The sequence below is a fragment of the Sulfuricurvum sp. genome (genome assembly GCF_041651515.1).
Lineage (GTDB): Bacteria > Campylobacterota > Campylobacteria > Campylobacterales > Sulfurimonadaceae > Sulfuricurvum.
On the sequence record NZ_JBAZJF010000005.1, the window covers coordinates 1 to 57,671 of the forward strand.

58 protein-coding genes, 1 tRNA gene and 1 rRNA gene (1 of these 60 running past the window's edge) are annotated in these 57,671 nt (G+C 42.9%); 40 read left to right on the forward strand and 20 right to left on the reverse strand.

Annotated elements, in window-relative coordinates:
* Nucleotides 1-95 precede the first annotated feature (95 nt).
* Nucleotides 96-211, forward strand: a 5S ribosomal RNA gene (gene rrf, locus WC407_RS10195).
* Nucleotides 212-313: 102 nt separating this feature from the next.
* Here the strand turns inward: rrf and WC407_RS10200 are convergent.
* Genes WC407_RS10200 through bioD form a run of 3 tightly spaced genes read right to left on the reverse strand, consistent with a single transcriptional unit; the run spans nt 314 to nt 2,787 of the window.
* Complete coding sequence (locus tag WC407_RS10200) at nt 314-1,249, reverse strand: aminodeoxychorismate synthase component I (protein WP_373022539.1); 936 nt, start codon at nt 1,247-1,249, stop codon at nt 314-316.
* Nucleotides 1,249-2,118 (reverse strand): aspartate carbamoyltransferase catalytic subunit, encoded by an 870-nt coding sequence (locus WC407_RS10205; protein WP_373022540.1) that lies wholly within the window; start codon nt 2,116-2,118, stop codon nt 1,249-1,251. Before WC407_RS10205 ends, WC407_RS10200 begins: the two co-directional genes overlap by 1 nt.
* A gap of 15 nt (nt 2,119-2,133) precedes the next feature.
* On the reverse strand, nt 2,134-2,787 hold the full coding sequence (gene bioD, locus WC407_RS10210; protein WP_373022541.1) for a dethiobiotin synthase: 654 nt from the start codon (nt 2,785-2,787) through the stop codon (nt 2,134-2,136).
* A 50-nt stretch (nt 2,788-2,837) separates the two neighbouring features.
* On the opposite strand from bioD, the gene WC407_RS10215 reads away from it, so the two are divergent.
* The 17 genes from WC407_RS10215 to dxs all read left to right on the forward strand — a co-directional run bounded on the left by WC407_RS10215 (nt 2,838) and on the right by dxs (nt 21,369).
* Nucleotides 2,838-4,076, forward strand: a complete 1,239-nt coding sequence (locus tag WC407_RS10215; protein WP_373022543.1) for an aminotransferase class I/II-fold pyridoxal phosphate-dependent enzyme — start codon at nt 2,838-2,840, stop codon at nt 4,074-4,076.
* Nucleotides 4,077-4,096: 20 nt separating this feature from the next.
* Complete coding sequence (locus WC407_RS10220) at nt 4,097-4,396, forward strand: ATP-dependent Clp protease adaptor ClpS (protein WP_373022544.1); 300 nt, start codon at nt 4,097-4,099, stop codon at nt 4,394-4,396.
* Nucleotides 4,396-6,576: an ATP-dependent Clp protease ATP-binding subunit ClpA gene (gene clpA, locus WC407_RS10225; protein ID WP_373022545.1), complete on the forward strand. Its 2,181-nt coding sequence runs from the start codon at nt 4,396-4,398 to the stop codon at nt 6,574-6,576. Before WC407_RS10220 ends, clpA begins: the two co-directional genes overlap by 1 nt.
* A complete protein-coding gene (gene aat, locus WC407_RS10230; protein ID WP_373022546.1) occupies nt 6,573-7,256 on the forward strand; it encodes a leucyl/phenylalanyl-tRNA--protein transferase in 684 nt (227 codons plus the stop codon). Before clpA ends, aat begins: the two co-directional genes overlap by 4 nt.
* A 32-nt stretch (nt 7,257-7,288) precedes the next feature.
* Nucleotides 7,289-8,272 (forward strand): transaldolase, encoded by a 984-nt coding sequence (locus WC407_RS10235; protein WP_373022547.1) that lies wholly within the window; start codon nt 7,289-7,291, stop codon nt 8,270-8,272.
* A gap of 8 nt (nt 8,273-8,280) precedes the next feature.
* A complete protein-coding gene (locus WC407_RS10240; RefSeq protein WP_373022708.1) occupies nt 8,281-9,477 on the forward strand; it encodes a type IV pilus twitching motility protein PilT in 1,197 nt (398 codons plus the stop codon).
* 68 nt (nt 9,478-9,545) lie between these two features.
* Complete coding sequence (locus tag WC407_RS10245; RefSeq protein WP_373022548.1) at nt 9,546-10,082, forward strand: 50S ribosomal protein L25/general stress protein Ctc; 537 nt, start codon at nt 9,546-9,548, stop codon at nt 10,080-10,082.
* Nucleotides 10,082-10,642 carry an aminoacyl-tRNA hydrolase gene (gene pth, locus WC407_RS10250; RefSeq protein WP_373022709.1) on the forward strand — a complete coding sequence of 187 codons (561 nt, stop codon included), beginning with the start codon at nt 10,082-10,084 and terminating at the stop codon, nt 10,640-10,642. Before WC407_RS10245 ends, pth begins: the two co-directional genes overlap by 1 nt.
* A gap of 26 nt (nt 10,643-10,668) precedes the next feature.
* The gene (locus WC407_RS10255) at nt 10,669-11,745 is read left to right on the forward strand and encodes an LptF/LptG family permease (protein ID WP_373022549.1); all 1,077 of its coding nucleotides are present in this window, start codon (nt 10,669-10,671) and stop codon (nt 11,743-11,745) included.
* Nucleotides 11,746-11,762: 17 nt separating this feature from the next.
* Nucleotides 11,763-12,965: a diaminopimelate decarboxylase gene (lysA, locus tag WC407_RS10260; RefSeq protein ID WP_373022550.1), complete on the forward strand. Its 1,203-nt coding sequence runs from the start codon at nt 11,763-11,765 to the stop codon at nt 12,963-12,965.
* The gene (locus WC407_RS10265) at nt 12,965-13,744 is read left to right on the forward strand and encodes an HAD-IIA family hydrolase (RefSeq protein ID WP_373022551.1); all 780 of its coding nucleotides are present in this window, start codon (nt 12,965-12,967) and stop codon (nt 13,742-13,744) included. The genes lysA and WC407_RS10265 overlap by 1 nt, the downstream gene beginning before the upstream one ends.
* Nucleotides 13,741-14,823: a prephenate dehydratase gene (pheA, locus tag WC407_RS10270; protein ID WP_373022552.1), complete on the forward strand. Its 1,083-nt coding sequence runs from the start codon at nt 13,741-13,743 to the stop codon at nt 14,821-14,823. The genes WC407_RS10265 and pheA overlap by 4 nt, the downstream gene beginning before the upstream one ends.
* Nucleotides 14,820-15,914 carry a histidinol-phosphate transaminase gene (gene hisC / locus WC407_RS10275; protein ID WP_373022553.1) on the forward strand — a complete coding sequence of 365 codons (1,095 nt, stop codon included), beginning with the start codon at nt 14,820-14,822 and terminating at the stop codon, nt 15,912-15,914. Before pheA ends, hisC begins: the two co-directional genes overlap by 4 nt.
* Before the next feature lie 17 nt (nt 15,915-15,931).
* Nucleotides 15,932-17,650, forward strand: a complete 1,719-nt coding sequence (gene fliF / locus WC407_RS10280; RefSeq protein ID WP_373022554.1) for a flagellar basal-body MS-ring/collar protein FliF — start codon at nt 15,932-15,934, stop codon at nt 17,648-17,650.
* Nucleotides 17,651-17,659: 9 nt separating this feature from the next.
* On the forward strand, nt 17,660-18,685 hold the full coding sequence (gene fliG, locus WC407_RS10285; protein WP_373022555.1) for a flagellar motor switch protein FliG: 1,026 nt from the start codon (nt 17,660-17,662) through the stop codon (nt 18,683-18,685).
* A 3-nt stretch (nt 18,686-18,688) separates the two neighbouring features.
* Nucleotides 18,689-19,474 carry a flagellar assembly protein FliH gene (gene fliH, locus WC407_RS10290; RefSeq protein WP_373022556.1) on the forward strand — a complete coding sequence of 262 codons (786 nt, stop codon included), beginning with the start codon at nt 18,689-18,691 and terminating at the stop codon, nt 19,472-19,474.
* 77 nt (nt 19,475-19,551) lie between these two features.
* Nucleotides 19,552-21,369: a 1-deoxy-D-xylulose-5-phosphate synthase gene (dxs, locus tag WC407_RS10295; protein WP_373022557.1), complete on the forward strand. Its 1,818-nt coding sequence runs from the start codon at nt 19,552-19,554 to the stop codon at nt 21,367-21,369.
* Here the strand turns inward: dxs and pgeF are convergent.
* The gene (gene pgeF, locus WC407_RS10300) at nt 21,350-22,105 is read right to left on the reverse strand and encodes a peptidoglycan editing factor PgeF (protein WP_373022558.1); all 756 of its coding nucleotides are present in this window, start codon (nt 22,103-22,105) and stop codon (nt 21,350-21,352) included. The two genes, dxs and pgeF, sit on opposite strands and share 20 nt — an antisense overlap.
* Before the next feature lie 77 nt (nt 22,106-22,182).
* Here pgeF and WC407_RS10305 point away from each other — a divergent pair.
* A tRNA-Pro gene (locus WC407_RS10305) sits at nt 22,183-22,260 on the forward strand.
* A gap of 297 nt (nt 22,261-22,557) precedes the next feature.
* On the opposite strand, the gene WC407_RS10310 is transcribed toward WC407_RS10305, so the two are convergent.
* The 7 genes from WC407_RS10310 to WC407_RS10340 all read right to left on the reverse strand — a co-directional run bounded on the left by WC407_RS10310 (nt 22,558) and on the right by WC407_RS10340 (nt 28,841).
* Nucleotides 22,558-23,040: a hypothetical protein gene (locus WC407_RS10310; protein WP_373022559.1), complete on the reverse strand. Its 483-nt coding sequence runs from the start codon at nt 23,038-23,040 to the stop codon at nt 22,558-22,560.
* A gap of 194 nt (nt 23,041-23,234) precedes the next feature.
* Nucleotides 23,235-23,786, reverse strand: a complete 552-nt coding sequence (locus WC407_RS10315; protein ID WP_373022560.1) for an outer membrane beta-barrel protein — start codon at nt 23,784-23,786, stop codon at nt 23,235-23,237.
* 21 nt (nt 23,787-23,807) lie between these two features.
* Nucleotides 23,808-24,137, reverse strand: a complete 330-nt coding sequence (locus tag WC407_RS10320) for a multidrug efflux SMR transporter (RefSeq protein ID WP_373022561.1) — start codon at nt 24,135-24,137, stop codon at nt 23,808-23,810.
* A gap of 19 nt (nt 24,138-24,156) precedes the next feature.
* Nucleotides 24,157-25,050 (reverse strand): DUF2860 family protein, encoded by an 894-nt coding sequence (locus tag WC407_RS10325; protein WP_373022562.1) that lies wholly within the window; start codon nt 25,048-25,050, stop codon nt 24,157-24,159.
* 4 nt (nt 25,051-25,054) lie between these two features.
* On the reverse strand, nt 25,055-25,570 hold the full coding sequence (locus tag WC407_RS10330; protein WP_373022563.1) for a hypothetical protein: 516 nt from the start codon (nt 25,568-25,570) through the stop codon (nt 25,055-25,057).
* A gap of 160 nt (nt 25,571-25,730) precedes the next feature.
* A complete protein-coding gene (locus WC407_RS10335; RefSeq protein WP_373022564.1) occupies nt 25,731-26,774 on the reverse strand; it encodes a hypothetical protein in 1,044 nt (347 codons plus the stop codon).
* A 165-nt stretch (nt 26,775-26,939) separates the two neighbouring features.
* Nucleotides 26,940-28,841 (reverse strand): methyl-accepting chemotaxis protein, encoded by a 1,902-nt coding sequence (locus WC407_RS10340; RefSeq protein ID WP_373022565.1) that lies wholly within the window; start codon nt 28,839-28,841, stop codon nt 26,940-26,942.
* A gap of 206 nt (nt 28,842-29,047) precedes the next feature.
* On the opposite strand from WC407_RS10340, the gene ovoA reads away from it, so the two are divergent.
* The 3 genes from ovoA to WC407_RS10355 are packed head-to-tail and all read left to right on the forward strand — an operon-like array spanning nt 29,048 to nt 32,025.
* On the forward strand, nt 29,048-30,472 hold the full coding sequence (gene ovoA, locus WC407_RS10345; RefSeq protein ID WP_373022566.1) for a 5-histidylcysteine sulfoxide synthase: 1,425 nt from the start codon (nt 29,048-29,050) through the stop codon (nt 30,470-30,472).
* Nucleotides 30,459-31,625, forward strand: a complete 1,167-nt coding sequence (locus WC407_RS10350; RefSeq protein ID WP_373022567.1) for a pyridoxal phosphate-dependent aminotransferase — start codon at nt 30,459-30,461, stop codon at nt 31,623-31,625. Before ovoA ends, WC407_RS10350 begins: the two co-directional genes overlap by 14 nt.
* Nucleotides 31,618-32,025, forward strand: a complete 408-nt coding sequence (locus tag WC407_RS10355; RefSeq protein WP_373022568.1) for a hypothetical protein — start codon at nt 31,618-31,620, stop codon at nt 32,023-32,025. Before WC407_RS10350 ends, WC407_RS10355 begins: the two co-directional genes overlap by 8 nt.
* Here the strand turns inward: WC407_RS10355 and WC407_RS10360 are convergent.
* Entirely contained in the window at nt 32,003-32,179 is a 177-nt protein-coding gene (locus WC407_RS10360; protein WP_373022569.1) for a uracil-DNA glycosylase, read from the reverse strand. The genes WC407_RS10355 and WC407_RS10360 overlap by 23 nt on opposite strands.
* A 53-nt stretch (nt 32,180-32,232) precedes the next feature.
* Between WC407_RS10360 and WC407_RS10365 the strand changes: the two genes are divergently transcribed.
* Genes WC407_RS10365 through WC407_RS10385 form a run of 5 tightly spaced genes read left to right on the forward strand, consistent with a single transcriptional unit; the run spans nt 32,233 to nt 38,800 of the window.
* On the forward strand, nt 32,233-33,687 hold the full coding sequence (locus tag WC407_RS10365; RefSeq protein ID WP_373022570.1) for an N-6 DNA methylase: 1,455 nt from the start codon (nt 32,233-32,235) through the stop codon (nt 33,685-33,687).
* Entirely contained in the window at nt 33,684-34,811 is a 1,128-nt protein-coding gene (locus WC407_RS10370; RefSeq protein ID WP_373022571.1) for a restriction endonuclease subunit S, read from the forward strand. The genes WC407_RS10365 and WC407_RS10370 overlap by 4 nt, the downstream gene beginning before the upstream one ends.
* On the forward strand, nt 34,811-35,683 hold the full coding sequence (locus WC407_RS10375) for a Bro-N domain-containing protein (protein WP_373022572.1): 873 nt from the start codon (nt 34,811-34,813) through the stop codon (nt 35,681-35,683). The genes WC407_RS10370 and WC407_RS10375 overlap by 1 nt, the downstream gene beginning before the upstream one ends.
* A gap of 48 nt (nt 35,684-35,731) precedes the next feature.
* Nucleotides 35,732-38,065: an EcoAI/FtnUII family type I restriction enzme subunit R gene (gene hsdR, locus WC407_RS10380; RefSeq protein WP_373022573.1), complete on the forward strand. Its 2,334-nt coding sequence runs from the start codon at nt 35,732-35,734 to the stop codon at nt 38,063-38,065.
* 48 nt (nt 38,066-38,113) lie between these two features.
* Nucleotides 38,114-38,800, forward strand: a complete 687-nt coding sequence (locus WC407_RS10385) for a dUTP diphosphatase (protein ID WP_373022574.1) — start codon at nt 38,114-38,116, stop codon at nt 38,798-38,800.
* Here WC407_RS10385 and WC407_RS10390 read toward each other — a convergent pair.
* Together WC407_RS10390 and waaC are read right to left on the reverse strand one after the other, a co-directional pair.
* Entirely contained in the window at nt 38,788-39,666 is an 879-nt protein-coding gene (locus tag WC407_RS10390; RefSeq protein WP_373022575.1) for a lipid A biosynthesis lauroyl acyltransferase, read from the reverse strand. The two genes, WC407_RS10385 and WC407_RS10390, sit on opposite strands and share 13 nt — an antisense overlap.
* Nucleotides 39,666-40,646: a lipopolysaccharide heptosyltransferase I gene (waaC, locus tag WC407_RS10395; RefSeq protein WP_373022576.1), complete on the reverse strand. Its 981-nt coding sequence runs from the start codon at nt 40,644-40,646 to the stop codon at nt 39,666-39,668. Before waaC ends, WC407_RS10390 begins: the two co-directional genes overlap by 1 nt.
* 66 nt (nt 40,647-40,712) lie before the next feature.
* Here waaC and WC407_RS10400 point away from each other — a divergent pair, with 66 nt between their 5' ends.
* The 8 genes from WC407_RS10400 to pssA all read left to right on the forward strand — a co-directional run bounded on the left by WC407_RS10400 (nt 40,713) and on the right by pssA (nt 47,605).
* On the forward strand, nt 40,713-41,621 hold the full coding sequence (locus WC407_RS10400) for a PDC sensor domain-containing protein (protein ID WP_373022577.1): 909 nt from the start codon (nt 40,713-40,715) through the stop codon (nt 41,619-41,621).
* The gene (hisH, locus tag WC407_RS10405) at nt 41,618-42,229 is read left to right on the forward strand and encodes an imidazole glycerol phosphate synthase subunit HisH (RefSeq protein WP_373022579.1); all 612 of its coding nucleotides are present in this window, start codon (nt 41,618-41,620) and stop codon (nt 42,227-42,229) included. The genes WC407_RS10400 and hisH overlap by 4 nt, the downstream gene beginning before the upstream one ends.
* 14 nt (nt 42,230-42,243) lie before the next feature.
* Nucleotides 42,244-42,942 carry a 1-(5-phosphoribosyl)-5-[(5-phosphoribosylamino)methylideneamino]imidazole-4-carboxamide isomerase gene (hisA, locus tag WC407_RS10410; protein ID WP_373022580.1) on the forward strand — a complete coding sequence of 233 codons (699 nt, stop codon included), beginning with the start codon at nt 42,244-42,246 and terminating at the stop codon, nt 42,940-42,942.
* 68 nt (nt 42,943-43,010) lie between these two features.
* Nucleotides 43,011-43,385 (forward strand): chemotaxis response regulator CheY, encoded by a 375-nt coding sequence (locus tag WC407_RS10415; protein WP_373022581.1) that lies wholly within the window; start codon nt 43,011-43,013, stop codon nt 43,383-43,385.
* Nucleotides 43,385-44,221, forward strand: a complete 837-nt coding sequence (locus tag WC407_RS10420; protein ID WP_373022582.1) for a 50S ribosomal protein L11 methyltransferase — start codon at nt 43,385-43,387, stop codon at nt 44,219-44,221. Before WC407_RS10415 ends, WC407_RS10420 begins: the two co-directional genes overlap by 1 nt.
* Complete coding sequence (gene ftsH / locus WC407_RS10425; protein ID WP_373022584.1) at nt 44,214-46,175, forward strand: ATP-dependent zinc metalloprotease FtsH; 1,962 nt, start codon at nt 44,214-44,216, stop codon at nt 46,173-46,175. The genes WC407_RS10420 and ftsH overlap by 8 nt, the downstream gene beginning before the upstream one ends.
* 25 nt (nt 46,176-46,200) lie before the next feature.
* Nucleotides 46,201-46,845: a phosphatidylserine decarboxylase gene (locus WC407_RS10430; RefSeq protein WP_373022585.1), complete on the forward strand. Its 645-nt coding sequence runs from the start codon at nt 46,201-46,203 to the stop codon at nt 46,843-46,845.
* A 31-nt stretch (nt 46,846-46,876) separates the two neighbouring features.
* Entirely contained in the window at nt 46,877-47,605 is a 729-nt protein-coding gene (pssA, locus tag WC407_RS10435) for a CDP-diacylglycerol--serine O-phosphatidyltransferase (protein WP_373022586.1), read from the forward strand.
* Here pssA and WC407_RS10440 read toward each other — a convergent pair.
* From WC407_RS10440 to WC407_RS10455, 4 genes are all read right to left on the reverse strand, one after another.
* Nucleotides 47,593-49,941, reverse strand: coding sequence for a tetratricopeptide repeat protein (locus WC407_RS10440; RefSeq protein WP_373022587.1), 2,349 nt, complete (start codon nt 49,939-49,941; stop codon nt 47,593-47,595). The two genes, pssA and WC407_RS10440, sit on opposite strands and share 13 nt — an antisense overlap.
* Nucleotides 49,942-49,957: 16 nt before the next feature.
* Nucleotides 49,958-51,202: a serine--tRNA ligase gene (gene serS / locus WC407_RS10445; RefSeq protein WP_373022588.1), complete on the reverse strand. Its 1,245-nt coding sequence runs from the start codon at nt 51,200-51,202 to the stop codon at nt 49,958-49,960.
* Nucleotides 51,203-51,272: 70 nt separating this feature from the next.
* Nucleotides 51,273-51,566: a hypothetical protein gene (locus WC407_RS10450; protein ID WP_373022589.1), complete on the reverse strand. Its 294-nt coding sequence runs from the start codon at nt 51,564-51,566 to the stop codon at nt 51,273-51,275.
* Nucleotides 51,567-51,569: 3 nt separating this feature from the next.
* Entirely contained in the window at nt 51,570-51,836 is a 267-nt protein-coding gene (locus tag WC407_RS10455) for a toxin (RefSeq protein WP_373022590.1), read from the reverse strand.
* Between the two features lie 213 nt (nt 51,837-52,049).
* On the opposite strand from WC407_RS10455, the gene WC407_RS10460 reads away from it, so the two are divergent.
* A complete protein-coding gene (locus tag WC407_RS10460) occupies nt 52,050-53,528 on the forward strand; it encodes a P-loop NTPase fold protein (protein WP_373022591.1) in 1,479 nt (492 codons plus the stop codon).
* A 17-nt stretch (nt 53,529-53,545) separates the two neighbouring features.
* On the opposite strand, the gene WC407_RS10465 is transcribed toward WC407_RS10460, so the two are convergent.
* Entirely contained in the window at nt 53,546-54,448 is a 903-nt protein-coding gene (locus tag WC407_RS10465) for a methylenetetrahydrofolate reductase (protein ID WP_373022592.1), read from the reverse strand.
* Between the two features lie 53 nt (nt 54,449-54,501).
* Here WC407_RS10465 and serB point away from each other — a divergent pair, with 53 nt between their 5' ends.
* From serB to WC407_RS10485, 4 genes are all read left to right on the forward strand, one after another.
* Nucleotides 54,502-55,131: a phosphoserine phosphatase SerB gene (serB, locus tag WC407_RS10470; protein ID WP_373022593.1), complete on the forward strand. Its 630-nt coding sequence runs from the start codon at nt 54,502-54,504 to the stop codon at nt 55,129-55,131.
* The gene (locus WC407_RS10475; protein WP_373022594.1) at nt 55,131-55,469 is read left to right on the forward strand and encodes a hypothetical protein; all 339 of its coding nucleotides are present in this window, start codon (nt 55,131-55,133) and stop codon (nt 55,467-55,469) included. The genes serB and WC407_RS10475 overlap by 1 nt, the downstream gene beginning before the upstream one ends.
* A gap of 162 nt (nt 55,470-55,631) precedes the next feature.
* The gene (locus WC407_RS10480; protein ID WP_373022595.1) at nt 55,632-55,973 is read left to right on the forward strand and encodes a hypothetical protein; all 342 of its coding nucleotides are present in this window, start codon (nt 55,632-55,634) and stop codon (nt 55,971-55,973) included.
* 133 nt (nt 55,974-56,106) lie between these two features.
* Nucleotides 56,107-56,970, forward strand: a complete 864-nt coding sequence (locus tag WC407_RS10485) for a TIGR01777 family oxidoreductase (RefSeq protein WP_373022596.1) — start codon at nt 56,107-56,109, stop codon at nt 56,968-56,970.
* Here WC407_RS10485 and WC407_RS10490 read toward each other — a convergent pair.
* A protein-coding gene (locus tag WC407_RS10490; RefSeq protein WP_373022597.1) for a 6-phosphofructokinase crosses the window boundary here: on the reverse strand, nt 56,924-57,671 show its 3' portion. The gene runs 233 nt beyond the window's last position; 748 of the gene's 981 nt are visible here — the last part of the coding sequence; its start codon lies beyond the right edge, outside the window — the gene reads right to left on this strand; it ends in the stop codon at nt 56,924-56,926. The genes WC407_RS10485 and WC407_RS10490 overlap by 47 nt on opposite strands.

Here is a 57,671-nt window from a genome sequence, read left to right on the forward strand (position 1 = left end):
GAAGTGTGCGAATAGTTACGTGTCTGACGACTTAACAATAACAACTCCAAATCACTCAGAATAGAGTCTATCCAGGTAGATCCTCTTCTGAGTGCTCAGGTGGCTATAGAGAGGGGGAAACGCCCGGTCCCATTCCGAACCCGGAAGCTAAGACCCTCTTCGCTCATAATACTGCATCTTTCAGGTGTGGAAACGTAGGTCGCCGCCTGGCCTCAGATTTAATCCTTCAACTCTTCTTTTTTACAAATCATAATTCAATCACTTCTTAAATTTAATCCCAACCAACTTTTATCATCGCAATATTGCTTCTATCTTACGGAATATAAATCTTATCGATCATCTCTTGATACTCTTTTTCCCATAGACTCTCTGCCGTTATTCCACCACCGCTTTTATAGATCATATTACCATCTCTGTTTTCGATAAATCGAATCGCTACGGCACTGTAAAGTGCCTCTCCGTCGAAATATCCGAATACTCCCGTGAAATTCCCGCGCTCATATCCTTCGATTTCTTTGATTATCTCGACACTCTTTTTCTTAGGGGTACCGCTGATACTTCCAGCAGGTAGCAGATGACGTAATATTTCGCCTATGTTTGATTTCCACTTACTTGTTAATTCTCCATGAATATGTGAACTTATTTGATGGAGTTTTTTTACTCCGGTGTCGATAGTGGTGATATAGCGAAAATTTTCTACGCAAATATTATTGGCGACTATACCCAGATCATTTCGCAATAGGTCAACTATCATGGTATGTTCTGCAAGTTCTTTCGGATCAGCGAGGATGGTTTGTATTGCATCAGGTGTATCTGCATCTATAGTCCCTTTCATCGGATAGGTATGAATGCGGTTTTCTTTTATCGTTATAAAGGGTTCAGGCGAGAAGGAGACAAAGCTATTTTGTACTCGTATTTTATAAGGTGCATGCGCCATGGTATAAATCTCCGCTAATGTATAGGGAGTCTTTATCGGCGTCGGTTGGGTTAGATTGAGCAGATAGGTATTGCCTGCGTGTAAATGCTCTTGGATACACTCAAACTTCTTTTGGTATTCATTTGGGTTGATTGGAGTTTTGAGTGGAGTGTGTGGGTAATTCAGGGGGCTTTTTGGAGTACAAAAAGAAAATTCTATATCGTAATCAGGGAGTTTATCGATCGGGTAAGCCATAAGGTGCTCGCCGGTAAAATCGGTGTAGAAAAAAGTGGGAATCCCGGCGGAAACCCACTTACTGAGTTGCTCATACATTACGCGATAAGGGCTTTAAGGACCGCCATGCGGATAGATACACCGTTTTTAACCTGTTCAAGAACTTTGCATCGGGGATCTTTGAGCAGTGCGTCATCGATATCAATATTGCGGTGAACAGGTCCCGGATGTAAGACGATGATATCGCGATCACCGATAAGCTCTTTGGTGATGCAAAAATCACTAGCATAATCTTTCAATGAGCCATAGGTCTGGTGGGAATGTCGTTCTGTTTGAGTGCGGAGACTCATGATAGCATCGACATGATCAATCACCTCGTGAATACTATGAGTTGTTTGAAGCGAGGTTGCAGGCAGAAAATGGGGCGGTGCAACAAGGGTTATTTCCATTCCAAAACGGGTTAATAATTCAATATTACTGTTAGCAACGCGCGAGTTTTTAATATCGCCGACTATCGCTATCCTTTTCCCTTTTAGATCCCCAAAATGCCGGCGGAGAGTAAATAAATCGAGGAGTGCCTGGGTAGGATGGGCATGGGCGCCGTCTCCGGCATTAATAATGGAGGCATGGGTATGTTCGGCGAGGATATTGGGGACACCGGCATGGGCATGGCGGACGATCATCGCATGAGGTCCCATTGCATCGAGATTGGCAGCGGTATCAACGAGACTTTCCCCTTTTTGGGTTGAACTTTTTTGGACATCCAGATGAACGACTTCGGCGCCGAGACGCTTTGCCGCAATTTCAAAAGAGCTTTTGGTGCGGGTGGAGTTTTCAAAAAACAGGGTGATAATGATTTTTTCTTTGAGGATGGGGTCAAATTGTCCCGCAGAATAGTGTTCTGCATCCTGTAACACCTGAAGAATTTGCTCCGTTGTAAAGTCGTCGGTACGGATAAGATGTTTCATAATATTTCCTCTTATTTATGATGATATTGTATCGAAAAGTGCTTTGGCTATGGTATCAATATCGTTGTCTATACGGTATAGCGTTTTAAACCGATGATTCAAATAGGGAAGAGAGGTGGTTTTAAAATCTTGCTCTTCACTTCGACAATTAAATCCGAATAGATGAGGAAGCGCAGCATCTTCAAGCGCTTTAATACTGAGTAAGGTGTCGTTGATACAACCGAGATTGCAGTGGGTCACCAGTAGCGTTAGCGCATTAAAGTGTCGCGGAAGATCGATCATCATAGTCTCACTATCAATCGGAACCATCAATCCACCAGCCCCTTCGATAATGACAATATCGCAGAGAGCTTCGATCTTGGCCAGTGCTTTGTCAAAGATACTTAAATCAATGGGTTTACCTTCATTCGCTACAAACGGTGCGGCAGGTAAGCTTAATTGCAGAGTGACGATATCCGATACATTTAGGGATTGAAGTGCAGGATTATGAATGCAGGCTGTTTCAAAAAGCTCAATTCCATCACTCGGGATAGTTGTTACCCCTGTTTCAATCGGTTTGTAAACACCGACACGTAAACCCAACCGTGTAAATGCTTCTATCAGTAACTTGGACGTATAGGTCTTCCCTATATTTGTGTTGGTTGCGGTGATAAAGATACGTTTGGTCAATGAAGTCTCTTTTTGGTTATAATTGCCGTAATTCTAATACAGGTTTGATGATGAATCGCTTTGAAAAGTTTACAACCCAGTTTGTTCAACAAACAGGAAAAAAAGAGGGGCCGGTAAGTCCTGTTATGGTTAACTCCGCATCATTCGGATACGGAAACAGCGAAACGGGAGAAGGGATTTTTGACGGGTCGATTAAAAAACCTCTTTATGCGCGTGTAGGTAATCCGACCTCGGCACAGCTTGAGCAGATTTTAGCTTCCATGGACGGCGGTATCGGTGCGATAGCCGCCTCCTCCGGAATGGGTGCGATAGCGATGGCAACCCTGAGTCTACTCAAGAGCGGAGACGAGATTATAAGTATCGGCGGTCTTTTCGGCGGAACCTATTCGTATTTTTCTGAAACGTTAACCCGTTTTGGTATTACTCCCCATTTTTTTGATGTCGATGAACTTGAAGCGATAGAAGAAGCGATTAATACGGCGACTAAAATCATCTTCCTAGAAAGTGTCGGCAATCCAAATATGCGTTTACCGGATATCACAAAAATTGCTGAGATTGCAAACCGGTACGGGGTTGCATTGATGGTGGATAACACGATTACCCCTTTGAGCGTTGCACCGATAGCATTGGGAGCTGATATTGTCGTCTATTCAACGACTAAAATTATTACCGGAAATGCGTCAGCATTGGGTGGAGCGGTCATTTATCGTGCTATTTCTGAGGGCGAGGATAAGTTCAAAGGGGATCGTTACCGTGATATACACCCGTTTATCCAAAAAATGGGCTCAATGGGATTGATCGGTGTTGCTAAAAAACGGGCATTACGCGATTTGGGGATGTCGGCTAATGGATTTGGGAGTTATTTGACGATGCTGGGGCTGGAGACGTTGCCGTTACGGATGGATCGAATCGTCACAACGGTTGAGACGGTAGCCAATGCGTTACAGGAGAGAGGGTTTAAGGTTAATCATCCGTGTTTGGCACACCATCCTCACCATGAACGCTATTTGAACCAGTTCGCCAACGGATGCGGAACCATTCTTACGATTGATATGGGGTCTAAAGAGAGGGCGTTTGAATTCTTGAACCGTTCAAAATTGATCACGATTACGGCTAACATCGGTGATAGCCGTACGTTAGGTCTGCATATGGCATCAACGATTTATCGTGATTTCGATGAATCGGTCAGAGAATTTTTAGGGATAACTGCCGGACTGATCCGTATTTCTATCGGATTGGAAAATCCGCAGGCTATTATCGATGATTTCGTCCATGCGGCGAATTTTTAAGAAAACTAGGGTTACACTTTATGGCTACTAAACATGAACATGCGACACAACTGGATTTATCCGTTGCCTATCCAAAACAGTATAATGTCTTTTTGCTGAACGATGATTACACCTCAATGGATTTTGTTGTTGATATTCTGATAGGGATATTTCGACAGGATTTTCAAAATGCTCATCGAATTATGATTGAAGTACACCAACGCGGGCGCGGACTGTGTGGAGTCTATCCCTATGAAATTGCCGAGACAAAAATTCATCAGGTAAGTAGTCTGGCCAGAGAGAACGGATTCCCGTTGAAAGCGATAATGGAGGAAGCGTAATGGTAAGCTCTGAACTTAATGCAATTTTTCAAAAAGCGGTTGCTTTTGCGCGGCATCAACATCATGAATATTTAACGATTGAACATGTCATGCTGGCTCTGCTTAATTCCGAAGAAGGTTCATCAATCGTCCGCAGCTGCGGAGGCGATGTTGAAATTATTCGAGAAGCGCTGGGCAGTTATCTGATGCAAACGCTTGAACCTCTTCCGGAAGAAGTTCAGCAAGAGCCGTTTGAAACAGTGGCTTTGGCACGGATGATCGATGAGATGATGCGACATGTTAAAAGTGCTCAAAAAGAGCATGCCGATGTGGGAGATTTTATTGCAGCCGTGTATGAAGAACATCATACGTATGCCTGTATGCTACTCGAAGAATTCGGTATTACGCGCGTTGATTTACTCGAAGCAATCTCCCATCGTGAACTCGAAACTCCACAAGAATCACAAAGCGGCGAGGGGGCCTTGGGCAAATACGCTATCAATTTGATCACACAAGCCAAAGAGGGGAAGATTGATCCGGTAATCGGCCGCCAAAATGAGATTGAACGGACCATTCAAACGCTGTGTCGCCGTAAAAAAAATAATCCTCTGTTAATCGGTGAACCGGGGGTTGGGAAAACGGCGATTGCAGAAGGGCTTGCGTTGCGGATTGTGTCGGGAGATGTCCCCGCACTCCTTATAGACGCAGAACTTTTTGCCCTCGATTTGGGAGCAATGCTCGCAGGGACAAAATACCGAGGCGATTTTGAGAAACGTCTCAAAGCCGTGATTGATGAAGCACAAGATCATCCTAATGCAATTCTATTTATTGATGAGATACACACCATCGTCGGTGCAGGCGCAGTCGGAGGGGGGAGTATGGACGCCTCTAATCAACTCAAACCCGCCCTTGCTTCGGGGGCACTGAAATGTATGGGTGCAACGACCCATGCCGAGTACAGAACGGTATTTGAAAAAGATCGCGCACTCAGCCGCCGTTTCGCCCGTATCGATGTGGGGGAACCCTCTTTGGAGGATAGTTTTTTGATCCTCAAAGGGTTACGGGAGCGATACGAAAAACATCATGGAGTTAAATATACCGACAAGGCGTTACGCAGTGCCGTGGAACTTTCCAAAAAATACATTACCGACCGTTTTTTACCGGATGTTGCAATCGATCTGATAGATGAAGCAGGGGCATCCTTTCATCTCAAAAAACATAAACGGACATCAGTGACTCCGAATGATATTGAGACGATTATCTCTAAAATGACAGGTGTTCCAATCTCTAAAATGGGAGAAGATTCACGTGAAAAACTCTCTTCTCTTGAAGCGGAGCTAAAAGCACAAGTGATTGGGCAAGATAAAGCCGTTGTTCAAGTTGTACGTGCCATTAAACGCTCTTACGCCGGGTTAAGTGCTCCCAATAAACCGATTGCATCCTTTTTATTTTCCGGTCCGACGGGGGTGGGAAAAACGGAATTGGCAAAATCGCTCTCAGATTGTATGGGTATCCATTTTGAGCGGTTTGATATGTCTGAGTACATGGAGAAACACGCGTTAAGCCGCCTTATCGGAGCCCCTCCGGGATATGTAGGATTCGAGCAGGGGGGATTACTCAGTGAAGCGATACGTAAACACCCCTATACCGTGCTGTTGCTGGATGAAATTGAAAAAGCACATCCTGATTTGATTAATGTGCTATTGCAAGTGATGGATAATGCGACGTTGACCGACAACAACGGGTATAAAGCTAATTTTAGCAATGTCGTATTGGTGATGACCTCTAATGTCGGTGCGAGTGAGCGTAATGTAATGGGATTCAATGCCGACAGTTCACTCTCTCGTAACGAAGCATTAAAATCCTTCTTTACCCCTGAATTTCGCAATCGTCTTGACGCTGTTGTCGAATTCGGAGCGTTATCTGTAGAAGTGGTTGAGGGGATTGTTGATAAATTTATCCGCGAACTCAATAGACAGCTCAAGTCTAAAAAAGTATCTCTGATTTTGAGTGAAACAGCAAAAGCGTATCTGGCAAAAGTCGGATATGACAAAGAGATGGGGGCACGGCCGCTCGGTCGGGTCATTCAAGAGAAGATTAAAGATCCGTTGGTAGATGAGATGCTTTTCGGTGCATTGGTAAACGGCGGACGGGTGAGTGTTGAGTATGACACTGCGTTGAGATTTACGTTTGCCGGATGATTCCGAAGCTCTCTCTAAAACTTAGTTTCCCCGATCCCAGATCGGCAAGTGAAGAGGGGATTGTTGCGTGGGGAGGAGATTTGAGCCCCTCTCGGATATTAATGGCCTATCGCATGGGGATTTTCCCGTGGTACAGCGCTAATGATCCTATTTTGTGGTGGTCACCTGATCCGCGGCTAATTTTAGAACTGGATGACTTTATACTTCGCCGCTCTCTTCGTAAAAAAATAGCTCATTTTGAAATCCGTTTTAACCGTGCTTTTTCTCAGGTAATCCGTGAATGCTCCGCAATTTCCCGCAGAGGGCAAAAGGGGAGCTGGCTGGTACCGGAGATGATCGAAGCGTATGAAGTGTTACACGGCATGGGGCATGCACACAGTGTAGAAGCGTATCAAAACGGTATTTTGGTTGGAGGTTTGTACGGGTTGAGTGTGGGGAGAGTCTTTTGCGGTGAGTCGATGTTTGCAAAAGTTTCCGATGCGTCCAAAGTGGCTTTTGCGGTGTTGATCCACCATTTAAAAGAGTGGGGATATGATTTTGTCGATTGTCAGGTTCCGACACCTCATTTGAAAAGTTTGGGGGCCAAAGAGATCACTAGAGATGCTTTTTTAAAACGTTTAAAGGAATCTTCTACGAATGAAGCATCACAAATTAATTCTTTTAATGAATTTTTGGCATAATCGTTCCAGTCTTTACTTTGGAGTTAAAATTTATGTATATACCTCAGTCGCAATTTTCATTATGGGCCGATTTTATTGAGCGATCATTTTTAGAGGGAGAGTTTAAACAGCTTATTGGAGCTGGGGTTATTAATGGAGCTACGTCTAATCCTGCAATTTTCAAAAATGCAATTTTGACTTCAAACGCTTACAAAGAGCAACTCTCAACGTTATCGCATCTTTCACCCAAAGGAAAATATGAGGCAGTTGCCCAATTTGACATTCAGAGCGCGGCTGATATTCTTCGTCCTCTCTACGATGAGGGAGATGACGGATATGTAAGTATTGAAGTCGATCCGTTTTTATGTGATGATGCAGAGGCAACGATTGCCGAGGGTATCCGTCTTCATAACGAAATTAATCGACCGAATGTCATGATCAAAGTACCTGCTACCGAAGCAGGGTATGTGGCGATGGAAGCTTTGGCCTCTGAGGGGATTGCCGTTAATGCTACGTTGATTTTTTCGCTGGAGCAAGCTTTGGCATGCGCTAAAGCTTTTGAACGGGCGGCACAAAAAGGGGATCGTGTCGTTGACACGGTCATCAGTGTATTTGTGAGTCGTATTGACCGTGCCATTGATGAAACTCTCCGCTCAAAGGGTGTAAAAACAGGATTAAGCGGTATTTATAATGCAGCAGACATTTATGCGAAAGTAGAAGCACTCGGTATTCCGAAATGCCGTGTATTATTCGCCAGTACTGGGGTAAAAGGGGATGAATTTCGACCATCATACTACATCGATGAGCTTTTGGCACCCCATAGTGTTAATACCGCACCGATAGCAACGATAGAGGCCTATGTGGCGGGAGCGGATACAAGAATCAAGCTTCCGGTAGAGGTGAAGCATATCACAGATCATTTTGAAGCGGTAAAAAATGCCGGTATCGATATGAAGGATGTCATTGATGGGCAGATTCGTGAAGGTTTAGAGAGTTTTAAACTGGCATTTCAAGAAATTTTGAACGCATTGGAGTAACAAAGATGATGAGTGGACAGGATACACAACATACGGATTTAAGTGATTTAAATTTTGAGGTGTTAAAAAAAATCAGAGGGTATCTGCGACGGATGATTGATGCAGGGGGGAGTGACCTTCATATCAAAGCCAATGCCGTTGTTCGAGCACGCATTAATGGAGAAATTATTCCCCTTTCCGGTGAGATATTATCCAAAGATGATGCCCTTATTTTTGCAAAAGAGCTGTTGCGTACCCGCTTTCCTGAACTCGTTGAGCAAAAAGAGCTCGATTTGGTCTATCCGTTTGATGAAAATACCCGTTTTCGCATTAATATCTTTTTTCAAATGGAGGGGATTTCGGCTGTTTTCCGTCTTATTCCGGTGAAAATCTTAACGATTGATGAGCTGAATCTACCGGATGTCGTCCACAGCTTTGCAGAGATGGAGCGCGGGTTGGTATTGGTGACCGGAGTCACAGGAAGCGGTAAATCGACTACGTTGGCGGCGTTGATTAATGAAATTAATTGGAAACGTCGCAAACATATTATTACCATTGAAGATCCGATTGAGTTTGTCCATAAAGATCGGAAATGCATTGTCAATCAGCGCAGTGTCGGACAAGATACCCGTAGCTTTGGAAATGCGCTGAGAGCCGCTTTGCGTGAAGATCCGGATATTATTCTTGTTGGGGAGATGCGGGATATGGAGACCATTGAAATCGCTCTTCATGCTGCCGATACAGGGCATTTGGTTTTTTCTACCCTTCATACCCTTGATGCGAAAGAGACGGTAAACCGTATTATTTCTGTTTTTCCGACCGGAGAACAAAATCGTGTTCGAATGACCCTTGCTTCGGTGCTCAAAGGGGTTATTTCACAACGTTTGATCCCTACAATCACAGGTAAGCGTGTTGCAGCATTAGAGGTATTGGTACGAACCCCTCGTATTGAACAATTAATTGCCGAAAATCGGGATATTGAGATTCCGGATACGATTGCGGAAGGAAAAGAACTGTACAAGTCTCAAACCTTTGATCAGGGAATTTTGGACCTCTATCTAGCCGGTACCATCAGCCGTGAAGATGCACTTGCTTTCGCAACATCGGCTTCAGACCTGAAACTTCGTATGGAAGGGCTTAGTACGACGATCGAGAAGAAAAACATAGGGGTAGATGAGGGAGAGAAGACTTTTAAAGAAGAGGAATATATCGGCTTAAAAGGGTAAAGCTTTTTAGGTAGTATTAAAGTTTTTTTAAGTATAATCTGCTCCATTTTATATTTGAAGGACATAGTATGCTAGAAGGCATTGTAAGAGAGAGTATTGGCAAACCTGTAACAAAAGCGTTTCGCCGTGATGGTTATCTTATCGCCAACATTTACGGAAAAGGGCTTGAAAATATTCACGCTGCGTTCAAAATGAACGATTTTATCCGTACTGTTCGTAATAAAGAGAGCGTTGCATTCGGAGTGAATGTTGCGGGAACAGAAATGAATGTTGTTGTCCAAGGATATGAGTCTCATCCGGTATCAGGAAACCTTTTACACGTTGATTTGATGGTAGCACAAGCAGGTCTTGTAACGCATTATCATGTTCCGGTTAAACCTGTAGGAACTCCTTTCGGTTTGAAAAACAAAGGGATGTTGCACGTTTCTAAAAAACGTCTTCGTGTTAAAGCGGCAATTGAAAACCTCCCTAATTTCATTGAAATCGATGTAGCGCCTCTTGATTTAGGTGATTCTATTTTGTTACGTGATTTGCCAAAAATCGAAAATGTTACCTTCACTGATTCCGATCGTGTATCAGTTTTAAGTATCATTAAAGCGAAATAATCATGCTCATCGTCGGACTGGGCAATCCGGGCCCGGCGTATGTGTCAACCCGTCATAATGTCGGGTTTATGGTGATAGATGAGCTCTGTCGTCGTCATTTGACTCAATCTGTTTCAAAGAGCTCCTTCGAAGGGGAGTTGTTTAAAATGGGTCAACATTTTCTTCTCAAACCTATGACTTTTATGAATCTCTCCGGTCGTTCTATTTTAGCCGTCAAACAGTTTTACAAAATCGATGAGGTCATTGTTATTCATGATGATTTGGATCTTCCCTTTGGTGCGCTTCGCTTTAAAAAAGGGGGCGGTCATGGCGGTCATAATGGCCTTAAGTCGACCGATAGTACAATAACTCCCGATTATATTCGTGTTCGGATGGGTATTGGTAAGCCTGAACACAAATCGCAAGTAGCGGATTATGTATTACACCCATTTTCGGTTGACGAACAAGCTCTTCTTGGAGAATGGGTAGCTAAAGCGGCTAATGCAGTAGAGATGTTGATGTGTGCATCGTGTGAAGAGGTAGCTTCAAAGTGTTCTATCAAGGCTTTAGCGGTACAATAAGACGATCTTTACAATAATAGGCCAATATGCTCTTTTTTAATACGTTATCTTTTTTATATTTACGCTATTTTTTTATTGTGTTGATTGCATTGGGCAGCTTTATGATCGGATTTGATTTGATGGAAAATGCAGCTGATCTCCCAACTTCGGCGAATCTTGTCCTGATTTACATCATGTATAAGCTTTTTTATGCAGTTGATATGATGCTTCCCATCTCTCTTGTCCTTGCGATGGTCGCTTCGCTGGTAGAATTGGTGCGCACCAATGCCATGGTCGCTTATTATGCAATCGGTTACTCTAAAAAACGGGTCATTGCCCCTTTCTTAGTTCTTGCAACCGTTATTCTCGGTATATATATTGCATTGCATGCTACCTCTTTTGCACGTGCTAATGAATATGCGGATAATTTACGCACATCCTCAGAAATTATTCGTCCGACTAGCAACCTTTTTTTTACGCATGAGGGGAACTATATTTATTTTGGCAATCTTTATCCGCTGATCCGTAAGGCTGAAGATATCCGTATATTTACGTTTTCAAATGGCCATTTTAGTGAGGCGTTAAGTGCTAAAGAGGCATTGTATCAAGATGGTTATTGGGTCATTAACAAAGCTCATCTGGTGCATCCTCCTAAAACTCTTGATTTAAAAGGGGATGGCATTGTAATTGAAAATAGTGAAAACTTGAAAGTCCTTCACGATTTTAAGCCTAAAATCTTGGATCAAGTCTATGAGGGAAAAGTAAATTTTACCATTGGGGATGGATTGGAAGCGCTTACTCTTCTTAAAAATCAAAATGTTGATGTACGAAAAATTAAGAGTTCTCTTTATCGAATATTCATTTCACCGTGGTTTGCCCCGATATTAATGATTGTTTTATTTGCGTCTACTCCGGTGAGTGGACGTTTTTTTAATCTTTCTCTTTTTAGTTTCTCGGCTATTCTTGCAACGTTACTTGTATGGGGAATATTGTTTATGATGGGTGAACTCGCTGCAAACAAAACGATACCACCTGAAGTGGGTACGATTGCCCCTATTGTGTTTCTTTTGAGCGTTATGACGCTACGTCTAAGCAGATTTAGGATAAAATCGCGCAAAATTTAGACGTCAAAGGCTCATCCGTGATCCCATTTAAAGAACTTGCACAAACATACGGCACTCCTCTGTATGTGTATGATTTTGATGCGATGCGCGTTCAATTCGAATCTCTTAAAGAGGCTTTCCGAGGACGCAAATCGATTCTGGCCTATGCGGTCAAATCGAATTCCAATCTCAGTGTCGTCAAACATTTTGCTTCCCTCGGTTCGGGAGCGGACTGTGTTTCGATCGGAGAAGTTCGTCGTGCATTGATGGCCGGAGTGCCTAAATACCGTATTATATTTAGCGGTGTAGGAAAACGGGACGATGAAATTCGTGAAGCAATAGAGCGTGATATCCTTTATATCAATGTAGAGAGTGAAGCAGAACTTGAGCGTGTAGAATGGATCGCACAGGAATTGAATACTACAGCCCGTATCAGCGTCCGGGTTAATCCTAATATTGATCCTAAAACACACCCTTATATTTCGACAGGACTGCACGATAATAAGTTCGGTGTTGAGATCGATGCGGCGAAACGGATGTATATTCGTGCGAAAAATTCCCCTCACCTTGATGCAGTAGGGATCCATTTTCATATCGGAAGCCAACTGACGGAACTTGAGCCGATTTATGAAGCGGCAGTAATCGTTGCCGACTTGCTCCGTTCACTGAATGCTATTGATATCGAATTGAAATTTTTCGATATCGGGGGTGGTCTTGGGGTCCGTTATGACGATGAGACGACGATTTCTCCTTACGATTATGCACAAGCAATTCTTTCTGCCCTTAAAGGGATCGACGTGACGATTATTTGTGAACCGGGGCGGTTTTTGACGGCCAATGCCGGATACTTTCTCACAAAAGTGCTGTATGAAAAACAAAACGGCAACAAGCGTTTTATTGTGGTTGACGGGGCGATGAATGATTTGATCCGTCCGAGTTTGTATAAAGCATACCATCGTATCGAGGCATTGGAGAATGCGGGAGAAACATCTCTTGCCGATGTCGTCGGTCCGGTATGTGAGAGCGGTGATTTTTTAGCTAAAAATTATCCGTTACCACCGATGGAACATAACGAACTTTTAGTTGTTCACAGTGCCGGAGCATACGGATTTGGAATGGGGAGCAATTATAATACCCGCGGACGTTCGGCTGAAGTGGCCGTGGAAGGGGAAAATTCCCGTCTCATCCGTCGCCGAGAAACGTATGACGATATTATTGCACTAGAGCGTGAGTACCTCTAATGTATTTTATCGACGTGCAGGGGACATTGATCGAAGATAATACTAAGCTGCCTATTCGGGGTGCAGTGGAATTTATCGATCATCTGAACCAGACACAGACCCCCTATATGGTTATCACCAACAGTACCAAATATGCGAGTGACGAGTTTTTAGCCTATCTGAATTCAATCGGACTCTCAATCCCTAAAGAACGGTATCTCGATCCGCTTATGGTACTGGAACGCCATCTCGGTCTTAATCAAAAAGTGGCGGCATACGGTTCCGAGGAATTTTTAAAAGTCCTCGGAAAAATGGGGTATAAATTGAATTTTGCAGCACCGGATGTCGTGCTGATTGCGATCAAAGAGAATTTTACTCCCGATGAATATGCGCAGATGATCGAGTTTATTCTCAGCGGTGCCCGTTTGATCGGAATGCATGAGACGACGCTGTACGTTAAACATCATAAACGCTATCCCGGTGTCGGAGCGATTTTAAAGATGTTGGAATTTGCCACATCGTGCAGCTACACCGTAGTGGGCAAGCCAAGCACTGCATTTTTTGAAGAGGCACGGTTACGGATGCAAACTCAACGTAGTGATGCGACATTTAAAGAGATAACGATTATTAGCGATGATCTCAAAGGGGATTTGATCGGTGCACGTCATCTTGGGATGAAAGGGATTTTTGTTTTAAGCGGAAAATATAAATCTGCCGATGAAATATTGCCCTCTACCCCATTGCAAGATCATCCTGATGCAGTCTATAGCGATATGCAAGAGGTATTGGAGAGTTTATGAAAACATTGGAAGAATGCAGAGCACGAATTGATGATATTGATAACGAGATTGTCGAATTATTGAATCGACGGATGAATGTGGTGCGCCGTGTTGGTGAAATTAAACACGAGAGCAAGAGTGCAGTGTATCGTCCTGAGCGTGAAAAATCGATTATTGACCGTTTGAGTGCAATGAGCAAAGCCTCCGGTGGATTACTGAATGAACAAGCGATTGAGGCGGTTTTTTTAGAAATCTTTGCCGTAGCACGTAATCTTGAATTGCCAGAACGAATTGCCTATCTGGGGCCGGAGGGGAGTTTTACCCATCAAGCCGCGGAGTCCCGTTTCGGAGCGATGAGCGACTATCTTTCACTCGGATCGATTGAAGCGGTATTTAAAACGCTCGAAGCCTCGCGTGCGAAATTCGGGGTAGTTCCGATCGAGAACAGTCGCGACGGTGTGGTGGGCGAGACACTGGATTTGCTCGGCAAGAGCAGTGTTAAAATCGTTGCTGAACTCTACATGCCGATTCATATGGCATTTGCGACCAAAGCCGAAAAAATCCATCAGATTAAGCGAATCTATTCAAAAGATAAAGGATTCGGTCAATGTCGGGAATTTTTGGCCGAACATGGACTCAATGCCGTTGAGCATATTCCCGTGGAATCGACAGCAAAAGCGGCTATTTTGGCAGCAAAAGATCCTGAAGCGGCTGCTATCTGCTCTCACATCGCCGCAAAGCTCTACGGTGTGCCGACCCTATTTGAAAATATTGAAGATACCCAAAATAATGCGACGCGGTTTTTTATATTGAGCGATTTTAAAAATGCCCCGAGCGGTGAAGACAAAACCTCAATACTTGTCCGTCTTAAAGATGCACAAAAATCGGGTGCCTTGGTTCATTTTTTGGAAGATTTCAACAATGCGGATGTCAATCTGAGTAAAATAGAGAGCCGTCCTTCTCGTGATAACGACGGTTTTGTCTATTGGTTCTTTATCGATTTTTTCGGCCATATTGATGAACCTAATGTTCAAAAGATTATCCAAAAACATACCGATGAAGTAACATGGCTTGGTAGCTATGTAAAGGGAGAATTATGAAATTTAACAGTGCATTAGAGAGTATTAAAACCTACGAAGCGGGTAAACCGATCGAGCTTGTTATCCGTGAATACGGGATTGAGAAAGATCAGATCGTTAAGCTGGCAAGCAACGAAAACCCTTTTGGATGCTCACCAAAAGTCAAAGATGCGGTACGCGCCATTATCGATAATATGGCATTGTATCCCGATGATTCGATGGTAAAGCTCAAAACGGCTTTGTCCCAAAAATACGGTATACAAGCTAATGAATTGGTGATCGGTGCGGGGAGCGATCAGGTGATCGAGTTCGCCATCCATGCCAAAGCACATGGCGGCACTAAAGTACTGATGAACAGCGTAACGTTTGCCATGTATGAGATTTATGCTAAACAGGTGGGCGCTCAGATTGTACGGACATCTTCTCGTGAACACGATATGGATGAATTTTATGCCTTATACCTTGAGCATAAACCTTCCATCATTTTTCTTTGTACCCCGAACAATCCTACGGGTGATGCGATTAATACGGCAAAAATGATGGATTTTATCGGAAAAATCGATAACGAAACGTTGGTAATCGTGGATGCTGCCTACATGGAGTATGCCCGTTACAAAGACGCGTCAAAAGCGGTTGAACCGCGTGATTTGATCGAAAAATTTGAGAATGTCCTCTTTTTGGGGACATTTTCTAAAGCGTACGGGCTAGGGGGGATGCGTGTCGGATACGGAATCGGGCGCTCCGATATTATTGAGGCAATGTATAAAGTACGTCCGCCGTTTAATATTACGACCCTTTCACTCGAAGCGGCATCGGTTGCATTAGAGGATGAAGCGTTTGTCCAAGAGTGTATTGCGGATAATTTTAAAGAGATGGAGCGATATGAAATATTTGCACGCTCTAAAGGGATCAATGTTATTGAGAGTTATACCAATTTCGTCACATTATCATTACCTGAAGAAAAAAATTCATCGAAAATTGCGCAAGAACTCTTAAAAAAGGGTATGATTGTACGCGATTTAAGCAGTTACGGATTGAATGCTATTCGTGTGACGATCGGTACGAAATTTCAAAACGATCGTTTTTTTGAACTCGTAGAACCTTTATTGTAAAGTAGGCACTCAAAAGAATGGATTTCAAGGCCCTTTTTTCGCAACTCGTTGTCTTTTTCGGAAAACTAACCCAAGCACAAAGAATAATTATCGGTGCGGCGGTTGCGGGGATAGTCGCTTTCTTGGTTTTTTTGGTTGTTTATACTTCTGAAGGTGGAAAAGGGGATAATGAAGGGTATCAAGTTCTTTTTGATTCGCTTACTCCTCAAGATGCTTCACAGGTTGTTAAGCAGCTTGAAAAAGATAAAATCCCTTATAGAATCCCCCGTGAAAATGTAATCGAAGTCCCCAAAGAAGTGGTTTACAAAGAGCGTATCACTATTGCTTCTATGGGAATTCCGAAAGAGGGGCATGTAGGATTTGAACTTTTTGATAAACAAGAGTTCGGCGCGACCAATTTTGATCAGGAAGTTAAGTTTAGACGTGCTTTAGAAGGGGAGCTTGCCCGCTCCATCGACTCGTTATCTCCTGTAGAAAAATCGAGTGTAGCATTAGCTCTCCCCAAAGAGACCCTTTTTGTTTCCGAAGCGGTCCCCCCATCGGCGTCTGTCATGGTTCAGCTTTATCAAGATCGTAAACTAACCTCTAAACAGATTCGCGGGATTAAAAAGTTGGTAGCTTCGGCAGTTCCTAAGCTGACTCCTGAGAATGTAGCGTTGATTGACTCTGAGGGGGAAACTCTTGGAGATGATGATGCCGCGAGTGCTATGGGCGAGCTCTCCTCGATGCAGCAGTTGTATAAAACCAAAGAAGAGAAAAAACAAGAAGAGAAAATTATCAATGTTCTTGCTCCGTTTATTGGTGGTAAAGATCGCGTTGTTGCTAAAGTAACCATCGAGTATGATTTTTCGGAGCAAAGTTCAACATCTGAAAAATTCGATCCGGAAAACGTGGTCCGAAGCGAACAAACATCCGAAGAGAAGCGTGAAGGAAGTGGTGGACAGCCTCCTGTAGGAGGTGTCCCAGGTGCGGTTAGCAATGTGGGGCCGGTTGAGGGATTGGCGAGTAATAGCAGCGGAGAGAAGTTTGAAAAAACATCCGGCACGACAAATTATGAAATTTCCAAAACGGTATCGACTACCAAGATGGAATTTGCACGAATCAAGCGTATTACGGCAGCCGTTGTTGTAGATGGCAAATATGCCCCTAAAAAAGGTGCTGACGGAAAACCGACGGAAGAGATGGATTATATAGCGTTGGATCAGACACAGCTTGATGCGATCAATTCGTTGGTAAAACAATCTATTGGAATTGATGATACACGCGGAGATCAGGTAAGTGTTCGTAACTTTGAGTTCCAAACGACGAAATCCGGTATGGCACCTAAGGATGCTGCTTCTAAAACCTCTGAATTTATGGATAAATATTTAGTCCCGTTTGGAGGGGTATTTAAATATTTACTGGTTGTAATGATCCTTTTTATTGCCTATAAGAAGATAATTATTCCCTTTGCGGAGCGAATGCTTGAGTTTAGCCGGGAAGAAGAGGCATTTGAAAAACCGGTTTTGGAAATTGCAGACGATGAAGATGAAGATTTGGTCGAAAAAGTACAGCAAATGCGTAAAAAAGTGGAGAGTCAACTTGGACTGGGTGACAGTTTCAATGAAGATGAGCTTAAATACGATGTATTGCTTGAAAAAGTGCGTGAGATAGCTGAAGAGCATCCTGAAGAGATGGCTTCCTTGATTCAAGCATTGATTGAAGAAGAGTCTACCCCCAATGACTCTAGACGCTAGGAGAAGGGAATGAATCTTACACAGACTCAACAATCTAATTTTGACGAAATGGGAATGGCTGAGAAAATTGCTATCCTTTTGATGCAACTGGGTGAAGATGTAACCGCAGGTATTTTTTCACGGATGAACGTTGAATCGATTACTCAAATTTCTAAATATATTGCCAATAACCGATCGGTTGAAAAAAATCTTGGTGCTGCAGTCTTGGAAGAGTTTTATGCTATTATCCAATCCAATCAGTATCTTAATACGGGCGGGATGGATTACGCACGTGAAATTTTGTATAAAGCCCTCGGGCCGGATGAGGCAAAAAAGGTTTTAGAACGTCTCTCTAAAACGATGCAAAACACTCAAAATTTTGCTTATTTGGCAAAAATAAAACCTCAGCAGCTCGCCGACTTTATTACGACCGAACATCCCCAAACTATTGCCCTTATTCTTGCACACATGGATCCATCTGCAGCAGCCGAAACCCTTTATATCTTTTCGGATGAATTACGTGCCGAAGTAGCCATGCGTATGGCCAAGCTCGGAGATATTTCCCCTTCGATCATTAAGCGGGTGAGTGCAGTACTCGAATCCAAACTTGAGGCCTTGGCCAGCTATAAAGTTGAAGTGGGCGGCCCTAGGTCGGTGGCGGATGTCTTCAACCGATTGGGTGCTAAAGTTTCTAAATCGACATTGACTCAAATTGAGCAATTGGATCAGGAACTTGCCTCATCGATCAAAGAGATGATGTTTACTTTCGAAGATATTGTCAATTTGGACGGAAACGGTATTCGCGAAATTCTCAAATCGGTCGATAAAAACGATCTGATGCTCGCCCTCAAAAGTTCTGCCGAAGATCTTAAAGAGAAGTTTTACGCCAATATGTCCCAACGGGCAAAAGATGCCTTCATCGAAGAGATGCAGTTTTTGGGTGCGGTTAAAGTTAAAGAGGTTGAAGGGGCGCAGCGTAAAATTGTTGATGCCGTTCAAGCTTTGGCAGAACAGGGTGTATTGCAAGTGGGCGAATCTGAAGAGATGGTGGAATAATCTATGGATGTCGTTATTACACAAGATCGTTCCGGTGCTCACGCAATAAGCAAATACCAGTTTAAAATCCTCTCCGGACTGGCCGGGTCAAGTATTCATGAAGCTACAGAAGAGTTGGGTCGGGATCATCATAGTTCTAGAGACGAGTTACTTCCTGAGAGACGTAGAGATATGGGGAACTCTTCCAAAGATGAATTGATTGAATCGCTATTGAAAAAAGCCGATGAGATGAGTTCAAATGTGATTAAAATGCAAATGCGGCTTGAATCACTTCAAGAAGAGCATGCTCAAGTGCTAGAAACGGCAAAAAAAGTGGCTTACGATGAGGGTGTTTTGGCCGGAATCGCCCAAGAACAGCTGCAAAGCAGTGGGCGTAAAGATCAATCGCAAGATCAACTTGCCGTTTCCGTTAAAACTTTGGAAAATGCTGCGGCAGAGTTTACGGCTGCACTGGCATCGATTCAAAAAGAACTTACCCATACGGCACTTGATATTGCCAAAGAGGTGATTGGAATTGAGACTCAGGATAACAGCGCTAAAATCGCAGCAAAGCTCTCCTCCGATTTGATAGAGGAGCTTAAAGACGCTTCTAAAATTACATTACGGGTTAATCCTGCCGATCATGGATTGATTTCTGAAAAAGTGGGATCACTAAACCATGTGGAAGTCCTCTCTGATCGTGCTATCAGCCCCGGAGGGGTGGTAGCAATCAGTGATGTAGGCAATGTTGATTCCCAAATTAAAAAGCGGTATGAACGGCTTAAACGATCTCTTTTACTCGAATCTTAAAGCCATTTGGATGGCGATTGTCTTTATACTATAGATTAAAACGTTATAACTAACTATTTTTAGGATACCTAAGCACAATGAATATCAAAGATTTTACTTTGTCAGACCTTGAAGCACTTTCTCAAAAAATACGAGATCGGATTTTAGAGGTGGTTAGCCAAAACGGTGGACATCTTAGCTCTACATTGGGCGCAACCGAAATTATCGTTGCAATGCATAAAGTATTTGATGCTTCAAAAGATCCTTTTATTTTTGACGTTTCCCACCAGGCGTATGCCCACAAACTTCTAACCAATCGATGGGAAGAGTTTGCTACTTTGAGACAGTTTGATGGACTCAGCGGCTACACCAAGCCTTCCGAATCTTCATGTGACTATTTTGTTGCAGGGCACAGTTCGACATCGATCTCTTTAGGCGTTGGTGCGGCAAAAGCGATTGCATTGAAAAATGAGCAGGAGAGCCGTATACCGGTGGTAGTGATTGGTGATGGGGCAATGTCGGCAGGGATGGCGTATGAAGCACTGAATGAGCTTGGGGATCGTAAATACCCGATGGTGATTATCCTCAATGATAATGAGATGAGTATTGCCAAACCGATCGGAGCAATCAGCCGAATGCTGAGTTCTGCAATGGCAAGCCCTTTTTATCAGCGTTTTAAAAAGAAAACTGAGCAGTTTGTAGATAATTTCGGAGAAGGGGCGCATTATCTTGCAAAACGGTTTGAAGAATCATTTAAGCTCATTACTCCGGGGATACTGTTTGAAGAGATGGGGATTGAGTATATTGGTCCGGTAGATGGACATGATCTTAAATCGCTCATTGATATTTTGAGTATAGCAAAAGCGATGGGCAAACCGGTGTTGGTTCATGTTCAAACGATCAAAGGCAAAGGGTATGAGATTGCCGAGGGGAAACATGAAAAATGGCATGGTGTTTCACCGTTTGATCTTAAAAGTGGGACAGCAAATACGGCAAGCAGTGTTAAAAGTGCAACACAGATTTATGCCGATGCATTGATGCATGAGGCTGAACGCAATCCTAAGGTTGTCGGTGTGACAGCGGCAATGCCCAGCGGCACAGGGCTGAGTGCTTTGATGGAAAAATATCCGACACGATTTTGGGATGTTGCGATTGCGGAACAACATGCTGTTACATCAATGGGGGCATTGGCTAAAGAGGGATTTAAACCTTTTTGCACGATTTATTCTACCTTTTTACAGCGCGGATTTGATCAAGTGATCCATGATGTATGTCTGATGGATTTGCCGGTGGTATTTGCCCTTGATCGAGCGGGAATTGTAGGAGAAGACGGAGAAACGCATCAAGGGGCATTTGATATCAGTTTTTTACGTCTTATTCCGAATATGACGCTGTGTGCTCCGCGTGATGAGAAATCGTTTCATCAAATAATAGCGTATGCGGCCGGGTATGATCATCCGTGTGCGATTCGCTATCCACGAGGGGCATTTTTAAAGGCTGATCATCTCGCCGATTCGATCCCCTTTGAAACGGGAAAATCCCATCTGTTGATCTCCAATGAATCGGACAATCTCTTTATCGGATACGGTAACGGTGTCGGACGGGCGGCACAAACGATGGAATATATGGAGGAAAAAACCTCTCTCCTCGATTTGCGTTTTGTCAAACCGTTGGACTGTGAAATGTTGCGACTGATGGCGATACGGCATAAAAAATGGTATGTATTTAGTGACTCTTGCCGTATAGGAGGGGTTGGTAGTGCGCTTCTTGAATGGCTTTCGGAAGAAAAAATAACCGATGTGCGTGTTATGAGTTTTGAGTATGATGATACTTTTATCAAGCATGGCAATACCCGCCTTGTCGAAGAGTCGTTAGGGCTTCTCCCTGAACAGCTTGCTAAACGGGTCGTAGCATAATCACTCCGGCAATTCTCCCCGTCTGCTGTGCATCTGCACGATACGAAAAATAGGTATCGTTGTGGCATGCGGTGCATGCAGGGATGACTTCGATATGATCTTGTTTTACCCCGAGCATCTGCAGTTGCATCAATAAAATGGTGTTTACCTCCAAAAATACTTTTTCTTTTTCAAAGCGTAATGCATCGCTATATCCGCATGTGTTCACTTCCGAAGCAATAGAGTCATTAATCTCATAACAGCATCCCCCGATCGAGGGACCTAATGTGACTTGAAGTTCACCGATGGATGTTCCGTATACGTGTTGCATCGCGAGTACTGTTTTCGGGAGAATTTCATTCAGTGCTCCCGCACGTCCCGCATGAACCGCTCCGATAGCATGGTGCATCGGATCATATAAAAGAATGGGGGTACAATCGGCACTCATAACCATTATAGGAGTATCGGTACGGTTTGTGATCAATGCATCGCATTCGGGGGGCGTGTCAAATCCGTGCGTGTCATCAATAATGATAACGCGCTCAGAATGAATCTGTCGCATATGTACCAGTCGGGTACGTTCATATCCAAGTGCTTTAGCCAGCGAATCATGATTGGCTATAACATGACTAGGATCGTCTCCGACATGGAAGGCGAGATTATTAGCCCTATACGGTGGCCCTGATATTCCGCCATGCCGCGTTGTAAAACAGGCTAAAAGAGTAGAACTTGAAAAAGATGCAGAGAGTGTGTTCATATACAAAGTATAAACAAAAAGAGTTTTATGTCGGATTAATTAAGTTTCGATTATTCTTCCATTCCACTTTTTTATGTCGGGGCGTAGCGCAGTTTGGCTAGCGCACTTCCTTGGGGTGGAAGAGGTCGCCTGTTCGAGTCAGGTCGCTCCGACCAGTGGGAATCCCCTAAATATTGGATTTCTTCAATGTTCCATCGCTTCACAAAATATTAACCACTAACGATAACGGTATTATCAATAATCTGAGTCCGAGATATTAAAATATTAAGGTCTAGGAGGGTAGGATAGCCAAAATATTCCACCTATAAGCAATGTGAGCACAATTATCCAGTGTTCTTGAATAAGATCAAATGCAAGTGTTATAGATTCAGTCATTTTTTCTTCTTTATAAGAATATTTACCCTTAGGCAGATACTTCACTCTCATCCAAATGTATTATACCGTGTGACATACTAATTTTTTTTCAGCTTTAGGGTAGGAACATCATCTTTTCTCCGGATCATCATCGTCGTATTTTTAATCATCGAGAGATCGGTAGTCTCTAACATTGCTTCATTGAGCAATTCAAGGAAGAGGTTCAGCTGCTTTTGCAGTATCTCGTCCAATTGAAATTGTTTACAATCTTTAGCTTCGATTTGACCTAGTATGTCGAGCAGCTTTTTTGAATCTTGGGCGCTCATATCCCCTCTTCGTTTCGATACGAATCCAATTTTATGTAAAATTATGATGATTTGTTTGACAAGAAGCGATATCTTTTGCTTATCCCTGAGCCATAACAAATGAGCAATTCTAACGAAGGAATTGAAGGTTTGCTGTTTATGATAAATGTATTGCTCATTATTTTCAGAGGGGACATTCGCCCAAAGCAATGTGGTTAACTGAGCTATGTCTTCTGTTTCGATCGCTTCTTTAATTTGTTGTTGAATATCTATCATTATGTTATTGTAAAAGAAACGCTTCTTGCTATTGGCAAAACGAGTAATATTTTTGCTGTTTTGAGCATAATAGATTCCCTTCTAATATAACTAAATGTGGAGTATACCGATGCCATTGTGAAGATAGTGTGAATTTTATAGTCGTAATTGGTGATCAAGCAGTCAGAAAGGGGATATACTTGATGATATCACAGCTAAAACTTATAGTTTGCACCAATAAATAAATTATGAATAGGGTCAATCTTAAAATTGACATCATTACCAGAATCATTAATGGTTTGGTTGGCATATGATTTTATATATCGCGCGCCGGCTTCTATTGAAATTTGGTTATTTACAGAATAATTTACTCCGGCTTGTAGCCCAAAAACATTCCCGTGTAGATTGGTTGTTGGTGTAGAATCATCACCGTCATCTTTAAAGCGTGAATACCCTGCTAATATGCCTAAAAGAGGTTTCCATGCACTGTCTCCAAACAAATAGTCATATCCTATCCCGTATACTTTTGCATCGGTACCATTGATCTTGTGATAGAAACCGTTAATGCGATTATTTTGATTTAAATAGTAACCCATTTTGAACGTTTCAGAACTGCCATGACTCTTTTCCGATTCAGTATAGCTTAATGAAGGAATTTCTGTTTCAAATACCGCGCCCGTTATTCCACCATCTATACCTAGATAAAAGCCGTTCTCTGCTCTTAAGAGTTCAGTCGCAAGTAATGCAACTAATATAATTTTTTTCATATTTCCTATCCTACTTTATAATTAACGTGTCGATGTTTCCACAAGATTTAATCCAATCACTCCAATACATATCAACCCAATACTCATCAGTTTAATTGTTGATGACGATTCTTTAAAATACCATATTCCAATAAAAGTCACGAGAACGGTTCCTGCGCCCGCCCATATCGCGTAGACTGTCCCCATCTCTATTTTTTTGATGACAAAGGGCATAATGGCAAAAGTTAAACCGTAAAAGACAAAAATCATAATGGTCGGGAAAATTTTATGCATACCGTCTGAAAGCTTCATAGATGTCGTTCCGGCGACTTCTAATGCAATTGCCAGTGCTAACAATAACCATGCCTGCATTATATTAATCCTTTTGTTATCACAAATTTCTACCCATACCTATAAATAGAGCATTTATTGATTCGTTAAAAAAGGGTATATTGCTAAATTGACGATTAGCAGTCACTCCAATAATCGTATAATATCCGATTGCAGAATAATCGTATTCAAGGGACAAAGATGCTTTTAGAGTATTTTGGTTACGAGTCGTTTCAAAAAATGGATTTATATCATTGTATTGTATGTGTGCATAGGTAGCTGTTCCGTAAATTTGCATCTTATCAACGGTATAAACGCTTGTGAGCTTAATATCCGCCCCTTTATGATTTTCTGCACTACCCATATTTTGTGTTGTGAATGCTCCTGTTGTAACTTTAAACAGGTTATTTGTCCAAGAACATTCGGCTCTGTGCATATAACCGTCCCGTTCAAGAGACGGTGTTTGTCGCCCCAGTTCATCATCAGATACCTTTTTCTGTGAAACAATATAGGCAAATTCCAAAGAAGATTCTTTTTCTAACGGGACTTTGTAAATTCCACCGATACCTGTTTCAATGACAAGGGTTGTCGCTCTTTTGGTGTACAGTTGGTATGGATTTTTAAATTCATAAGAAGGTCTAATAAATACTTCTGTACCTAAAGTATCCCCCTCGGCTCTTAAAGATAATTTATCTTCTTCATTGAGGGTTGTGGTTAAAGTCATATCAGGGAGTACAGTGATATATTGAAAACTTACATAAGGATCAACCTCTTTTTGGGTCATAGATCCACCATCAAGAGAGATTAATGTTTTGTCCGCATGAAACAGCATAGGTTCTGTGTTGCTTTTTTGCGACATAGCTATTCCCCCTAGCTCAATGTAGCCTGTTGCTTCAGCATATAGAGCAATAGTGAAAAAAAACAGTATCAATAGTAGTTTAAAGGGAACCAACATCGTGTTAAAAACTAAATTTTATTATTCTGCGAAATAAATTGGTAACACCATAATAGACGCTCAATATTCTACCACCAATAGCAAAAAGTCCATTTTTAGATAAATAACTCAATAAATCACGATTAATGGTTTTGCTGTAGCATCCTCGATGTAAAATAAATATTTTACCGTGAGACCCTTTTTGCGCATAATTTAATTGGCAATGTTGACGTTTCGACATATCTTTTGCAATACGTTCATAAATAGCCATACGCTTAATATTACCGTCTAAGGAGGTAAATACGGCCATATCATAATGGCTATATCTCTGCACCGTTTCACGCACAACTTGCCTAAGCACTAGTAGCGCATGATGTTTTGACATATTGTTCATCGTGAATTGTGCGACAAAGGGGCCCACTCGTTGCCCAAACTCAACATGGCAGCATTTTAAATCATTCAATTTAAATAATGTATATTCAATGACAAATTGCTTAGTTTCAATGTTAAAAAAAACTTTTTCTTTTTGATTCGATTTCACTTGACTCTATTCAAATAAATTTAATACATGTAATCAAAATACACCTATTGTACGTACCTGAAATAATATCAATATGAGTGTGAAGTTAGTGTGAAGTATTATTTTGTTTTTTTATAGAGCATCCTTGAAGAGGTGCCTATTTTAAAGATATAGTCGGTTGTTATACTATCCAGGCTCCTTCTTTGTAAACCACTTCCTCTCCAAGGGAAAACGTATGCGTATCGGCAAAAACATCAACATGATATAAGCCGTCTCGGCGTTTAAAGCCGGGTTTGCCATAGGTGCCGTGTTTGGCACCTAACGATATGTGAACACCGCACATTCGCTCATACGTTCCAGTATCGGCTACTGTGCGTGTTTTACTGAAGGCTCTGTTGAGTCCGAATCCGAGTTCCCGTATCCAAACAACTCCCCCCTCATCTCTGCGTATATTGGAGAGGATGAGGTCAAATGCCGGTGTCGAGTTTTCACACGCGATCACTTGCCCCTCCTCGATAATGAGGGTGATAGGGGTTTCGGGGGTGTTGATTTTGTACGTCACGTCACCAAAACAATAAATTTTGACCCGTCCGTGTACCGCTCTCAAATCTTGCGCTTCGGTAAAAACTTCTCCAAGGGGAAACTGACCGCCCCAATTAGCTAATCCGGTGTAATCTCCGATGTTGACTTTGGCAGGTTCGAAAGCCGAACCGTACACTAACCGTTCTCCGCCGCTGTCGAGGACCCCCATAGGCGCACAATCTATTTTAGATTGGAGGGTACGACCTACATGGCGATAATACTCCTTGTCGTACTCCAGAGAATCGATAAAGTAGGGTGCTTCATCATCCGACATCCGACTCAAATGGGGGTGCTCGATCACTTTTAATTTGAGTTTAAACAATTCGACACGCAAGCGAAACGCATCGAGGCGAAAATTGGTCGATTGGATTAATACGACTAAATCTGAAGGGTGCAGAGCCTCTAATAGAGCTCGGACCTCTGCAGGCGGGTATGCATCAAAATCGATCATTCGTGCATGAGGCAAGGCGCGTTTGTACCCCTCCATCAAAATGGTAGCAATGAGACAACGTGTATCATACACCACGATTGCATTCTCTTTATCGCTGTGATGAAATGCCTCACGCAAAAGACCGGTAAGATGTTGTTGGGTTGTCAAAATGAGTGATTCATGATGGTGCAAAAAGTGCGTAGATTGATTCATTGTTTTTCTCGCTCGTTTTAATACAATAGTATGTTTGAATTTTACTGCTTTACCGTATACGGGTAAGGAATTTTAGCGAAACCCAACTGTATGGGGCTGAATGCTATTTTTGCAGTGTGAGAGAGGGAAATAGCCTGTTCGAGACAGGCTCTTCTGGAGATAAGATTAAAATTCAGCCAGCATCGAATCCATGAGAGTGAATAATTCTTGAGAGGCCTTTTCCATCTCTTCAAAATTGGTGATAATCTCGGCGGCATGTTGGAGGCAGTTCTCTTTTTTGGTGCGGATGAGTTCTAAATTGCTGTTCGCTTTTTGGTGCACCAATGCATGCGGATTACTTATGCGAGGGTAGTTGAGGGTTTGTCCAAATCGTGTTTTGCCTTCATTATCATACCATTTGCCCATACGGCATTGGTGGGAATTTTCTGCATTGAGATGGGACTCACATAGCATGACACTGGTATAGGCACGTGATTTATAGAGGATATGATCTATTTTTGCTAACACAATAAAAACATTATTTTCCATTTTATACGACGAGGTGACGATTCCGGATGAACTTTCCTTGAGTTGTATTAATGTTCCCTCAAAGTTATGAATCATTTCGCTGGAACGGTCGACGACGGCATTCATCTCTTCGGCACTGGTTTGAATCTCACTCATGTCTTGTTGCAAGGAGTTGATTGAAACGGAGATGTCTCCGGTCGCTTTATGGGTTCGCTCTGCGAGTTTTCGAACTTCATCGGCGACGACGGCAAATCCTCGTCCGTGCTCGCCTGCGCGTGCTGCTTCGATTGCCGCATTTAACGCAAGCAAGTTCGTTTGATCGGCGATATCGGTAATGAGCTGTATTACAGAAGATATCTCATTGGTACGGGAAGCAATATGATTGATAGAATCATGGTTGCTGCTCACTTTTTCCGTTAAGTGATTAAGCTCATCGATGATGGAGGTGATCGTTTGACGGCTATCATCCGCCAAGGTAGCTGCATCTCTGGTTGCGGAAGTAACCTCTTTTAACCCATCAATGTTGTGGATAAGATCGTCTTGGATGACACTTAGGCTTTCGGTGACTTGGACGCTTAGTTTGCTGAGTTCTGAGTTGAGGGCATCGCGTTGTTTTTTAGCTTCTTCTTGTTCCATGATGGCGATGCTGTCTCGTACATGGCCGATTGCGTCGATGAATTCCCCTTCCATCCCGTTATCGGAAATTTTATGAGAGAACTCCCCTTGGGTTGCATCGGTAATGGAGATATTAATGCGGTGAATGAACTCTTCGATTTGGGTTATAAGCTGTTGTAAGGCTTTCCCCATTATCCCCAGTTCTGTTGAGGGATTGGTATCGACTTGGGTATTGGAAAAAATTCCCATAGCAATTGTTTTTATAATGGACGTGAAGTTTTCGACTGCCCCGGTAATGGAGCGTTGGACCATAGTTGCGAAGATGAAAATGACAACAGCAACACTGATCCCCATAATCAATACAAACAATTTGTAAAACGTAATTTCGCTGTGAAGGTTCTGTGAAGCGGTGGTAAGGGCTTCTCTCTTTTGTTTGACCACTTTTTCAAATTCTTCGCGTGATGCATCGGCATAAGGGGTGAGCTTTTGCTTGTATTGGGCGTATATAACTCCACTTTGGGATGCGATGGTTCTTTTGTCCAGAGCACGCATCATGATCATCGTATTATCCAAAAAGGCGATAGTACTCTCTTTGGCATCCTTAATCAGAGGTCGGGAGAGCGGATCCGGATTTTGTTCCAGTTCGGTAAATGTCTTTTTTATTTTAACAACATGATCATTCAGTTTAACAATATTTTTATCATAATCACCTCCAAGCATGATATCACGGCTGGTACGGCTTATGTAGTTTAGATCTTTTTCAATTTCAAGTGCTTGTAATGCTCCGCTGGTGGAGTATTTCTGTAAATTTTCGTATTCGGTTTCGACACTTTGAAAAGCAAAAAAGACAAAAACGGAAGCACCGATAACGGAGAGGGTAGCTGCGGCAACCAGATAATTCATCTGTTTGCGAATGCTCAGTTTTTGCAAGGTTCGTTCGAGCATAAAAAATCCTTTGATAAAATTTGAAGTCAAGGGCGGGGATTATATCACTTTTTGATAATTTCTTGATAAAGATTGATAATTTATTCTAATGATTAGCTAAGAGTATGTAAAGAAATTTCATAGGTGATAAGCATTCTTATATTTCAATCGTATATTTCCCTTTAGGCAAATTTGATACAATACTCAAAATGTGATAAGGATCCTACGTGTTGCACAGACAGATGAAATCACTCGGTTTAGGGGGGAATGACACCCAATCCAAACGCGAGGAACTTCGAGACTATTTTCACCAAAGTTTTGCTCTGTTTGAATCTCTTTTTGATCTTTTAGCCTTCGATGAGGTGTTTTATCGCCAATCCGAACCGACACGCCACCCGATGATTTTTTATTTTGGTCATACCGCCATTTTTTACATCAATAAACTTATTGCTTCAGGGGCACTTACCGAACGGATCAATCCCCATTTTGAAGAGCTTTTTGCTGTCGGTGTTGATGAGATGACCTGGGATGCGAGCAGCGATTCACTCAAATGGCCGAGTATTGATGCGGTGCGAGTATATCGTCAGCAGGTCCGCAGCTTGGTGGATCAGCTTATTACAACCTTACCGATGAAGCTTCCGATTACGAAAGAGGACCCGTTTTGGGCGATATGGATGGGGATCGAGCATGAGCGGATCCATATCGAAACCTCCAGTGTCCTGCATCGTCAGATGCCTCTTGAATTTGTCCATCCCCATGAAGATTTCCCTATTTGTCCAATACAAGGGGAGAGGTTAGAAAACAGCATGGTCGAGTTTGAGGGGAGAGAGGTTTGTCTGGGCAAAGGGGGAGAAGATAACGGCTTATACGGCTGGGATAATGAGTATGGTAATACGTGCTACAGTGTTGAGGATTTCAAAACATCCAAATATTTGGTGAGTAACGGCGAATATTTGGAGTTTGTTTTGGCCAATGGTTACACAACACCGTGTTGGTGGGATGAGGAGGGGTTGAGATATCTTCAAATACGCCAAGTTACGTCTCCCCCTTTTTGGATCCCCAACAAGGATGGAAGCTATACCTATCGCGCCCTAGCACAAGAGATGCCGATGCCATATAATTGGCCGGTAGAGGTAAATGCCCTTGAAGCGGAAGCGTTTTGCCGATGGAAAAGTGCGCAAGAGGGTGAAACGTATCGACTCCCCAGCGAAGGGGAATGGATGGTTATGGCGCAAGAGGGGGGGATGAAAGAGGATATTTTTGATGATCAGCGCTCAAATATCAATCTTGCCCATTTCGCCTCATCGGTTCCGGTGGATACGTTTGCACACGGAAAATTATACGATGTCGTGGGGAATGTATGGCAATGGACGCAAACACAAATGGATGCGTATGAGGGATTTAAGACCCATCCGTGGTATGACGATTTTTCAGAGCCTACGTTTGACGGGAAGCACAATCTCATGAAAGGGGGATCATGGATCTCCACGGGGAATGAAATTCTCTTCACTTCGCGTTATGCTTTTCGCCGCCATTTTATTCAACATGCCGGTTTTAGGTATGTGGTGGGCGATGGAGAGAACGAGGCAAAAAAGTATACCCGTATTGAGAATATGTATGAGGATTGGAAAAAACGGTATGGATCGGTTTAGATATATCGACCGAAGCGGTTCGAATGCCGAAAAATACACCCTTCGCAAAAAGCTATTTGGGAGCGAAACCGTAGAGCCGATGTGGGTTGCCGATATGGATATTGCGACGCCTGAGTGTGTGATTCATGCCGTCCAAGAGAGGCTGCTTCATCCTGTATTGGGATATGAGATCATGCGGGATAGCGCATTTGAAGCACAGATGCAATGGGTTAACGATCACCACGGGTTTAGCATAAAACGCGAATGGCTTAGTTACTCCCCCTCGGTAGTCGCTTCGATCGGATGTGCAATTCGTGCATTCAGCGAAGCGGGCGATGAGGTGATTGTGATGGACCCCGTATATCCCCCGTTTTATTCACAGGTGCGAAATAACGGACGACAGTTGATACTTCATCCTTTGAAACAAGATAGGGAGGGAAAATACCGTTTTGATATTGATATGCTCAGGTCTCAAATTACCCCTAAAACCAAGCTTTTGTTATTGTGTTCACCCCATAATCCGGTTGGTCGGGTCTGGAGTCATAACGAGTTAGAGGCGCTAGGGGAAGTGTGTTTGGAGCATAATATCCGTATCATCAGCGATGAAATACACTCAGATATCGTCTATGCACCGTATCGCCATATCCCGATAGCCTCCTTATCACTGGAATTGCTGGAAAACACCGTGACGTTGATGGGGCCGGGGAAAACGTTTAATATGGCGGGCTTCTCAATCTCTACCGTTTGTATTGCGTCGGAAGAATTACGAGCAGCGTATGACGAAGAGGTGCACCGTCTCCATTGGGGGGAGGGTGCTGTCTTATCGCATGTCGCTTTTGAATCGGCCTATCGTGAGGCCGGAGAGTGGCATCAAGAGGTAATGGCACATTTAACCCGCAACAGAAAGATGATAGAACGCGTTTTAACCGATCATTCTACCATTGTATTTCATAAACCCGAAGCGACCTATTTGGCGTGGCTTGATTGTCGGGCATTAGGAATGGGGAATAGTGAATTACGCGATTTTTTTGTCCATAAAGCGGGTTTGGGTTTAAGCCCGGGGCTGAGTTTCGGTCGTGAGGGATCCGGTTTTATGCGGCTCAATTTTGCGGTCTCTACAGCAGTATTGGAAAACGCGCTCACTGGGTTGTCAAAGGCTCTGAGAGATGCTTAAAAAAATTGAGTCCTTTATGGGCAAACATCATCTGTTATCCTTGGCAACGCAAGGAGAACGGTTGTGGTGCTGTTCGATGTTTTATGCGTATGATTCACAAACCGTATCTTTTATCGTTGCTTCGGATGAGACAACGGAACATATGAACAATGTGGCGCAAAATCTTCATATTGCCGGAACGGTAGCGTTAGAGACCAAAACGGTAGGGAAGATTCAGGGGATACAGTTTACAGGGGTGGTGGAGAGATGTCCAGAGGGTTTAAAAAAACTCTATTTTGAAGCCTTCCCTTATGCGCGGGTAATGAATCCTACCCTATGGGCGATTCGGCTTGATGAGGTCAAAATGACCGATAACACCTTGGGGTTTGGGAAAAAGGTTACTTGGAAACGGGAGTTTTGAGTTGAAATAAACTGCACGGTTTTCCGCTCGAATTTTGAACGACCATTGAGGGGATCATTTTTGCTTTAAAGCCGTATGCTTTGCATCCGTGCGGTTGATGTGCTTCCCATGTGACAAAATAGTAAATACATTTATGACAATTGATCTTTTCCATACGTGGAATATTACCGTATAATACGCGCAATTTCCATAGGGATCCGCTTACTCATGTTTGAACAAACTTTTAAAAATATAGACGATATTCTCCACAAAGACGCCGGATGCGGGAGCGAACTCGATTATGTCGAGCAAACTTCATGGGTGTTGTTTCTCAAATACCTCGATGATTTGGAAAAAGACAAGGCTACCGCCGCCGCGTTGATCGGCAAAAGCTACACTCCGATTATTGCTCCTGAATATCAATGGAACACATGGGCAGCACCCAAAGATGCAGAGGGCAAACTCGACCATCATACCGCATTGGGTGGCGATGATCTCAAAGAGTTTGTCGATCATAAACTCTTCCCCTATCTCAAAAAGTTCAAAGTCGATGCCGAGAGTGCCGATACCATCGAGTACAAGATCGGTGAGATATTTAGCGAACTCAAAAACCGCGTACAAAGTGGCTATAACCTCCGTGAAGTAATTAACCGCATCGACGAGCTACGTTTCCGCACCCATGCCGAAAAACACGAAATGAGCCACCTCTATGAGGACAAGATCAAAAACATGGGGAACGCCGGACGCAACGGCGGCGAATACTACACCCCCCGCCCCCTCATCAAAACCATCGTCCGCGTCGTCGCCCCTGAAATCGGACAAAAAATCTATGACGGTGCCGTAGGAAGTGCGGGATTCTTGGTCGAAGCGTTCGAGTATCTCAAACACAGCAAAAAACTCACCACGAGCGATACGCTCACCCTCCAAAAAACGACCTTTTACGGCAAAGAGAAAAAATCCCTCGCTTACATCATCGGAACGATGAACATGATCCTCCACGGTATCGAAGCTCCGAACATCGTCCACGCCAACACGTTGGCGATCAACCTCGACGACATCCAAGATAAAGACCGTTATGACGTCGTACTCGCTAACCCACCGTTTGGAGGAAAAGAGCGCGCCGAAGTACAGCAAAACTTTCCGATCAAAACGGGGGAGACGGCATCGCTGTTTTTACAGCATTTCATCAAGATTTTAAAAGCAGGGGGTAAAGCGGGGGTCGTTATCAAAAACACCTTTTTGAGCAACACCGACAACGCCTCTGTCGCACTGCGTAAAAAACTCCTCGAAGAGTGTAATCTCCACACCGTCCTCGACTTGCCGGGTGGGACGTTTACGGGGGCGGGGGTTAAAACCGTCGTCTTGTTTTTCGAGAAGGGGGCACCGACCCGTAAAGTGTGGTTTTATCAGCTGAATTTGGCTCGTAATCTGGGGAAAACGAACGCGCTCAATGAGAAAGATTTGGCGGAGTTTGTGGAGCTTCAAAAAACGTTCGGTGAGTCTGAGAATTCGTGGAGTATCGAGGCTAAAGATATAGACCAGAGTACGTTTGATCTGAGTGCCAAAAATCCGAATAAAAAAGTCGAAGCGGCACTGCGAAAACCGCAAGAGATACTCGAAGAGATGAAAGTTTTGGATGACGAGAGTGCGGAGATTTTAGGCAGGGTTTTGGAACTGTTATGAAGCAGGGGTGGGAAGTAAAAAAGTTGGGTGATGTAGTTGAAATCAGGAATGGTAAAAATCAACAACAAGTTTTATCAGAAACTGGACAATACCCGATAATGGGAAGTGCAGGGAATATAATGGGTTTTGCAACTGATTATATTTGCGAAGCAGGAACGACGATCATTGGTAGAAAAGGAAATATTAACAAACCAATATTTATCAATGAAAGATTTTGGAATGTGGATACCGCATTTGGTTTTTATCCTAAAAATGAACTTGAGAAAAAATTTCTTTATTATTTGTGTCTAAATATTGATTTTGGAAAGATGAATAGAGGTACAACTATACCAAGTTTAGTCAAATCAGAGCTTCAAAAAATTCAAATTCCATTTCCACCACTCTCCGAACAACAAAAAATCGTCGCCATTTTAGATGAAGCCTTTGCCGCAATAGAGCGTGCAAAAGCCAATGCGGTGCAGAATCTCAAAAATGCAAAAGAGCTTTTCGACTCTTATTTACAAAGTGTGTTTGAAAATAGAGGAGAGGGGTGGAAAAATGTAAAATTATCAGAATTAACAACTGATATTACTGATGGAGACCATATGCCTCCACCAAAAACAGAAACTGGAATCCCATTCATTACAATTTCAAATATTAATAAAAAGAACTATCAAATTGATTTTTCAGATACTTTTACTGTTTCTATAGATTATTATCAAAAATTAAAAATTAATCGAAAGCCTAAAAAAGGGGATATTTTATATACAGTTACAGGCTCTTATGGTATCCCTGTTCTAGTGGAGGATAATGTGGAATTTTGCTTTCAACGACACATTGGTTTAATTAGACCAAAAGAGAATACCAGTAGTAAATGGCTGTTTTATTGGGTATTGTCTCCACAAGCATTCAAACAAGCTAACGAAACAGCTACTGGAACAGCCCAAAAAACTGTATCATTAACAGCATTACGAAATTTTAGTATTCCAAAAATATCTTTATCTGAACAACAAACTATCGTCCAAAAACTCGATGCTCTCTCCGCCGAAACCAAACGCCTCGAAGCGATTTATCAGCAGAAAATAGATAACTTAGAGGAATTGAAAAAAAGCATCTTGCAAAAAGCGTTTAACGGGGAGCTGTGATGACAACTGAGCAAAATGATAGATTAGTAATTTTTCAAAGTAAAGAGATAAGAAGAACATGGGAAAACAATGAGTGGTACTACTCTGTCATAGATGTTTGCGGTGTCTTAACTGATAGTACTAATCCTCGTGATTATTGGTATAAAATGAAAATTCGTGTCAATACTGAGGATGGAATCGAACTGTCGACAGTTTGTCGACAGTTGAAAATGAAAGCTCCCGATGGGAAAATGAGAATAACTGACTGTGCCAATACGCAAGATATTTTAAGAATAATACAGTCTATCCCATCACCCAAAGCCGAACCTTTTAAACAGTGGTTAGCGCAAGTGGGGTATGAGCGAATCCAAGAGATAGAAGACCCAGAACTCGCGCAAGAACGGATGAAAACTCTGTATGAGCAAAAAGGGTATCCAAAAGATTGGATTGATAAACGGCTTCGTGGGATAGCTATTCGTCAAAATCTCACCGATGAGTGGAAAGAGAGAGGTATATCCGAACATCGCGATTTTGCAATTTTAACGGCTGAAATCTCGAAAGCCACTTTTGGAATGACTCCAAGCGAATACAAAAATCATAAAAATTTACCACAAAAATCAAATGAAAATCTTCGTGACCATATGGATGATTTGGAACTTATTTTTACGATGTTGGGTGAGAGAGTTACCACTGAAATCTCAAAAGAGGAAAAACCTGATACCTTCGATAAAAGCAAAAATATAGCCCGTAGAGGCGGAAAAGTAGCTGGAGATGCAAGGTTACAAACAGAAAAAGAATTAGGCAGACCTGTTAGCACAAAAAAGAATTATTTGCCAAAAATAGATAATAAAGCACAATTAAACTTATCGAAACTGGATGAAGATGATGAATGAAGCCCCAACTAGTGCAAAAATTGCACAAGTTCAAAGTAAGGTGCAAGCATGAACGAAGACGAAACGAGAGCCGAACTGATCGATCCCATGCTTCTCGCGTCGGGATGGGGGGTAGTTGAAGGCTCCAGAGTTTTTAGAAACCATCCGATCACCGCCGGTAAAATTCAAACGGGGGGCACTCGTAGCAAACTGCTCCGCGCCGATTATGTCCTTTCGTACAAAGGGATCAAACTCGCCGTCATCGAAGCCAAACGAAGCGGATTAAGCGTAGGCGAGGGGGTAGCGCAAGCCAAGCAGTACGCCGACAAGCTGAAACTCGAAACCACCTACGCCAGCAACGGCAAAGAGATTTATAGTATCTGTATGAAGAGCGGTGCAGAGGGATTAATCGAGCGTTATCCGACCCCTGAGGAGCTTTGGAATAAAACTTACGCGGAGCAAAACGACTGGCGGGAGAAGTTCAGTTCTGTACCGTTTGAAAACGTCGGTGGGACGAAGGGGGCGCGCTACTATCAGGAGATCGCCGTCAATAAAACCCTCGAAGCGGTAGCGACGAATGCACCCCGCGTATTGCTCACCCTCGCTACGGGGACGGGGAAAACCTTTATCGCGTTTCAGATCGCGTGGAAACTCTTTCAAACCCGTTGGAATCTCAGACGTGATGGGAGCCGACGACCGCGCATCTTGTTCTTAGCTGACCGCAATATCTTGGCAGATCAGGCATTTAATGCTTTTTCGGCATTTCCCGACGATGCCCTCGTGCGGATCAAACCGGATGAAATACGCCGCAACGGACGCGCACCGACGAACGGTAGTATTTTTTTCACGATCTTTCAGACCTTTATGAGCGGAACCGATAGCGAGGGGAAGGCGGCTCCTTATTTCGGGGAGTATCCGAAAGACTATTTTGACTTTATCATTATCGATGAGTGTCATCGAGGCGGTGCGAACGATGAGGGGAACTGGAGAGGGATTTTGGAGTATTTCTCTCCTGCGGTTCAGCTGGGACTCACCGCCACCCCAAAACGCAAAGACAACGTCGATACGTACCGCTATTTCGGCGAACCCGTCTATATCTACTCACTCAAAGAGGGGATCAACGACGGTTTCCTCACCCCTTTTAAAGTCAAACGGATCAAAACGACCCTCGATGACTATATCTACACGAGCGACGACACAATCATCGAAGGGGAGATCGAAGAGGGGAAACTCTACACCGAATCCGATTTCAATAAAATCATCGAGATAACCGCGCGGGAAGCCAAGCGAATTAAGATATACATGGATGAAGCGAACCAAAACGAAAAAGCGATTATCTTTTGTGCCACCCAAGATCATGCGGCGGCGGTTCGCGATTTGGTCAATCAGATGAAAAAGAGCAAAGAGCCAAACTACTGCGTCCGTGTCACCGCCAATGACGGAGTCATCGGTGAACAGTTTTTACGAGAGTTTCAAGACAATGAGAAAATGATCCCCACCATCTTGACCACCTCCCAAAAGCTCTCCACGGGGGTCGATGCACGCAATATCCGCAATATCGTTTTAATGCGCCCTGTCAATTCGATGATCGAGTTCAAACAGATTGTCGGGCGGGGTACGCGGCTGTTCGAGGGGAAAGAGTTTTTTACCATCTATGATTTCGTTGATGCGTATCACCATTTCGCCGACCCCGAATGGGACGGTGAACCGTTGGAACCGGAAACTCCCGCAGCCCCTAAACCTCCTAAAGAGCCGAGTGAACCCCAAGAGCCTACGGATGATGGCGATGAGGGCGAAGCAGGTGAGAGACGTACAAAAATCAAAATCAAACTGCGCGACGGTAAAGAGCGGGAGATTCAGCACATGATGTCCACCTCTTTTTGGAGTGCCGACGGCAAGCCGATTTCGGTCGAGGAGTTTTTAGAAAATCTCTTCGGCGCACTCCCTGAATTTTTCACTACCGAAGAGGAGTTGCGAACGCTGTGGAGCAATCCGCTGACGCGGAGAATTTTGCTCGAAAAACTCGATGCCGCAGGTTTCGGGCGAGAAGAGCTAGGAACACTCCAAAAACTCATCGATGCGGAGAAAAGCGATCTGTTCGATGTGTTGGAATATGTCTTTAACAGCGATACCGTCCCGATGTCACGCGAAGCACGTGTAGCCGCTGCCCAAGCGACTATTTTCGCACTCCTAAGCGATAAACAAAAAGAGTTCATCGAATTTGTCCTCAGCAAATACATTGAGACAGGGGTAGATGAACTCGATCAGGAGAAACTACCGATCCTCCTCACGAACAAATATCAATCCCTGCAAGATGCGCAAGAGGTGTTGGGTGAAGTCGCAACAATCAGCTCACTGTTTATCGATTTTCAAAAATATCTTTATCAGCAACGTGCGGCGTAACGATTTTTTTAATTTACCGTATAATTTCACATATTAAAAAGGATAGATATGAATAAATTGCTCTGTATGTTAGAACTTCAACAACAGCTTAATGATTCCACTAACGGAAAAGGGTGGGAGAACGGAGTTACCCAACACGGTAAAACAATCAACTGGCGCCGTTGTATCACGATGGAATCTGCCGAAATGATCGATTCATTCGGATGGAAACATTGGAAAAGCATCGCTCAGGAGACCGATTACGCGAATTTGCAAATCGAGATTGTCGATGTATGGCATTTTGTGATGAGTTTGGTTTTGGAATTTACCCACAAGAATGGTGCTGAGAGCATCGGCGAATTGGCGGAGCGCATCTCTAAAACACCGGAATATCAGAAAATAAACAGCGATACGCCGCTTCCCTTCGGCAATGATGATTTGCTGATGATCAAAATTGAAAACGTCATGCGCCTCTCACTTATTCCGATATCTCCGGAGATGATCGGTGCGATGATCGAAGAGTTCTTTGAGCTGGCATATATGGGAGCATTGAATGCGACACAGTTGTATCGTTTATATGTCGGCAAGAATATTCTCAATCAATTTCGTCAGGATCACGGCTACAAAGAGGGACACTACATCAAGATGTGGAACGGAGTGGAAGACAATGCCGTGATGAAGCTTGCATGGGAAAACAATCCGCAAATGTCTCCAAGCGAGCTGTATGCAGCGTTAAAAGCCGCTTATCCGGCGTAAATATCTTTATATTCCCCTTTCCACCGTTTATGGCACCAAAACCAAAGTTTGGGATTGGTGCGAATCACCTTTTCTACTTGATCCGCCTGTATCTGCGTTGCTTCTTTTATCGATGCTTCATCATTACCGCTCACCTCAATGGGTTTTTCAAACGTGATGGTGTAGTGCTGTTCATCGTTAGAGACAATATAAACCCCGACGATGGGAGCATTAAATTTGTGAGCCAATTGAGCGGGCGTTGAGGTTTGGTAGGTTTTATGGCCAAAAAAGTTTACGCTCACCCCCGTACGCTCATTACTTGCCTGATCGATCATTAATAAGATGGATCGTCCCCCTTTAAGCGCTTTGGCAATGTGTTTAAGTGCACCGTTTTTTTCCGCAAGTTTCATTTGGTGGTTGGTACGTGCTTCAAGCAAATAGGGATCAAATGCAGAGGTACTGAATTCTTTATAAATAGAGGAGACGGGGGTAATAAGCGATGAGAGCGCCGCACCGCCAAGTTCCCAGTTTCCAAAATGGGCTGAGACAAAAATAATCCCGCGATTTTCCCTTAACAAGGCATCGACTGCTTCACGGTTTTCAAAGATCACTTGTGTTTTTAACGCTTCAGCACTGTTGCGTCTATTTTCCATTACTTGCAAAAAATTTAGGGCTAAATTGCGGTAACAATAGTGTTCGATCTCTTTTTTCTGAGCGGGATTTAGTTCTTCTCCAAAAGCAAATTTTACATTGGATTGGATAATCCGATTCCGTGAAAATGCGAGAATATGGGCGAGGGATGAGAGTGCAGTGAAAATGGTTTTACGCCAGCTTCGCGGCAACAGCATCACGAATGAATCAAAGAGTAAAAAAAGGCGGTACAGCATTATAAAAGTTCCTTGGCTTTGGCCGCGATGAGGTGCGGATCGATTTGATTTATGGAAAAATCGTTGCGGTTGATATGAAAAATATCGACCTCTGAGGGGGATTTGATCCCGATGTTGATCGGTGTCGGATAGATCATCCGCTCCGTGGTAGGACCGAATAGGGTGATGGAGGGGCGGTTCATTGCCCATGCTATATGGGTCGGTCCCGTATCATTACCGATAATAAGAGCGCAATGATCGATAAAGGATACAAGGGTGCTTAGGGACATTTTCGGAGCAAGATGGGCATTAGACGAGTGTTGTGCAATCCATTGGGCATCATCGTATTCCCGCTCACTTCCCCAAATGAGATAGCAAGGGTAAGGGAGTAAATCACACAGTGTCGCAAAGTGCTCTTTGGGATAGCATTTGCTTGGCCATGATGCTCCGATAACGAGGGAAATCTTATTTTCATATGGGTCTGATCCTCTTGAAAATACGGGAGTTTTTTGCTCTATCAGGGTATCAGAGAAAGGGATGTCTAATGCTTCGGTGATTATCATAACATTACGGCGGATTACACTGGTTTCATAAGGGATATGGGACGTGGTATCGTAAAACCATGCAGCAAGACCTTCCCGAGCACTTGCACGATCAAATCCATGTACTTTCCCCGGAAGCATTGATGCAACGATTGCCGATTTTAGTAACCCCTGCGCATCGATAATCTGATGGTAAGGGTGACGTGATCGGAGATTACGAATGGTTTCACGGAGCAGTGTAACACTTTTGGTTTTTTTGATCCGTTTCATCGGAACAGCGATCACTTCGTTAAGTAGAGGATGATTGTTTATGATCGGTGCAAATGCCTCTTCAACGTACCAATCGATAACGGCATCGGGGTAATATTTACGGATAATTTGCAAGACTACGGCGGTGTTGATGATGTCGCCCAATGCGCTGAGACGAACAATAGCGATACGGATTTTAGCGGAATTCATAAGCATAACTATAGCGCAACTAAGCTACAATCACCATCAAAAATAAGGGATAAGGGGCTACAAAACATGGTTGTTCAAGATATTCAGCAGTTTGCCGAAATCCGTCCGAAAGCGCGTGCCTATTTTTGTTATCTGTTTCATAAAAATCTTCCGAATCACCTTCCATCTGTTTCGCTTGACTCCCTAACGGCTCGTTTATTGAAAATACGGGGTGATCTTCAAGGTCTTGAAGCGGCTTATCTGCTTGATGCAGCCGGGAATCAGGTCTCCCCAACGTATCTTAAAAACGGGAAAAGTGAGGAAGATATCGGGGCGAGCCGCTCAACTCGCGCTTATTATTACCGTGCCATGCATGAGCGCCGATGCACGATTACTGACCCGTATCCCTCACTGCTGAATGATGAACTCACCGTTACGGCATCCGAACCTATCTTTGATGAGAACGGTGAGATCGTTTATGTGGCTTGTATCGATATGCCCTTGGCCGAGGTTTTGAAAATTGCCCACCCAATGGCCCTCGAATCGTTTGCAGGGCGCTTTTTCAGAGTAGCGTATGGGGCATTTACCGTAGTACTGGCATTGGTCTCTTTACTCCTTTTTGTGAAAGGGATCGAAGGCTTTTTGGCGTACGGATTAGGACAGTATGATAAGATAGAGATCAAAGATGTGTTTGAAGCAACCATTTTGCTGACGCTATCGCTCGCGATACTGGATTTAGTTAAAACGCTCTTTGAAGAGGAAGTTTTGGGACGTCCCAAACACGATCCCGATTCGAGTATTCACAAAACGATGGTTCGCTTTTTGGGCTCCATTATTATTGCCCTTTCGATAGAGGCGTTGATGCTGGTCTTTAAATTTGCGATGACCGAGCCGGATATGCTCGTGAATGCGATTTACATTATCGGAGGGGTTTCAATGCTCTTAGTCGGGCTTGCAATTTATATCCGTTTTACCAATTTGGGAGAGCGCCGTTGATAGCAATTGTTGATTATAATATGGGCAATTTAGCCAGTGTTAAAAATGCTTTTGATGTTTTGGGAGAGAAAGTTGTCGTTGAATCCGATCCCGATAAATTGCATACCTATGATAAGCTTATTTTACCCGGTGTTGGCGCTTTTGCCGATGCAATGGAACATTTACAGAGTCGTGGAATGGATCAAGCGGTACGCCAATACGCACAAAGCGGAAAATATCTGCTGGGGATCTGTCTGGGGATGCAATTGTTGTTTGAGTCGAGCGAAGAGTTCGGTATCTCACAAGGGTTGGGATTGATCGAAGGACGGGTTGTCGCATTCGATACGAGCCGTTTTCACACTCCTCTCAAAGTTCCTCATATGGGATGGAACCGGATGTTTACACGTGAACACCCGTTGTTCGCAGGACTTGACGCGGCTCATTATCTCTATTTTGTCCACTCGTATCATGCTGTGTGTACTCACGAGAGTGATAGTATAGGTGAATCGGTGTACGGATACCGTTTTACGAGTGCCGTAGCGCATAACAATGTGATGGGGATACAACCGCATCCGGAGAAAAGCCATGAAAACGGCCTCTCGATTTTAAAAAACTTCATTAATTTATAAAAGGAAATCTTTCTATGACTATTTTTCCCGCGATCGATCTTAAAGACGGTAAAGCCGTCCGTCTCACCAAAGGTCTTATGGAGAGTGCAAAAATCTACTCCGATACCCCATGGGAATTGGTAAAAACATTCGAAGAGATGGGGGCGAAATGGGTCCATTTAGTCGATCTTAACGGTGCATTTGCCGGAGAACCGAAGAATCTTGAACAAATCCGTGCAATCAGAGAAAACTGTAATGTAAAACTTGAACTGGGTGGCGGTATCCGCGATGAGGCGACGATCCAACGCTATTTGGAGTTAGGAATCGATCGGATCATTTTAGGTTCAATCGCCCTTCGTGATCCCGAATTTGTAAAAACCATGGCCGCTAAATATCCGATTGTCGTTGGTATCGATGCGATTGACGGATACGTAGCTGTTGAAGGATGGGGTGAAGTGAGTACGATGAAGGCTACCGATTTGGCACGAGCATTTGCTAATGCGGGGGTTGAAGCAATTATTTGTACCGATGTTGGACGTGACGGTACGCTTAGCGGCGTAAATGTCGATTTTACCCTTGAGATAGCTAGAGCTTGCGGTATTCCCACTATTGCAAGCGGCGGTGTGAGAGATGAGAGTGACATCGAAGCGCTGCTTCAAAGTGGCGAAGTTGCTGGAGTTATTGTAGGAAAAGCCTTTTATGAGGGGACAATTGACCTCAATAAGTTTTTTTAAACTTCACACAAAGATGGTTAGGCTATTATTAGGTACTTATTCTGCGATAAACTAAAAAAGGACGCACTTTGAAATTATTGGTTGTAGATGATAGCTCGACTATGCGCCGTATTATCAAAAACACACTTTCAAGACTCGGTTATGAAGAGGTTCTAGAAGGTGAAGACGGAGTCCAAGGATGGACGGTTTTAGATGAAAATCCTGATATTGGTATGCTTATTACGGACTGGAATATGCCCGAGATGAACGGTCTGGAATTAGTGAAAAAAGTGCGTGCTGATGCCCGTTTTACAGATCTTCCGATTATTATGGTTACGACGGAGGGGGGAAAATCAGAGGTTATTACTGCGCTCAAAGCCGGCGTCAATAACTACATTGTAAAACCGTTTACTCCTCAAGTCCTTAAAGAAAAACTTGCAGCTGTTTTAGGCACTGAGGGCTGATGCAAGATTACTATTACATGCTGGTGGTTAAACCATCATCGCATGCTGAATTATTTAGCGATTTTTTAGTTGATGCTATCCCCGTCGGATTCGAAGAGACCGAGGAGGGATTTATTATCCGCAGTGAAGAAGATCTAGAAACCATCAGTTGGGGAATTGAGCAGTTTGCAGAAGCATTGCAGCGGGCACTTGGTCAAGTGGTCGATGTTGAGCTCATTTTAACCAAAGAGAAGAATGACGATTGGATTGCACAATATCAGCAAGGTATTACGCCGATCGAAATAGCACCCTTTTACATTCACCCCACATGGGAAGCACCCAAAGAGGGGATGCTTAATATCGCAATCGATCCCGCACTTGCATTTGGAACAGGCCATCACCCCACAACCGCTTCTTGTTTACGGGCAATAGCCACGTATGTTAAAGAGGGCGATGAAGTAATGGATGTCGGGTGCGGAAGCGGCATTTTAGCAATGGCAGCAATTAAAAAAGGTGCTGTTGTTGATGCATGCGATACCGATCCCCTCTCCGTCGAAAATTCCCGTGTGAATGCGGAACAAAATGGTCTTTCTTACCGACGTTTATGGGAAGGACCGATCAACGAAACCGATAAAAAATACGATGTTATCGTGGCTAATATTGTTGCTGATGTTTTAGTCTTTATTGCAAGCGATTTGAAAAAGCGGTTACGTGAAAACGGTATTTTGGTCCTTTCCGGTATTATGGATAAATATGAAGAAAAAGTTCTTCGAGCCTACAAAAATTATGAACTGACTGAACGGATTGTCGAAAACGAGTGGGTCAGCTTGGTATTAACCCAAAAAGGAAATGAATAATATGAGTCAACCCGAGCCGAACACGCCGGATAAAAACGGAAATTTTTTTAATAAAAACCCTCTTATCACTTTTGCATTGTTTTCGATTGTTGTAATTGTCCTCTTTAAAGCATTTTTAGGCGATGAAGGGGATCTAAGCAGTAAAATCAGCGGACAAAATGCTACTCGGGTACAAGAGATAAGTTATGCCGATCTAAAGAGACTGATCGAACGCAAACAAGTTGAAAAAGTCTCTATTGGCCAAACCTATATCCGGGCTATCGGAAATGATGGCAACGGTAAAGTAGCGTATACTACCCGTATCGTCGGACCGGATACGACGCTGATTCCCTTATTGGATAAGCAAGGGATCAATTATATCGGCTTTAGTGAAAGTAATTGGTTCACGGAAATGTTCGGATGGCTCTTTCCCTTTTTAATTATCATTGCCATATGGATGTTTTTCGCCGGACGAATGCAAAAAAGTATGGGAAGCGGAATTTTAGGGATGGGTAACTCTAAAAAATTGGTTAACTCTGAAAAACCTAAAACGAAATTTGATGATGTTGCCGGTGTTCAAGAAGCCAAAGAAGAGGTTTTGGAGATTGTTGATTTTCTAAAATTCCCTGACCGTTATGTTGAATTAGGGGCAAAAATTCCTAAAGGGGTATTGCTTGTCGGTAGCCCGGGAACCGGTAAAACCCTTTTGGCAAAAGCGGTAGCCGGAGAAGCAGAGGTACCTTTTTTCTCGGTATCGGGATCAAGTTTTATCGAAATGTTTGTCGGTGTGGGTGCCGCACGGGTACGTGATTTGTTTGAACAGGCGAAAAAAGATGCTCCTTCGATCATTTTTATTGATGAGATCGATGCTATCGGTAAGAGTCGTGCTGCCGGCGGTGTTATGGGGGGAAATGATGAGCGTGAGCAAACCCTCAATCAGCTTCTTGCTGAAATGGATGGATTTGGTACAGATACACCGATTATCATTCTTGCAGCTACCAACCGACCTGAGATTTTGGATCCGGCATTGCTGCGTCCGGGTCGATTTGATCGTCAAGTATTGGTCGATAAACCTGATTTTCAGGGACGAATCGATATTTTACATGTCCATATCAAAGGGGTCAAAAAAGATGCCGACACCGATATCGAAGAGATCGCTCGTCTCACGGCAGGGCTTGCCGGGGCTGATTTAGCGAATATCATCAATGAAGCGGCATTATTAGCCGGACGAAAAAGTCAGAAAACTGTTCGTCAAGCTGATTTACGTGAAGCAGTAGAACGTGCGATAGCGGGACTTTCAAAAAAGAGCCGCCGTATTGATGAAAAAGAGAAACGAATTGTCGCGTATCATGAGAGCGGGCATGCTCTTCTTGCCGAGACGACAAAAGGAGCTAAAAAAGTTTCTAAAGTCTCGATTGTTCCCCGTGGTTTGGCGGCATTGGGTTATACCCTTAATACTCCTGAAGAGAATAAATATCTCATGCAGCGTCACGAATTGATCGCTGAAATTGATGTATTGCTCGGCGGGCGCGCGGCGGAAGAGGTTTTTATCGGTGAAATTTCTACCGGTGCGGCGAACGATTTGGAACGGACAACGGATATTTTAAAAGCTATGGTCCAAATGTACGGTATGAGCGATGTGGCTGGATTGATGGTCTTAGAACGACAACGCAGCAGCTTCCTCGGAGGCGGTATGACCCCTCCGAAAGAGTACAGTGAACGTATGGCTGAAGAGATGGATCAATTTATCAAAAACTCTCTTAGCGAACGGTATAAGGAAGTTAAAACTCGGTTAGAAGAGTATCGCGGTGCAATAGAAAAAATTGTAGAACTTCTTTATGCGAAAGAGAATATTACAGGTGATCAAGTGCGTGAAATTATTGGAGCGTACGAGAATGAGAATGGCATTGAAACAAAACTTGAACCACGTAAAGAGCATGGCTCACCAACACCCACGCGAGTGATTTCGGAATAACGGAAAAGTCCCTAAGGAGTACGTCATGGCAGTTCAAAACGATACCTTCATCTTATCTAAGCGTGGTTGGTTATTGGCAACGGTAATAACCGCAGTATTTTTGTTTTTTACAATGACAGGGTTACACCTTTTTCAGTTTATCAGCGGCGCATTGTTACTGGTTATTTTAGCTGTTTTTCGGAATCCTGAGCGTAATACAGTAGAAAATGAACAAGGCTCTATTATCAGCTGTGTGGATGGGGTTGTTCTATCCATTGAAGATGCATTGATTGATGAGAAAAAAATGATAAAAGTGACCGTTCTTAATTCCCTTTGGGACGTATCGATGTTACGTGCTCCTTTCGATGCTATGATCGAAGGATTTAAAATTCGTCACGGTGTATCCTTGCCTCTTTATAATCCCTTGGCTAACACGCTTAACGAAAAAGCAGTAATCTCTTTTCGTACCTCCAGAGGCGACGAACTTTTTGTGGAACATTTGAGCGAACAGAGCTGTTTTCCTATAGGGATTGAACTGGAACGAAATCAAAAACTCAAAGAGGGAACACGATACGGTTTTATGGCAAAAGGACGCAGTGCCCTGTATCTTCCTGAGGGATCAACGGTTTCTGTCAATGTTGGTGTAACTGTGCGTGCCGGTGAGAGCTTAATAGGTTATTTGGCGGCTTAATCTAATCGATTTACAATCCTAAAGGAGTGTTATGCGCAAAGATCCTCCCCCTCCTATCGCGTACCTTTTCCCTAATTTTTTTACCGCAGCTTCCATTTTTACCGGATTTTATGCAATATCCCTTGGGTATCATCATGAGTTCATTACAGCAGCATGGTTTATCTTCTTGGCGCTTATTTTTGACGGATTAGACGGTCGCGTAGCGAGAATGACGAATACTGCTAGTCATTTCGGGGTAGAGTTCGATTCCTTGGCCGATATAGTCGCTTTTGGAGTGGCTCCCGCATTTTTACTCTATCTGTATATAGGTGAGGGGTATGGACGAATCGGTATAGTTGTGAGTGCCCTTTTTATTATATTCGGCGCCGTGCGACTTGCCCGTTTTAATGTTACTACTTCTCATATTGAACCTAATGTTTTTATAGGACTTCCGATCCCCACCGCTGCTATTATGATTTCTCTGGCCATATTGGTTTCGGAACAATATCCAAGTATGAGTCAATACAAAGTATTGATGCTCCCTTTTGCTGTTATTTTAGCTTTATTGATGGTGAGTAATATACGCTATCCCAGTTTTAAAAAAATCAATTTTAATACCTTCCATTTTATGCGTTTTCTTGTGCTTGTTATTGTAAGTGCTTTGGGTATTTTCATTTACCCGATTGAAGGAATGGCATTATTGGGAGTGGGATATCTATTTTACGGGGTGCTTCGTGCCGGATATTACCTTTTGCGTCGGCTGATGGGTTATAGAGGGTGATATTTCTTAGGCTCACTGGCCAACTTATCGGTATCAATCTCGAAATCAAAATAGTGGGAGTCAAATCCGGTATTTCCCATTGTACTGAATTGCACAACGGCACCGGGATTGTTTTGAGCTTGTAAATATAAAAGTCCGAGAGCATAACGACTTTCATTGTAATTTTGATTTTTGATTTTTGAAAGTTCCAGCAGAGCAATCGCATTTTCGTAGTGATGAGCTCCGATAGAGGATGCTGCACCTAAGAAGAGCGTTTTCTCATCTCTTAGCTTGTAGACATCAATGAGTTGATTGTAGAGGGTATAGGCCTCTTCAAAGTTTTGATTATAAAATTGTGCCTGAGCAAGTGCTGCCGTTATATCAGCCGTATTATCCGTAGTAGTCTCCAGTTTGGTTTGGAGTCGCTCTATCATTGGAGTGAGCTGCCCGGTCATCATTCCCATCAAGATAGCTTTATCTCGCGTAATTTGTGGGCCGAAATAGAGATCATCGTATCGAAAAGTATGTTTCTTAAGATAATTGATGGCGGAAGAGGCAAAGACTTTTGGTTTCTGATCTTTGAAATGGGTATCGATGTACATTAAATGGGGAAGTATGTCTTGGGGTTGAAGGGTGACAAGCTTTTCGGACGCTTTGAGTGCTTGATCCTCGAATCCTAATTCGGAGGCAATTAAAACATTAAGAGCGACATAGAGCGGTCGTGTTTTGTAATTATTCTCCAGCCATTTACCTGCACTTGGATAATTATTTTGGGTTATATTGAGAAGACTTCGGTAGAGTCTGAACTCTTCGGTGTCGGCTTCTTTGGTGAGATTGTCTGTAAGGATCGAAGTAAGCTTGGGATTGGGTTTAGAGATAATTTCACTGCACATTATTGCAAATATACCTGCAAGATAATTGTCCGCATCAAGATGATATGCGCGCAAGAAGTGAGTATAAGCATTTGAAAAATCACCTAGCTGCGCATAAGTCAGAGCAACGTTGTAGTGGAGTACTGAGTGATCGGGATTGGTTTTGAGTAGAGCATTCAGATCTTGGTTGGCATCCCTAAGACGGAAATTGAGCGCTTTTTGAATAGCAAGAGCAATACCGTAATCAACACTGGATGCACGGGTACTTTTTTGGAGATACTCTTTTGCACCGCTGATGTCATCGATATAGATATTGGCATTTCCTTTGCGGATATAGTTGACTGTTTGATCGGCATTAAAAATTTTATACGGTGCAAAATAGAGTATGGTTTGGTACGTATTCGAATGATGTTCCGCTTTTTGATTTCGGTAAAATTGCTGCACACTGTCCGGTTCAAAAAGGGTAGGTTTTAAAAATACGCGAAGAGGATAAGGGGTATAAACGTGATCCGGATACTTCTCCGTTACCTCTTTAATTGCTTTTGCTGCATCTGCTTGAAACCCCGATTTGAGGTTTAAAAAAGCCAAGGCTAAATTTTCTTGAATCGGTTTAGGGTTATGAATAGTGGCATCATTGAGGTATTTTTTGGCTAAAGGGATATTTCCAATATTTGCATAGAGGAGCCCAAGAGTAAAGGAATCTTTTTCCTGGACGGGGTCTTCTAGTGTTGTAATAGCATCTTCGTAATTGCCGAAAAGAGCATCTATTTTGGCTTTTAGATTATTTCTTGTATTTTTGTACTCATCCCCTTTAGGATGTTTGAGTGCGCTAAGGGCTTCGAGATAATGTCCTTGATAATAATTGATGAGGGCATAATAGTAGGAATAAAGTGGCGAAGCGGATTCTTGAGGCAAAAAAGAGGCTGCTTTATCGATGTACAAATTAAAGTTTTTTTCATCCCCCATATGCAGGCTGCAAACAGCGGCATTGATCGCACTGACACATTGATTTTCACTGCTGTCGATAGAACGTTTAAAATTCGCCAAGGCTCCTTTATACTCACCCTCTTTGAGTTGCACTACCCCTAGATTGTATTGTGAGATTGCTTCGGAATAGAGGGCTATTTTTTCAAACAGTTTGAGTGCTTCGGCTTGATTGCCGTTAGCGTAAAGATAATTGGCGTTTTGGATCATTTTTTCGAGTTCGCTCGGTTCAATGATCGCTTCAGAGTCTTCATGCGTTTTTAGGGCAACGGGTTTTTCTTCCGCAGCCGCATTTTTATCTTTAGCATGGCCTGAAAGGAGGGCAAATGTCACGGTACCGGCACCGATGAGCAAGAGAAGCGCTCCGCCGATGATAAGGATTTTTTTATTTTTTAAAATACTCGAACCCGATGAAGCCGGTTCAACTATTTCAGAAGAGGATTTAGCGACACCGGCGGCGTCGGCCTCTTCAATGATAATTATCTCTTCTTGATCCGCCATAAGCTCTCTTTAGGGTTTAGAGGTATTTTTGCAACACATCGGGAAGTTGAATCGATCCGTCTTCTTGCTGGAAATTTTCCATAATAGCTACCATCGTCCGTCCGACCGCTAAACTTGAACCGTTGAGGGTATGGGCGAGGATATTTTTCCCCTCTTCTTTATAGCGGATCTTTGCACGGCGGGCTTGGAAGTCCCGTGTATTGGAGACGGAGCTGATTTCACGGTAGGTGTTTTGCCCCGGCAGCCACACTTCGAGGTCTACCGTACGCGCTGCACCGAATCCCAAATCTCCCGTACAAAGGGTGACGAGACGGTGAGGGAGACTGAGAGCGCTCAGGAGATCAGACGCACATGCGACCATCTCATCAAAGACCGCATCGCTTTGATCGGCACGGGTGATAGAGACGAGTTCGACTTTGTGGAACTGGTGCTGACGGATCATACCGCGTACGTCACGTCCGCCCGAACCTGCTTCTTTACGGAAACATGAGGTGTATCCCGTCATTTTAATTGGTAGATCGGTACCGTTTAGGATCTCGTCTTGGTAGAGGTTGGTGAGAGGTACTTCTGCCGTCGGGATGAGATAGAGCTCTTCTTCTTCGACTTTGAACAGATCTTCTTCAAATTTCGGAAGTTGCCCCGTCCCCTCTAATGCACGGCGATTGACGAGCATCGGAACGCTGAACTCTTCAAACCCGCGCTCACGGTTGAAGTCGAGCATAAAATTGATGAGGGCGCGCTCCAGTCGTGCACCCATCCCGCTGACAACGCTGAAACGGCTTTTGGCGAGTTTGACTCCCCGCTCGAAATCGATCCAGCCGTTTTGCTCGGCGAGTTCCCAATGCTCTTTTGGGGGAAACGTGAATGTCGGAGGGGTCAGGATTTTACAGATTTCGATATTATCGTTTTCATCCTCACCGTCGGGGACATCGGTATCAGGGATGTTAGGGACACGCATAATGATTGCATCGAGGGCTTCTTCGGCGGCACGTTGTGTATCGAGGAGATCGTTCAGTGTCGTTTTATTGGTATCGACTTCGATTTTCAGCTCATCGGTACTTTTCCCCTCTTTTTTGTATTGACCGAAAAGGCGGCTAAGTTCGTTTTGTTTCGCTTGTAATGTTTCGTAGGCGAGTTTTGCGGTTTTGAGGGTTTCGTTAGCAATTTTAAGTTCGTTGATTACGGAAGCATCCACTTTTTTACGCATCAACGCTGTTGCGGTTTCGTCAAAATTTTTCTGGAGAAGTTTTACATCGATCATAAAGGGTCATTCCTGCAATTATATAGTGATCGATTATAGCCAAAAGAGGCTGAAATTAGGTCAAAATTACTTACGATACCCGTACTTGTCCCGTAGTGATTTTATGGATTACGTGAGTGATATAGGTTTGGTAAGGGATCCCCTCATTGAGTGCCATCGCTTTTAATTTTGTAATGTCATCTTCGAGGAGACGGATGCTGATTGCTTTGCGTTTAGAACGTTGCTTGATTGTTTCGGAAGCCGCGATTTTTAGCGATTTTTTGAGGGTTTCAAGCTCATCTTTTGGGAGTGAAATATACTCACCATTTTCCACCGCGTTTACGATAGCTAATTCTTCATCGGTATAGATTGGTTTGGTACGCATTGGTTACTCCTTGAAGTATTTTTTGGTTTCTTTTCGGCTGGGATAAATTGTTTTTAGAAAAAAAGTATCCCCCTCTTTGACAAACGGAACGATGTAGGCGTAATTCATAATCGCAACAATCAAACAGTATTGGCTCTGATGGTTAGCACTTGGGTTTTTGACGATGTCGAGAAGCTTGTCTTCTTGGATACTGGTAACGACATCCTCGAAACATATATTTCGGGTCTCTTTGAGGAGGGTGTTTTTCTCATCGTTCCAATCAAAAACCATTTGATCCCCTCCTTACTAAAGGTATTATTTTATAATTGTATATCAATTGTATGTAAAATGCAATAAATATTAAAATAATCCCGTTCCCCCTGAGCTTGTCTAAAGGTGAGTCTAGGGTTCGACAAGCTCACCACGAACGGAAAATTACCTATGCAATAATGGACTAATTTGCTGTAAACTATGTATACTAAAATACAGATGAACGAGATACCAATGGAAGAAAATAAAGCTATTTGGCAAGATGATTTATTAAATCGACAGAGTGAAGGCAAGTTTCTTTCCGAATATCTCTTAAAACGTTATACAAACACTCCAAATAAGCCATTTGTATTAAATATTAATGCTGAATGGGGATTTGGTAAAACCTACTTCTTAAAAAACCTATCCGAAGAACTTGCATTACAAAAACATCCTGTCATTTATTTTGATGCGTGGCAAAACGATTATTCAGATCAGCCACTGTTAGCTTTTATCTCGGAAATGAATACTTCTTTAAAACCTTTTCTAAGTGAAAGCACTAAGGGGAAACAACTATTCGATAAAGCGTGGAATACATCAAAAAAACTTTTAATTCCCATGCTTGTTAAAAAGTTTACAGGATTGACATATGATCAGCTTATGGAAGAATTTGATAGCAGTACCAAAAATTTAAAAAATGAGAATGAGACAGAAGATAATTCGCTGAAAAATGAAGTCGAATCGGTACTGTCAAAATTAGCGGAAACTGCATTGGCAGATCATGAAACAGTTCGACAAAGTATTAGTACATTTAAAGAAAATATGGGGAAAGTATTAAAGTTTATCGATAAAGAGATTCCATCAAAAAATTTACCTATGTTTGTTTTTATTGATGAGTTAGATCGATGTCGTCCTAATTATGCGATTGAGTTACTCGAAAATATCAAACATATTTTTGATATTCCAGGAATAGTGTTTGTCATTGCAACGGATTCAAAGCAACTGTCACACTCTATCAATGCAGTTTATGGACAAAATTTTGCATCCGAACGCTATTTAAAACGTTTTTTTGACCAAGAATACAATTTGATAAAACCTGATAATTATGCCTTTGCAAAGTACCTTTTTGAACTTCATGGTATTACTAAAGATGAAAAACTATTTTCTCCTTTAGAACAAGAGATTTACAAAGATAAAGACCTCAATGTTGAGCTTTTTACTCTTTATGCCAGATTGTTCAAGCTAAGTCTAAGAGATCAGGAACAAGTTGCAACAGTTCTATCTGCTATTGTGTTGACATGGATAAGTTCTGAATCTATACACTTGGGCTATTTATTGTTTTTGATAATGCTAAAACAGCATTCTAATATTTACTTTGATAAGTATATTGAAAGTAATAAAAAAGCGTCCTTCTTTAGAGATAGTGTGGATCAATTAAAACTTGATTTGACAATTGAATTTCAATCCACCGTAATAACTAATAAAAATGGCATTCATGAAGGAATACGAGGAATTAAATCTCTTTCAATAAATGAATTAATCAATACATATTATTCATTGCTGGATATAAGTTTAGAAAAATTGTATGAAAGAAGCAATAACAATACTTTAGTATATTCTAAAATTACTAATCAACTCCTTTCCGATATTCAACAAAATAAAGATGTAACAATAATAGCAGACAAGCCTAATATTTATCCAAATCTCGTGTTGCGAGCGGGGCAGTTTTCATGATTAGAGATAAATGTTGATTAGCTCAAAATTGCCTTGGCTAACTCAAACTGATTGGCGGTCATGATATGAATTTTCGGATGGAGTGCTTTGAGCTCTTCGAAAAGTTTTTTACTCAGTTCAAATCCAACACGGTACTCTTCCTCTGGGCTGATGAGTGAAGCCGCTTCGAGCGCTTCAACCCATGCTGTCGGTACATATATCCCCGGAACATTTTCATCCAAAAATCGGGCAGTGCGGAGTTTCGTGATCGGGAAATAGCCCAAAACGAGGACGCACGCAGCATTGTTCTCACGGTTGGCTTCCACCATCATATCGAGCAGTTTACGAGCATTTTCGAGATCGTAGACGGGCTGAGAGATGATAGCAATCGCTCCGTGAGCCACTTTTTTGGTCATTTTCTTTTGCAACGTTGCGGCACTTTTGGCATAGGCATCAATAACAGCAAACGGGTAAATCTCTTGGACGGGGGCAAGGAGTTTTTGTTCGGCTAAATCAGTTCCGTTGTTGAGGGTGGTGATTATGTCGAGGAGCAGTTTGCTGTTCCCCTCGAATACCCCTTTTGCATGAGGCTGATCGGAGTAGTGGGCACTGTCCCCCGTCAGGGCAAGGATGGCACGGACATTGGCTTCGTTGGCTCCTAGAAGATCACTTTGCAAAGCGATACGGTTACGGTCGCGCATACTCATGGTAGCCAGTGTCGGTTTTCCGAAGCGGTCTTGGAGCTTCATTGCCGCGAAGAGGGCATTGTATTTGAGTTTTGCCAGAGGATTATCGGTAGTGCTGAATCCGTCAACAAGTTTATCAAGACCTAAAGCGGCGATTTTTTCGATCGTCGGGGCAAACTGTGCGGAACGCGACGGCGTCGTTTCAAGGGTGATATATTTCTCGTGACGGAGTTTATGTATAAATGATTCGAACAAAAGCTACCCTTGGATATAATTGCGTCATTATAACAAAATGTGGGAAATCTATTTTGATAAAATTAGCGGTATTTGATTTTGATTCGACATTGATGGATGGTGAAACCATCGATTTTTTCGCCGAAGCACTCGGAATCGGTAAACAGGTGAGCGCGATCACCGAGCGGGCGATGAACGGAGAACTCGATTTTTTTGAGAGTTTACAGCAACGTGTTACTCTTTTAAAAGGGTTGGAATTTGGTCTTGTCGATGAGATTTGTCAAAACCTCCCATACATGAACGGTGCTGTCGAGACGATAGCGGCGTTGAAAGAGCGGGGGATCAAGGTGGTTTGTTTCAGCGGCGGCTTTAGAACGGCGACCTCGTATGCGAAAAGTATCCTCGGATATGATGCCGATTTTTCGAACGTATTGCATTCGAAAGACGGAAAGCTCACGGGGCTTGTCGGCGGAGATATGATGTTTGATTATTCCAAAGGGGATATGTTGCAACGTTTGCAAGGGCTGTTTGGTATCACCGAAGAGGAGACGATGGTGGTTGGAGACGGAGCAAACGATCGATCGATGTTTGCTCATGCAGGGACACGAATAGCATTTTGTGCTAAAGAAATTCTCAAAAAAGAGGCCAATATTATCGTTGATACGAAAGACCTCACTCAAATTATTACAAAGGTATTCCCATAATGTTAGAAAACTCTTTATGGTTGCGTTACAACCCTACTAAAACTATCCGAGAAGTTTTGGCACGTATTTATGAATGCAGTGCTGTCGAGATCAATGAGGATGAACGCGAATTGTATGCATCGCTTAAACGTCATTTGACAAAAAAAGAGTTCCGTATGATCATGATGAATGAAGCGGGATTAAGTGCTGATGAGATAGGTGCCGAAGTAGGATTAGAGGGTGAAGAGCTTAGAAAATCGCAATACAAAGCGTATCGAAAAATTCGTCAGGATAAAATCCGTCGCGAAGTGACCGGCGGTATACTTAAGGAAGAAGTGACAGAGGATGAATTGGAATAATTGATACATTTTTGATAAAATAACCTGAAATATCAAAAAAACTATTTGTTGTTAAACGTTCGTTTATTGTTTGTGAGATATGATTTAAGGGTATCAAGACACCTTCACTGTTTTCTCGAAAATGGTGAAGGTGTCTTAACGCTAAAATTGAAGGAGAATTACATGACAAAATCAACGTCACTTTTTCTTGCGGCAGTTGTTGCTGCAAGTTTAATGGGTACAGCCGCTTTTGCTGACGCAAAATCAGGTCAGAAAGTGTATCTTAAAACGCTAAAAGCGAAATTTAACATGAACGGGACTAAATTTGCTGCTGAGCATACGGTTGCAGAATGGGAAGATCTTTTCGCTAACGGTGCTGCTGGATTTATTAAAGAATACAGTGCAAAATATCCTGCAGCAATCCCGGTTTTGACTAACCCTGAGATGAAAGATAAACTTCAAGAAGTCGGTGATTTCGCGAAAGAGTACGGTTCAGATTCAGGCAACGTCCCTTCTTGCGGCTAATACCTCTTTTTCACCCTCTTGCAGGGTGATCCTTTCTCCTCTTTAACCCTTCCTTTAATAAACAGTTCGCTTCAATATTTCAAAGCTAATACGAAACAGATAAGCTACAATCTATTTTTTTCAAGGGGATTCGATGAAAATAGTTATTTGTGGTATGAGTGGTTTTGTAGGAAGTGCGCTAAAGCACCATTTCCAAGGAGAAGGAAATGAGGTTATTGGATTAAGTATCCGCTCATCTACTTCGATACACGATATCGTTGCTATTTTAGAAAATTCGGATGTTGTGATTAACCTTGCGGGCGCGAGTATTTTAGGACGATGGACCTCAAGCTACAAAGATGTTTTACGAAAAAGCCGTCTCGAAACTACCGATAAGCTTGTCGCTGCACTTAAACAGTGTTCAACTCCTCCCCATACCTTACTTAATGCTTCTGCCATCGGAGTGTACGACAGTTATCATCAGCATGATGAACGTTCGCACGATTATGCGGGAGATTTTTTAGCATCATTGGTTCTGGATTGGGAGCGTTCGGCGTTGAGAGCTCAATCGAAACAAACCCGTGTATGCATAATGCGCTTTGGTGTTGTATATGCTCAAGGTGGAGGTGCAATGGAGAAAATGATTCCGCCATTTAAACTCGGCTTAGGCGGTAAGATGGGGGATGGCTTTCAGATGATTTCATGGATACATCTCGAAGATTTGGTTCAAGCGTGTGCATTTTTGATCAAACATGAAGAGGTGGAAGGAGTTGTGAATTTTACCTCTCCTGAACCGATCAGTAATTTGGAGCAAACCAAATCGATGGGGGGTATTTTGAATCGTCCTACTTTTCTGGATCTTCCTGCATGGATCGTTAAAATTGTTTTTGGTGAGGGATCATCGGTGATGCTTGACTCCAAAGAGGTTTATCCCAGAGTATTGCAAGAGTCAGGATTTGTATTTCGCTACCCTACATTTGACAGCGCAATGGAGCAAATTGCTCACGAGCAAGGGTAAGTAGCGCTTCATCTATACGGTGAGGGGTGAGGGCAACCTCGTCAATCGTTTTGAATTCAAAATGGCTCTTGGTATAGCAGATGACGGAATCAGTTTTCCCCTCCAGCAGTGCGTTAATCGCATGCGTAACAAATTGATACGCCATCAGGCGATCATAGACCGTTGGATTTCCTCCTCGTTGTGTATGTCCGAGTATCGTAATCCGTGCTTCAAATCCTAACTCTTTTTCAAACCATTTGGCGGTTTCTTCGGAACTTTGCAGTGCTTCGGAAATGATGGCTATAAAATAATCTCGTCCTTTTGCAATTTGGGATTGAAAGCATTCGGTGTAATTATCAAGGCTCATCGGCATTTCGGGTATAAGACAGAGCTCTGAACCGGAGGTTAGGGCTGAGACTAAAGCAAGATAGCCGCAGTTGCGTCCCATCGTTTCAACGACAAAAGCACGGCGAAACGAAGATGCGGTATCCCGCAGTTGATCGATTGCATTTTTAATAACATTAAGAGCCGTATCGACCCCTAGACAATAGTCGGTACCGTGAATATCGTTATCAATTGTGGAGGGGATACCGCAGAAAGTGATGTTTGTTTCTCGGTAAAATTTCTCCATACCCCTAAAACTTCCATCTCCCCCTAAAACGATTAGCTTGCTGATGCCGTGATGGGCAAGATTTTGTGCCGCAATCTTTCGATAGGACTCC

What these genes read in the sequence shown, in the direction of transcription:
- WC407_RS10200 (WP_373022539.1), bottom strand. Translation starts at nt 1,249, where the DNA reads ATGTATGAGCAACTCAGTAAGTGGGTTTCCGCCGGGATTCCCACTTTT.
- WC407_RS10205 (WP_373022540.1), bottom strand. Translation starts at nt 2,118, where the DNA reads ATGAAACATCTTATCCGTACCGACGACTTTACAACGGAGCAAATTCTT.
- WC407_RS10215 (WP_373022543.1), top strand. Translation starts at nt 2,838, where the DNA reads ATGAATCGCTTTGAAAAGTTTACAACCCAGTTTGTTCAACAAACAGGA.
- WC407_RS10220 (WP_373022544.1), top strand. Translation starts at nt 4,097, where the DNA reads ATGGCTACTAAACATGAACATGCGACACAACTGGATTTATCCGTTGCC.
- clpA (WP_373022545.1), top strand. Translation starts at nt 4,396, where the DNA reads ATGGTAAGCTCTGAACTTAATGCAATTTTTCAAAAAGCGGTTGCTTTT.
- aat (WP_373022546.1), top strand. Translation starts at nt 6,573, where the DNA reads ATGATTCCGAAGCTCTCTCTAAAACTTAGTTTCCCCGATCCCAGATCG.
- WC407_RS10235 (WP_373022547.1), top strand. Translation starts at nt 7,289, where the DNA reads ATGTATATACCTCAGTCGCAATTTTCATTATGGGCCGATTTTATTGAG.
- WC407_RS10240 (WP_373022708.1), top strand. Translation starts at nt 8,281, where the DNA reads ATGAGTGGACAGGATACACAACATACGGATTTAAGTGATTTAAATTTT.
- WC407_RS10245 (WP_373022548.1), top strand. Translation starts at nt 9,546, where the DNA reads ATGCTAGAAGGCATTGTAAGAGAGAGTATTGGCAAACCTGTAACAAAA.
- WC407_RS10255 (WP_373022549.1), top strand. Translation starts at nt 10,669, where the DNA reads ATGCTCTTTTTTAATACGTTATCTTTTTTATATTTACGCTATTTTTTT.
- WC407_RS10265 (WP_373022551.1), top strand. Translation starts at nt 12,965, where the DNA reads ATGTATTTTATCGACGTGCAGGGGACATTGATCGAAGATAATACTAAG.
- pheA (WP_373022552.1), top strand. Translation starts at nt 13,741, where the DNA reads ATGAAAACATTGGAAGAATGCAGAGCACGAATTGATGATATTGATAAC.
- hisC (WP_373022553.1), top strand. Translation starts at nt 14,820, where the DNA reads ATGAAATTTAACAGTGCATTAGAGAGTATTAAAACCTACGAAGCGGGT.
- fliF (WP_373022554.1), top strand. Translation starts at nt 15,932, where the DNA reads ATGGATTTCAAGGCCCTTTTTTCGCAACTCGTTGTCTTTTTCGGAAAA.
- fliG (WP_373022555.1), top strand. Translation starts at nt 17,660, where the DNA reads ATGAATCTTACACAGACTCAACAATCTAATTTTGACGAAATGGGAATG.
- fliH (WP_373022556.1), top strand. Translation starts at nt 18,689, where the DNA reads ATGGATGTCGTTATTACACAAGATCGTTCCGGTGCTCACGCAATAAGC.
- dxs (WP_373022557.1), top strand. Translation starts at nt 19,552, where the DNA reads ATGAATATCAAAGATTTTACTTTGTCAGACCTTGAAGCACTTTCTCAA.
- pgeF (WP_373022558.1), bottom strand. Translation starts at nt 22,105, where the DNA reads ATGAACACACTCTCTGCATCTTTTTCAAGTTCTACTCTTTTAGCCTGT.
- WC407_RS10310 (WP_373022559.1), bottom strand. Translation starts at nt 23,040, where the DNA reads ATGATAGATATTCAACAACAAATTAAAGAAGCGATCGAAACAGAAGAC.
- WC407_RS10315 (WP_373022560.1), bottom strand. Translation starts at nt 23,786, where the DNA reads ATGAAAAAAATTATATTAGTTGCATTACTTGCGACTGAACTCTTAAGA.
- WC407_RS10320 (WP_373022561.1), bottom strand. Translation starts at nt 24,137, where the DNA reads ATGCAGGCATGGTTATTGTTAGCACTGGCAATTGCATTAGAAGTCGCC.
- WC407_RS10325 (WP_373022562.1), bottom strand. Translation starts at nt 25,050, where the DNA reads ATGTTGGTTCCCTTTAAACTACTATTGATACTGTTTTTTTTCACTATT.
- WC407_RS10335 (WP_373022564.1), bottom strand. Translation starts at nt 26,774, where the DNA reads ATGAATCAATCTACGCACTTTTTGCACCATCATGAATCACTCATTTTG.
- WC407_RS10340 (WP_373022565.1), bottom strand. Translation starts at nt 28,841, where the DNA reads ATGCTCGAACGAACCTTGCAAAAACTGAGCATTCGCAAACAGATGAAT.
- WC407_RS10350 (WP_373022567.1), top strand. Translation starts at nt 30,459, where the DNA reads ATGGATCGGTTTAGATATATCGACCGAAGCGGTTCGAATGCCGAAAAA.
- WC407_RS10355 (WP_373022568.1), top strand. Translation starts at nt 31,618, where the DNA reads ATGCTTAAAAAAATTGAGTCCTTTATGGGCAAACATCATCTGTTATCC.
- WC407_RS10360 (WP_373022569.1), bottom strand. Translation starts at nt 32,179, where the DNA reads ATGGAAAAGATCAATTGTCATAAATGTATTTACTATTTTGTCACATGG.
- WC407_RS10365 (WP_373022570.1), top strand. Translation starts at nt 32,233, where the DNA reads ATGTTTGAACAAACTTTTAAAAATATAGACGATATTCTCCACAAAGAC.
- WC407_RS10370 (WP_373022571.1), top strand. Translation starts at nt 33,684, where the DNA reads ATGAAGCAGGGGTGGGAAGTAAAAAAGTTGGGTGATGTAGTTGAAATC.
- WC407_RS10375 (WP_373022572.1), top strand. Translation starts at nt 34,811, where the DNA reads ATGACAACTGAGCAAAATGATAGATTAGTAATTTTTCAAAGTAAAGAG.
- hsdR (WP_373022573.1), top strand. Translation starts at nt 35,732, where the DNA reads ATGAACGAAGACGAAACGAGAGCCGAACTGATCGATCCCATGCTTCTC.
- WC407_RS10385 (WP_373022574.1), top strand. Translation starts at nt 38,114, where the DNA reads ATGAATAAATTGCTCTGTATGTTAGAACTTCAACAACAGCTTAATGAT.
- WC407_RS10390 (WP_373022575.1), bottom strand. Translation starts at nt 39,666, where the DNA reads ATGCTGTACCGCCTTTTTTTACTCTTTGATTCATTCGTGATGCTGTTG.
- waaC (WP_373022576.1), bottom strand. Translation starts at nt 40,646, where the DNA reads ATGAATTCCGCTAAAATCCGTATCGCTATTGTTCGTCTCAGCGCATTG.
- WC407_RS10400 (WP_373022577.1), top strand. Translation starts at nt 40,713, where the DNA reads ATGGTTGTTCAAGATATTCAGCAGTTTGCCGAAATCCGTCCGAAAGCG.
- hisA (WP_373022580.1), top strand. Translation starts at nt 42,244, where the DNA reads ATGACTATTTTTCCCGCGATCGATCTTAAAGACGGTAAAGCCGTCCGT.
- WC407_RS10420 (WP_373022582.1), top strand. Translation starts at nt 43,385, where the DNA reads ATGCAAGATTACTATTACATGCTGGTGGTTAAACCATCATCGCATGCT.
- ftsH (WP_373022584.1), top strand. Translation starts at nt 44,214, where the DNA reads ATGAATAATATGAGTCAACCCGAGCCGAACACGCCGGATAAAAACGGA.
- WC407_RS10430 (WP_373022585.1), top strand. Translation starts at nt 46,201, where the DNA reads ATGGCAGTTCAAAACGATACCTTCATCTTATCTAAGCGTGGTTGGTTA.
- pssA (WP_373022586.1), top strand. Translation starts at nt 46,877, where the DNA reads ATGCGCAAAGATCCTCCCCCTCCTATCGCGTACCTTTTCCCTAATTTT.
- WC407_RS10440 (WP_373022587.1), bottom strand. Translation starts at nt 49,941, where the DNA reads ATGGCGGATCAAGAAGAGATAATTATCATTGAAGAGGCCGACGCCGCC.
- serS (WP_373022588.1), bottom strand. Translation starts at nt 51,202, where the DNA reads ATGATCGATGTAAAACTTCTCCAGAAAAATTTTGACGAAACCGCAACA.
- WC407_RS10450 (WP_373022589.1), bottom strand. Translation starts at nt 51,566, where the DNA reads ATGCGTACCAAACCAATCTATACCGATGAAGAATTAGCTATCGTAAAC.
- WC407_RS10455 (WP_373022590.1), bottom strand. Translation starts at nt 51,836, where the DNA reads ATGGTTTTTGATTGGAACGATGAGAAAAACACCCTCCTCAAAGAGACC.
- WC407_RS10460 (WP_373022591.1), top strand. Translation starts at nt 52,050, where the DNA reads ATGGAAGAAAATAAAGCTATTTGGCAAGATGATTTATTAAATCGACAG.
- WC407_RS10475 (WP_373022594.1), top strand. Translation starts at nt 55,131, where the DNA reads ATGTTAGAAAACTCTTTATGGTTGCGTTACAACCCTACTAAAACTATC.
- WC407_RS10480 (WP_373022595.1), top strand. Translation starts at nt 55,632, where the DNA reads ATGACAAAATCAACGTCACTTTTTCTTGCGGCAGTTGTTGCTGCAAGT.
- WC407_RS10485 (WP_373022596.1), top strand. Translation starts at nt 56,107, where the DNA reads ATGAAAATAGTTATTTGTGGTATGAGTGGTTTTGTAGGAAGTGCGCTA.